56 protein-coding genes (2 of these 56 running past the window's edge) are annotated in these 55,819 nt (G+C 69.4%); 15 read left to right on the top strand and 41 right to left on the bottom strand.

What is annotated here, in order from left to right; genetic code table 11:
* On the bottom strand, positions 1 to 492 hold the 5' end (the start) of the coding sequence (locus MTE01_RS13450; protein ID WP_141378041.1) for a Gfo/Idh/MocA family protein. The gene continues 600 nt to the left of window position 1, outside the view; the window shows 492 of its 1,092 coding nt (coding positions 1–492); its start codon is at positions 490 to 492; the stop codon falls past the left edge of the window.
* Positions 493 to 601: 109 nt separating this feature from the next.
* Here MTE01_RS13450 and MTE01_RS13445 point away from each other — a divergent pair, with 109 nt between their 5' ends.
* From MTE01_RS13445 to MTE01_RS13425, 5 genes are all read left to right on the top strand, one after another.
* The gene (locus MTE01_RS13445; protein WP_141378040.1) at positions 602 to 1,870 is read left to right on the top strand and encodes an ROK family protein; all 1,269 of its coding nucleotides are present in this window, start codon (positions 602 to 604) and stop codon (positions 1,868 to 1,870) included.
* A gap of 86 nt (positions 1,871 to 1,956) precedes the next feature.
* Complete coding sequence (locus MTE01_RS13440; protein WP_141378039.1) at positions 1,957 to 2,370, top strand: hypothetical protein; 414 nt, start codon at positions 1,957 to 1,959, stop codon at positions 2,368 to 2,370.
* On the top strand, positions 2,367 to 3,377 hold the full coding sequence (locus MTE01_RS13435) for a restriction endonuclease subunit R (protein ID WP_141378038.1): 1,011 nt from the start codon (positions 2,367 to 2,369) through the stop codon (positions 3,375 to 3,377). Before MTE01_RS13440 ends, MTE01_RS13435 begins: the two co-directional genes overlap by 4 nt.
* A complete protein-coding gene (locus tag MTE01_RS13430; protein ID WP_058595943.1) occupies positions 3,374 to 4,333 on the top strand; it encodes a sugar phosphate isomerase/epimerase family protein in 960 nt (319 codons plus the stop codon). The genes MTE01_RS13435 and MTE01_RS13430 overlap by 4 nt, the downstream gene beginning before the upstream one ends.
* Positions 4,330 to 5,319, top strand: coding sequence for a sugar phosphate isomerase/epimerase family protein (locus MTE01_RS13425; protein WP_116239554.1), 990 nt, complete (start codon positions 4,330 to 4,332; stop codon positions 5,317 to 5,319). Before MTE01_RS13430 ends, MTE01_RS13425 begins: the two co-directional genes overlap by 4 nt.
* A gap of 252 nt (positions 5,320 to 5,571) precedes the next feature.
* Here MTE01_RS13425 and MTE01_RS13420 read toward each other — a convergent pair whose 3' ends face one another.
* From MTE01_RS13420 to MTE01_RS13355, 14 genes are all read right to left on the bottom strand, one after another.
* The gene (locus MTE01_RS13420; RefSeq protein ID WP_141378037.1) at positions 5,572 to 6,558 is read right to left on the bottom strand and encodes a Gfo/Idh/MocA family protein; all 987 of its coding nucleotides are present in this window, start codon (positions 6,556 to 6,558) and stop codon (positions 5,572 to 5,574) included.
* A gap of 182 nt (positions 6,559 to 6,740) precedes the next feature.
* Positions 6,741 to 7,613, bottom strand: a complete 873-nt coding sequence (locus tag MTE01_RS13415; RefSeq protein WP_141378036.1) for a ThuA domain-containing protein — start codon at positions 7,611 to 7,613, stop codon at positions 6,741 to 6,743.
* Positions 7,614 to 7,616: 3 nt separating this feature from the next.
* Positions 7,617 to 8,621, bottom strand: coding sequence for a sugar phosphate isomerase/epimerase family protein (locus MTE01_RS13410; protein WP_141378035.1), 1,005 nt, complete (start codon positions 8,619 to 8,621; stop codon positions 7,617 to 7,619).
* Between the two features lie 32 nt (positions 8,622 to 8,653).
* Entirely contained in the window at positions 8,654 to 9,844 is a 1,191-nt protein-coding gene (locus MTE01_RS13405) for a Gfo/Idh/MocA family protein (RefSeq protein ID WP_174799698.1), read from the bottom strand.
* Complete coding sequence (locus tag MTE01_RS13400; protein WP_116239556.1) at positions 9,841 to 10,257, bottom strand: C-glycoside deglycosidase beta subunit domain-containing protein; 417 nt, start codon at positions 10,255 to 10,257, stop codon at positions 9,841 to 9,843. Before MTE01_RS13400 ends, MTE01_RS13405 begins: the two co-directional genes overlap by 4 nt.
* Positions 10,258 to 10,269: 12 nt before the next feature.
* Complete coding sequence (locus MTE01_RS13395) at positions 10,270 to 11,052, bottom strand: nuclear transport factor 2 family protein (RefSeq protein WP_103208568.1); 783 nt, start codon at positions 11,050 to 11,052, stop codon at positions 10,270 to 10,272.
* A 26-nt stretch (positions 11,053 to 11,078) separates the two neighbouring features.
* Positions 11,079 to 12,113 (bottom strand): sugar phosphate isomerase/epimerase family protein, encoded by a 1,035-nt coding sequence (locus MTE01_RS13390; RefSeq protein WP_103207814.1) that lies wholly within the window; start codon positions 12,111 to 12,113, stop codon positions 11,079 to 11,081.
* A 13-nt stretch (positions 12,114 to 12,126) separates the two neighbouring features.
* Positions 12,127 to 13,227 (bottom strand): sugar phosphate isomerase/epimerase family protein, encoded by a 1,101-nt coding sequence (locus MTE01_RS13385; RefSeq protein ID WP_141378034.1) that lies wholly within the window; start codon positions 13,225 to 13,227, stop codon positions 12,127 to 12,129.
* Positions 13,224 to 13,631 carry a C-glycoside deglycosidase beta subunit domain-containing protein gene (locus MTE01_RS13380; RefSeq protein WP_103208567.1) on the bottom strand — a complete coding sequence of 136 codons (408 nt, stop codon included), beginning with the start codon at positions 13,629 to 13,631 and terminating at the stop codon, positions 13,224 to 13,226. The genes MTE01_RS13385 and MTE01_RS13380 overlap by 4 nt, the downstream gene beginning before the upstream one ends.
* A 91-nt stretch (positions 13,632 to 13,722) precedes the next feature.
* A complete protein-coding gene (gene carA, locus MTE01_RS13375) occupies positions 13,723 to 15,270 on the bottom strand; it encodes a c-glycoside 3-oxidase CarA (RefSeq protein WP_141378033.1) in 1,548 nt (515 codons plus the stop codon).
* On the bottom strand, positions 15,267 to 16,061 hold the full coding sequence (locus MTE01_RS13370; RefSeq protein WP_141378032.1) for a TIM barrel protein: 795 nt from the start codon (positions 16,059 to 16,061) through the stop codon (positions 15,267 to 15,269). Before MTE01_RS13370 ends, carA begins: the two co-directional genes overlap by 4 nt.
* A gap of 119 nt (positions 16,062 to 16,180) precedes the next feature.
* On the bottom strand, positions 16,181 to 17,017 hold the full coding sequence (locus tag MTE01_RS13365; RefSeq protein WP_103207805.1) for a carbohydrate ABC transporter permease: 837 nt from the start codon (positions 17,015 to 17,017) through the stop codon (positions 16,181 to 16,183).
* Between the two features lies 1 nt (position 17,018).
* Entirely contained in the window at positions 17,019 to 17,993 is a 975-nt protein-coding gene (locus MTE01_RS13360) for a carbohydrate ABC transporter permease (protein ID WP_103207803.1), read from the bottom strand.
* Positions 17,994 to 18,063: 70 nt separating this feature from the next.
* Positions 18,064 to 19,353 carry an ABC transporter substrate-binding protein gene (locus MTE01_RS13355; RefSeq protein WP_103207801.1) on the bottom strand — a complete coding sequence of 430 codons (1,290 nt, stop codon included), beginning with the start codon at positions 19,351 to 19,353 and terminating at the stop codon, positions 18,064 to 18,066.
* A 226-nt stretch (positions 19,354 to 19,579) separates the two neighbouring features.
* On the opposite strand from MTE01_RS13355, the gene MTE01_RS13350 reads away from it, so the two are divergent.
* The 4 genes from MTE01_RS13350 to MTE01_RS13335 all read left to right on the top strand — a co-directional run bounded on the left by MTE01_RS13350 (position 19,580) and on the right by MTE01_RS13335 (position 23,983).
* The gene (locus tag MTE01_RS13350; RefSeq protein WP_103208565.1) at positions 19,580 to 20,518 is read left to right on the top strand and encodes a LysR family transcriptional regulator; all 939 of its coding nucleotides are present in this window, start codon (positions 19,580 to 19,582) and stop codon (positions 20,516 to 20,518) included.
* A 174-nt stretch (positions 20,519 to 20,692) separates the two neighbouring features.
* Entirely contained in the window at positions 20,693 to 21,856 is a 1,164-nt protein-coding gene (locus MTE01_RS13345; protein ID WP_141378031.1) for an FAD-dependent monooxygenase, read from the top strand.
* A 19-nt stretch (positions 21,857 to 21,875) separates the two neighbouring features.
* The gene (locus MTE01_RS13340) at positions 21,876 to 23,312 is read left to right on the top strand and encodes a GH39 family glycosyl hydrolase (RefSeq protein ID WP_141378030.1); all 1,437 of its coding nucleotides are present in this window, start codon (positions 21,876 to 21,878) and stop codon (positions 23,310 to 23,312) included.
* 47 nt (positions 23,313 to 23,359) lie between these two features.
* Positions 23,360 to 23,983 (top strand): TetR/AcrR family transcriptional regulator, encoded by a 624-nt coding sequence (locus MTE01_RS13335; RefSeq protein WP_170210705.1) that lies wholly within the window; start codon positions 23,360 to 23,362, stop codon positions 23,981 to 23,983.
* Between the two features lie 82 nt (positions 23,984 to 24,065).
* On the opposite strand, the gene MTE01_RS13330 is transcribed toward MTE01_RS13335, so the two are convergent.
* The 7 genes from MTE01_RS13330 to pcaH all read right to left on the bottom strand — a co-directional run bounded on the left by MTE01_RS13330 (position 24,066) and on the right by pcaH (position 30,968).
* Positions 24,066 to 25,541: a C-glycoside deglycosidase beta subunit domain-containing protein gene (locus MTE01_RS13330; RefSeq protein ID WP_141378028.1), complete on the bottom strand. Its 1,476-nt coding sequence runs from the start codon at positions 25,539 to 25,541 to the stop codon at positions 24,066 to 24,068.
* Positions 25,542 to 25,551: 10 nt separating this feature from the next.
* Positions 25,552 to 26,853 carry a C-glycoside deglycosidase beta subunit domain-containing protein gene (locus tag MTE01_RS13325; protein ID WP_141378027.1) on the bottom strand — a complete coding sequence of 434 codons (1,302 nt, stop codon included), beginning with the start codon at positions 26,851 to 26,853 and terminating at the stop codon, positions 25,552 to 25,554.
* A gap of 220 nt (positions 26,854 to 27,073) precedes the next feature.
* The gene (gene pcaC / locus MTE01_RS13320) at positions 27,074 to 27,472 is read right to left on the bottom strand and encodes a 4-carboxymuconolactone decarboxylase (protein WP_141378026.1); all 399 of its coding nucleotides are present in this window, start codon (positions 27,470 to 27,472) and stop codon (positions 27,074 to 27,076) included.
* A complete protein-coding gene (locus tag MTE01_RS13315) occupies positions 27,472 to 28,245 on the bottom strand; it encodes an alpha/beta fold hydrolase (RefSeq protein ID WP_141378025.1) in 774 nt (257 codons plus the stop codon). The genes pcaC and MTE01_RS13315 overlap by 1 nt, the downstream gene beginning before the upstream one ends.
* Positions 28,242 to 29,612, bottom strand: a complete 1,371-nt coding sequence (locus MTE01_RS13310) for a lyase family protein (protein ID WP_141378024.1) — start codon at positions 29,610 to 29,612, stop codon at positions 28,242 to 28,244. Before MTE01_RS13310 ends, MTE01_RS13315 begins: the two co-directional genes overlap by 4 nt.
* Positions 29,602 to 30,159: a protocatechuate 3,4-dioxygenase subunit alpha gene (gene pcaG, locus MTE01_RS13305; protein ID WP_174799697.1), complete on the bottom strand. Its 558-nt coding sequence runs from the start codon at positions 30,157 to 30,159 to the stop codon at positions 29,602 to 29,604. The genes MTE01_RS13310 and pcaG overlap by 11 nt, the downstream gene beginning before the upstream one ends.
* Positions 30,156 to 30,968 (bottom strand): protocatechuate 3,4-dioxygenase subunit beta, encoded by an 813-nt coding sequence (pcaH, locus tag MTE01_RS13300; protein ID WP_103207780.1) that lies wholly within the window; start codon positions 30,966 to 30,968, stop codon positions 30,156 to 30,158. The genes pcaG and pcaH overlap by 4 nt, the downstream gene beginning before the upstream one ends.
* 89 nt (positions 30,969 to 31,057) lie before the next feature.
* Here pcaH and MTE01_RS13295 point away from each other — a divergent pair, with 89 nt between their 5' ends.
* Entirely contained in the window at positions 31,058 to 31,810 is a 753-nt protein-coding gene (locus tag MTE01_RS13295) for an IclR family transcriptional regulator (RefSeq protein WP_141378023.1), read from the top strand.
* 163 nt (positions 31,811 to 31,973) lie between these two features.
* Positions 31,974 to 33,155, top strand: a complete 1,182-nt coding sequence (locus MTE01_RS13290) for a 4-hydroxybenzoate 3-monooxygenase (protein ID WP_141378022.1) — start codon at positions 31,974 to 31,976, stop codon at positions 33,153 to 33,155.
* Between the two features lie 190 nt (positions 33,156 to 33,345).
* On the opposite strand, the gene MTE01_RS13285 is transcribed toward MTE01_RS13290, so the two are convergent.
* The 6 genes from MTE01_RS13285 to MTE01_RS13260 all read right to left on the bottom strand — a co-directional run bounded on the left by MTE01_RS13285 (position 33,346) and on the right by MTE01_RS13260 (position 40,757).
* Complete coding sequence (locus MTE01_RS13285; RefSeq protein WP_116239568.1) at positions 33,346 to 34,872, bottom strand: amino acid permease; 1,527 nt, start codon at positions 34,870 to 34,872, stop codon at positions 33,346 to 33,348.
* Between the two features lie 92 nt (positions 34,873 to 34,964).
* The gene (corA, locus tag MTE01_RS13280; RefSeq protein ID WP_141378021.1) at positions 34,965 to 35,963 is read right to left on the bottom strand and encodes a magnesium/cobalt transporter CorA; all 999 of its coding nucleotides are present in this window, start codon (positions 35,961 to 35,963) and stop codon (positions 34,965 to 34,967) included.
* 88 nt (positions 35,964 to 36,051) lie between these two features.
* Positions 36,052 to 36,381, bottom strand: a complete 330-nt coding sequence (locus tag MTE01_RS13275) for a DUF3140 domain-containing protein (RefSeq protein ID WP_141378020.1) — start codon at positions 36,379 to 36,381, stop codon at positions 36,052 to 36,054.
* A gap of 198 nt (positions 36,382 to 36,579) precedes the next feature.
* Positions 36,580 to 38,172 (bottom strand): RCC1 domain-containing protein, encoded by a 1,593-nt coding sequence (locus tag MTE01_RS13270; RefSeq protein ID WP_170210704.1) that lies wholly within the window; start codon positions 38,170 to 38,172, stop codon positions 36,580 to 36,582.
* Between the two features lie 397 nt (positions 38,173 to 38,569).
* Positions 38,570 to 39,478 (bottom strand): EamA family transporter, encoded by a 909-nt coding sequence (locus MTE01_RS13265; protein WP_141378018.1) that lies wholly within the window; start codon positions 39,476 to 39,478, stop codon positions 38,570 to 38,572.
* A 7-nt stretch (positions 39,479 to 39,485) separates the two neighbouring features.
* Positions 39,486 to 40,757, bottom strand: a complete 1,272-nt coding sequence (locus tag MTE01_RS13260; RefSeq protein ID WP_103207763.1) for a serine hydrolase domain-containing protein — start codon at positions 40,755 to 40,757, stop codon at positions 39,486 to 39,488.
* 186 nt (positions 40,758 to 40,943) lie between these two features.
* Here MTE01_RS13260 and MTE01_RS13255 point away from each other — a divergent pair, with 186 nt between their 5' ends.
* Positions 40,944 to 41,597 carry a biliverdin-producing heme oxygenase gene (locus MTE01_RS13255; protein ID WP_103207760.1) on the top strand — a complete coding sequence of 218 codons (654 nt, stop codon included), beginning with the start codon at positions 40,944 to 40,946 and terminating at the stop codon, positions 41,595 to 41,597.
* Between the two features lie 22 nt (positions 41,598 to 41,619).
* Here MTE01_RS13255 and MTE01_RS13250 read toward each other — a convergent pair whose 3' ends face one another.
* Both MTE01_RS13250 and MTE01_RS13245 read right to left on the bottom strand, forming a co-directional pair.
* Positions 41,620 to 42,993 (bottom strand): ATP-dependent DNA helicase, encoded by a 1,374-nt coding sequence (locus tag MTE01_RS13250; protein WP_141378017.1) that lies wholly within the window; start codon positions 42,991 to 42,993, stop codon positions 41,620 to 41,622.
* 9 nt (positions 42,994 to 43,002) lie between these two features.
* Entirely contained in the window at positions 43,003 to 43,470 is a 468-nt protein-coding gene (locus tag MTE01_RS13245) for a helix-turn-helix domain-containing protein (protein ID WP_246078312.1), read from the bottom strand.
* A 71-nt stretch (positions 43,471 to 43,541) separates the two neighbouring features.
* On the opposite strand from MTE01_RS13245, the gene MTE01_RS13240 reads away from it, so the two are divergent.
* Complete coding sequence (locus MTE01_RS13240; RefSeq protein WP_141378016.1) at positions 43,542 to 44,375, top strand: NAD(P)/FAD-dependent oxidoreductase; 834 nt, start codon at positions 43,542 to 43,544, stop codon at positions 44,373 to 44,375.
* 42 nt (positions 44,376 to 44,417) lie between these two features.
* Positions 44,418 to 45,497 carry a hypothetical protein gene (locus tag MTE01_RS13235; protein ID WP_141378015.1) on the top strand — a complete coding sequence of 360 codons (1,080 nt, stop codon included), beginning with the start codon at positions 44,418 to 44,420 and terminating at the stop codon, positions 45,495 to 45,497.
* A gap of 15 nt (positions 45,498 to 45,512) precedes the next feature.
* On the opposite strand, the gene MTE01_RS13230 is transcribed toward MTE01_RS13235, so the two are convergent.
* Entirely contained in the window at positions 45,513 to 47,495 is a 1,983-nt protein-coding gene (locus tag MTE01_RS13230; RefSeq protein ID WP_103207749.1) for a bifunctional copper resistance protein CopD/cytochrome c oxidase assembly protein, read from the bottom strand.
* Between the two features lie 77 nt (positions 47,496 to 47,572).
* Positions 47,573 to 47,860: an HU family DNA-binding protein gene (locus tag MTE01_RS13225; protein WP_013584778.1), complete on the bottom strand. Its 288-nt coding sequence runs from the start codon at positions 47,858 to 47,860 to the stop codon at positions 47,573 to 47,575.
* A gap of 397 nt (positions 47,861 to 48,257) precedes the next feature.
* On the opposite strand from MTE01_RS13225, the gene MTE01_RS13220 reads away from it, so the two are divergent.
* A complete protein-coding gene (locus MTE01_RS13220) occupies positions 48,258 to 49,709 on the top strand; it encodes a helix-turn-helix transcriptional regulator (protein ID WP_170210703.1) in 1,452 nt (483 codons plus the stop codon).
* 81 nt (positions 49,710 to 49,790) lie between these two features.
* Here the strand turns inward: MTE01_RS13220 and rpsN are convergent, their stop codons facing one another.
* The 9 genes from rpsN to MTE01_RS13175 form a co-directional block, all read right to left on the bottom strand.
* Positions 49,791 to 50,096, bottom strand: a complete 306-nt coding sequence (gene rpsN, locus MTE01_RS13215) for a 30S ribosomal protein S14 (protein WP_022878196.1) — start codon at positions 50,094 to 50,096, stop codon at positions 49,791 to 49,793.
* Positions 50,097 to 50,100: 4 nt separating this feature from the next.
* The gene (rpmG, locus tag MTE01_RS13210; RefSeq protein ID WP_013584775.1) at positions 50,101 to 50,271 is read right to left on the bottom strand and encodes a 50S ribosomal protein L33; all 171 of its coding nucleotides are present in this window, start codon (positions 50,269 to 50,271) and stop codon (positions 50,101 to 50,103) included.
* Positions 50,271 to 50,507, bottom strand: coding sequence for a 50S ribosomal protein L28 (gene rpmB / locus MTE01_RS13205; RefSeq protein ID WP_055832508.1), 237 nt, complete (start codon positions 50,505 to 50,507; stop codon positions 50,271 to 50,273). Before rpmB ends, rpmG begins: the two co-directional genes overlap by 1 nt.
* 139 nt (positions 50,508 to 50,646) lie before the next feature.
* Complete coding sequence (locus MTE01_RS13200) at positions 50,647 to 51,345, bottom strand: DNA-3-methyladenine glycosylase (protein ID WP_141378012.1); 699 nt, start codon at positions 51,343 to 51,345, stop codon at positions 50,647 to 50,649.
* Positions 51,345 to 52,769 carry a hypothetical protein gene (locus MTE01_RS13195; RefSeq protein ID WP_141378010.1) on the bottom strand — a complete coding sequence of 475 codons (1,425 nt, stop codon included), beginning with the start codon at positions 52,767 to 52,769 and terminating at the stop codon, positions 51,345 to 51,347. The genes MTE01_RS13200 and MTE01_RS13195 overlap by 1 nt, the downstream gene beginning before the upstream one ends.
* A complete protein-coding gene (locus MTE01_RS13190; protein ID WP_141378008.1) occupies positions 52,759 to 53,616 on the bottom strand; it encodes a TIGR03943 family putative permease subunit in 858 nt (285 codons plus the stop codon). Before MTE01_RS13190 ends, MTE01_RS13195 begins: the two co-directional genes overlap by 11 nt.
* Positions 53,609 to 54,643 (bottom strand): permease, encoded by a 1,035-nt coding sequence (locus MTE01_RS13185; RefSeq protein ID WP_141378006.1) that lies wholly within the window; start codon positions 54,641 to 54,643, stop codon positions 53,609 to 53,611. The genes MTE01_RS13190 and MTE01_RS13185 overlap by 8 nt, the downstream gene beginning before the upstream one ends.
* Positions 54,624 to 55,037, bottom strand: a complete 414-nt coding sequence (locus MTE01_RS13180; RefSeq protein ID WP_141378004.1) for a Fur family transcriptional regulator — start codon at positions 55,035 to 55,037, stop codon at positions 54,624 to 54,626. Before MTE01_RS13180 ends, MTE01_RS13185 begins: the two co-directional genes overlap by 20 nt.
* Positions 55,038 to 55,124: 87 nt before the next feature.
* On the bottom strand, positions 55,125 to 55,819 hold the 3' portion of the coding sequence (locus MTE01_RS13175; RefSeq protein WP_141378002.1) for a metal ABC transporter permease. The gene runs 166 nt beyond the window's last position; the window shows 695 of its 861 coding nt (coding positions 167–861); its start codon lies beyond the right edge, outside the window; it ends in the stop codon at positions 55,125 to 55,127.

The following is a 55,819-nucleotide window of genomic DNA, read 5'->3' as shown; positions in this document are numbered from 1 at the left end:
CACCGCGTGATACCGGTCGTTCGGCGACAGGCAGAGCGTCACCGTCACCGCCGCGATCCGACCGTCGAGCGCACTCAGGTGGTGCGTCGCCCGCGTCCATGCAGGGTCGAAGAGGTGGTTCGTGCCGACGACGAGCAGCGCACCGACCGCGGCGCACTCGGCGACGAGACGGTCGGCCTCGTCGGCGGTGTCGGCCAGGGGCTTCTCGCAGAAGATCGCCCGTCGCCCCGCAGCCAGAGCAGCACGCACGTGCTCGGTGTGCCGTGCGGGCGGGCTGCAGATCGCCACGACGTCGACCTCGGGATCGGCGAGCAGCTCTTCGACCCCCGACGACGCCCGCGCTCCGAAGCGCTCCGCGATCAGGGCGGCTCGACCGCTACCCGCGTCGCTGACGTGGACGAGCCGGAAGTCACCGTCGGTGCGGGCGAGGGTGGGGGCGTGCAGAGCCGCCACTCCCGGCCCCGCGCCGATGATGCCCACGCCCCACGTCATCCTGGCCCCCTCGCCACTTCGGTGTGAATCACGCTGAAGTTAGAGACAAATGAACCATAGATCTCGCGTTTCCGGCAGTGGGCGGCTTGTCCTGTGTGAGGATCGACCCATGGCGAACGTGTCCACCCTCCGCTTCGGCGCACAGACCGACGAAGTCACGAGCCTGTTGCGCATCGTCAACATGGTGCGATCGGGCGACGCGGTCACCCGACCCGAGATCGGCCGCGTGACCGGGCTCGGTCGAGGAGTCGTCGCGCAGCGCGTTGACCGGGCCGTCGAGATGGGCTTCCTCGAAGATGCGGAATACGCCCCGTCGTCGGGCGGACGTGCTCCGCGCACCCTGCGCTTCCGCGCCGAGCGGGGGCGCATCGTCGTCTGCGCCCTGGGCGGCCAGCACATCCACGTCGGCGTGACCGATCTCGACGGCACGATCCTCGACGAGGCCCACCGCGCCTGGAACATCGCCAGCGGCCCCGAAGAGACCCTCGACACGGCGACCGCCATGGTCGACGACCTGCTCGCGTCCGGTGACGGGACCCCCGCCTGGGCCATCGTGGTCGGCCTCCCCGGCCCCGTCGACTTCGAGACCGGAAGACCGGTCGCCCCGCCGATCATGCCCGGATGGAACGGCTTCGACGTGCGCGGGGCGTTCGAGCAGCGCTACGGCGCGCCCGTCTGGGTCGACAACGACGTCAACCTGCTCGCCGCCGGCGAGCGCGCGCGGCATCGCGACGAGGGCATCGATCTGATCTACTGCAAGGTCGGCACGGGCATCGGCGCGGGCCTCGTCTCGCACGGACGCCTGCACCGCGGCGCGAACGGCGCAGCGGGCGACATGGGCCACGTGCGCGTCCCCGGCGCCGAGCAGGTGTGCCGGTGCGGCAAGATCGGATGCCTCGAGGCCGTGGCCGGCGGGTGGGCCCTCGTGCGTGACGCGCACGAGGCGATCGAGCGGGGCGCCACCGGCGTCCTCGCCGACAGTGCGGCATCCGGGACCGACCTCACTCTCGAGAGCATCACTATCGCGGCCACCCGGGGCGACGCCCTGGCCACCTCCCTCGTGCAGACTTCGGCTCGACAGGTCGGCGAGGCGATCGCCGCCCTCGTGAACATGTTCAACCCGAGTCTCATCGTCATCGGTGGAGCCGTCGCCTCGACAGGCGAGCTGTTCCTCGCCGAGGTCCGCCACCGCGTCTACGAGCTCTCGCTCCCGCTCGCCACACGCGATCTGGTCATCCGCACCAGCGAGAGCGACGCCCGCGAACCGGTGCGCGGCGGCGTCGACCTCGCCCAGGAGCAGCTGTTCGAGGTGAGCCTGCCGCGCTGGTTCGCCGACGGCCGTCCGACGGTGGCGGCGGTGCACGGCCTCTTCGACTAACTTCTTTCTATTTCCGACATTAGTCGGTAGGTTGTGTGCGGAAGCGCTTCGTCCGAGGCGCCGCGACACGAGGACGTGTGCCCGCCATGACCCTTTCGGCTCTCCGCGACGATGCCCTGCGCGGCGTCGACGGCGCGACCCGACTGCGCCTCTCGCTGCCGTGGATCCGCTCGCTGCCCCTGTCGAGTCTGCTCGACCCGATCGTGCAGCTCGACGGCAGGGAGTTCGAGCCCGCGATCATCCTCGGCGAGCGTCGCCTCTCCCCCGATGCCCTGCCGCAGGAGGACGGCTGGTGGTACCTCCAAGACCGCGTCGTCCTCGAGATCCCGGATGCCGTGAGCCCCGGCATCCATCAGGTCTCGGTCTCGTTCCGCCTGGAGATCCCCTACCTGCCCGGCGGGCCCGATGCACCCCTGCGCCTGCCCTTCGCGTTCACCCGCACGCTCGACACGGACGCCGTCGCCGCCGGTGTCGCGCGTGCCGTCGGAGGGACCACATGAGCCTCCCCGTCGGCTGGCAGCTCACCGCCAGCGCCTTCAACCTCACCCCCGAGGTGATCCGCGCCGAGCGGACCGCCCCCGACCTCGCCCTCACCTTGGTCGAGCGGGGCGTGGCCACGGGCATCGAGATCGAGCTCGGCCAGATGTGGCGCGGGTTCCCCGACCCTCCGCACCCCGACGCCCGCGCCTTCCGCGACCGGCTCGCCGCGGCGGGCGGACGCGTCAGCATCGTGGGCGTCAGCATCGACGAGTTCGACCGCGGCCGTCGACGCGCGGATGCCGAGCGCCGGGCGTTCCTCGAGCCGCAGCTGCGCGCCGCAGCCGCGGTCGGCGCCACGGGCGTCCGTCTGCCGATCGGCCAGGCCGGGGCCATTCTCGACGATCTCGTCCCCCTGCTCGAAGAGCTCGACCTCGTGCTCTACGAGGAGGCGCAGGGCCACGAGACGCCCACCGCGCGTCCGGCGGCCTATGACCGGATCGCCCAGCTCGACACCCCGCACGTGCGGCTGCTGCTCGACATCAGCATGCTCATGCCCGCGCTCCCCGTGACCTACCTCGATCGGCTCGAGCGCGGTGGCATCCGCCCCGATCTGCTCCGACGACTGCGCGCCGAGTGGCGCGACCCCGCGACCCAGGACGCGGTCGTCGACCTCCTGCGCTCCGGGCAGGTGCCCGGGCCCGTGCACACCCTCTTCATGAACCTGCTCGTGCGCTTCGGACGCGCGCGGGCTTCCGATCTGGCATCCGTCCTCCCTCTTCTCGGCGCCGTGCACCTGAAGTTCTGGGACCTCGACGACGCCGACGACCGGATCTCCGACCCCCTTCGCGACGTGGGCGCCGCCCTCGCCGCGACGGGCTTCACCGGCACGCTCTGCAGCGAGTGGGGCGGCCAGGAGTGGCTCGACGACGACCCGTGGGAGATGACGTCGCGTCATCTCTCGTTGGCCGCCGGCGCCCTCTCCGACCGTCACCCATCCGCATCCCTCCAGAGAGCGAGCACGCAATGACCGACCGACCCATCAAGTGGAGCTACATGGACCACTGGCGGGCCCAGGGCCCCGCCGGCCCCTACGACCAGTGGCAGTCCAAGCTGGCGATGAAGCGCTTCCTGCAGCAGGTCGCCGCCGTCGGCTTCGACGCGATCGACACCTTCGACTTCCGCATCTGGCAGATCTTCGAGCAGTACGGCTCGGTGGCGAACTACCAGGAGTTCGTGCAGGAGCAGGGCCTCGAGCGCATCGTCAACACGTTCCACGGCGTGTACTACTCACCCGATCGCTACGCCCCCGAAGTGCCGGCGACCCACGGCACGATTCTCGAAGACTTCCAGCGGACGCTCGACATGTGGTCGGGCATCCAGCTCGACAACATCATCGTCATGCCCGGATCCCGCTACTTCGACGAGGCCGGCGTGCCCGACGACGGGCTCAAGCACGCGGCCGACATCTGGGGCAAGGTCGGCGAGCTCACGCAGCAGTACGGCGTCAACCTCACCTGCCACCACGAGTTCTACGCCGGCATCCGCACGCGTGATCAGATCGACCGCTTCTATTCGTACGCCGATCCCCGCTACGTGAAGTTCTTCGTCGACACCGCCCAGCACTGCATCGCCGACGTCGACCCGGTCGACGTATACGAGAAGCACCACGAGCGCGTGACGGGCTTCCACTTCAAGGACACCCGCCACAAAGACGTCAACGACGACTATCGGATGTTCCCGGATGCCGAGGTGTCGGCGAAGACGACCGAGAAATGGTTCTACGAGATGGGCACCGACGAGGGGCTGGTCGACTTCGAGGCCATGATGCGCTCGGTGCGCGACAACGGCTACACCGGCTGGATCAGCGTTGAGCACGACAAGGCCGACAAGCTCGGCGGCGACTACGCCGAGAGCACCGCGATCTCGCGGTGGTACGCCAAGAACGTGCTCGACGGCATCTACAACGAGGAGGTGGCGCGATGAGCGACGTGCGCTGGGCCTACGCCATCAACCAGTGGGACACCAACATCGACTCGTTCGTGCGCACGCGCGAGCACGAGAGGGCCTTCAAGACGGCATCCATCAGCGGATTCCCGGGCGTCGAGCTGACCGCCGAGAGCTTCGGCGCGTGGGAACCGCTCGGCACTCCGCAGCAGCTCGCCGACCTCTACGGCTCGGTCGAGAAGTTCGGGGAGTTCCTCTCCTCGTGCGCGATCGAGGCCGTGAGCAGCTACGTCTACGACCCCGCCGTCGGGTTCGAGGTCGAGATGGGCCGCGGGCCCGACCCGCTCGACCCCGCCTCGGTCGAGCAGATCGTCCGCACCGCCCGGTGGTTCGCCGATGCTCTTCGCCGTCTCGGGGGCAGCGTGCTGGTCGTGCGCGCGGCGCCGTCGGCATGGCAGACGGGGGCCCTGTCCGCCGAGCAGATCGACGTGCTCGCGCGCCTGTGGAACGCCGTCGGAGAAGCGATCGCGGCGGACGGCATCGCGCTGGGCCTGCACGTCGACTTCCTCTCGGCGCTGCGGCTCGACGACGGCATCTCGCGCCTCCTCGAGGCGACGGATGCCGAGAAGGTCGGCCTCGCGATCGACACCGCCGAGCTCGCGATCGCGGGCATCGACCCGGTGGCTCTCTACCGCCGTCACGCCGACCGCGTCGTGCACGTGCAGCTGAAGGACGCCCGCGAGACGGTGGACGACGCCGAGGCGTCGACACCCCACGCGGAGCAGTTCATCCGCACCGAGGGCGGCGCGCGCAAGATCCTGCGCTGGTTCTACGAGCCGAGCGACGAACGCGCGCTGGTCGACTTCGAGGGCTTCGTGGGCGCCCTGGCCGAACACGGCTACCGCGGCTGGATCGTCGTGGAGTCCGACCAGAGCCCTCACCCCGCCGAGAGCACGATGGTCGCTGGCTGGTACGTGCAGAAGGTGCTGCGGCCGATCCTGGAGGGCGCCCGCGTCGCCGGCTGACCGGCGATACCCCACCGTCCATGGATCCCGCACGCCAGGCGTGCCGTCAGACGGAGTTCGCCCCCGACACGCCGCCGCGCTCGGCGGCAGGGCAGCGTGTCGGTCCTGCACTTCGCCTGACGGCACCCCGCCCGGGCGCGCGGCACACGGGCGGCCGCAGTCGACGACGTGCGGGGGCTCTGCGACGAGACGCGGATCGGTCTGCCCCGTGGCATCCCCCGTTCTCGCGCACCCCGCCCGACGACACGTGCGTCAGCGCGGCTCCAGCCCTGCCGCGCGGTAGATCGCGTCGACCACCCGCATCGTTCCCACACCCCGACGCGCGTCGAGGAGACTCTCCGACCCGTCGCCGAGCACCACCGCGAGGTGCTCGAGCTGGCGCGCATAGCTGTTCTCGGCGGGATCGGCGGACGACTGGCGCAGCACGGTGCCCTCGGTCGCTGTGACGGTGAGCGTCGCGCCCCACTGCGGAACGATCACACTCGTCGCAAGCAGCGACGCCTCGCTGCCGTCCACGCGCACCCACATCGCGCCGGTGTCGTCACCGAGGAACGAGGCGCGAAGGAGGGCCGGGATGCCACCGGGCAGCCGCAGTTCCGCGTCGGTCTGCAGGTCGATGCGCGGGTCGGCGTCGTACGGCTGCGCGACGGCGGACACGACCTGGGGCTCTCCGAACGCCGCGCGCAGCAGGTCGACGGCATAACAGCCGACGTCCATCACGGCGCCCCCGGCGAGGTCGCCGTCGAGGCGGATGTTGCCGGGCTGGACGACGAAGTGCGGGATGCTGAAGTCGATCTCGACGAGTCTCACCTCGCCGAGAATCCCCGACGCGATGGTCTCGAGAAGGTCGCGGATGAAGCCGTGCAGGCGGAAGTGGAACCCGACGAAGGCGCGGAGCCCCGCGGCATCCGCGGCATCGGCGATGGCCGCCGCGGTGGTGCCGTTGGCCGACAGCGGTTTCTCGCACAGCACATGCTTGCCGGCCGCAAGAGCACGAGAAGCCCACTCGGCGTGCACGATCGGCGGCAGCGCCAGGTAGATCAGGTCGATCCGCGGATCGGACAGCACTGCGTCGTAGTCGCCCCAGGCGGGCACGTCGAGTCGCTCGGCGAACGTGCGCGCCCGCTCGGGGTCACGCGCGCCGATGGCGACGACCTCGACGCCGTCGACACCGTGCGCCGGCTCGACCATCGCGCGCTCGGCGATGCCGCCCGCCCCGAGTATCCCGATCCCGATCATGCCTCGTCTCCCCTCACGCATAAACGCGATCGGCGCGCATAAACGCGGTGTGCCCGTGTTTCCGCGAGCGGATCGCGTTTATGCGTGTCGTGACCCCGGCCGGCGCCCCGCTCCCGGCCCGACCCGCGCGTGAGCCGCACCCGCGAGCGGGCCACCGGCGGGACGGGCATCGGTTCCGCGCCTCAGCCCTCGCCGTTGTAGTACGGCCAGGGGTTGATGCGACGGTCGCCACGGCGGTCGGGTCCGGTCAGCGTCACTTCGCCGGTCGCGGCCCACTCCACGCCCCGCGGGAACATGCGGATGAACTCGATGCGTCGGAACGTGTCGATGTCGTGGCCGATCGTGATCGTGAACGACCGCCCGGCGCCGTACTCGTTGATCCACGCGAGCGGCTGCTCGGTGTTGATCCCGGGCAGCGCGGCGATGCCCTCGGGCGGGATGTCGACCGGGTAGTGCGACATCGGCCACACCGGCGCCTTCTCGTACGCCTCGAGGTCGTCGAAGGTCGTCAGCAACACCTGGGCGCCCTCGTACATCTGCACGCCGACCAGGATGTCGTCGCCGGTGACGGTCCACGTCGCGTTGATGCCCTCGGTGATCGGATGCCGTGGCTCGGTCGTGTGCAGCTGCGCCTCGCCCCACGGGCGGGGGCGGAGGCCCGTCTCCCACGCGCTGAGCTTGGCGCCGCGCATGACGTTGTACTCCTCGGGGTAGCCCCAGCGGTCCTCTTGAGCTGCGGAACCGTGGAACCAGACGATGCCCTTGCCCTCGTCGTGCACGAACCGCAGGATCGCGGCATCCGTCTCCTCGCCGAAGCCGGTCGCCATGTCGTGGTACCCGTCGCGGCCCTCGAAGATGACGATGAGCACGTCGTACTTGTCGATCACGCTCGCCGGCAGTCCCCGCGGGTCCTCGACGACGCGGACCTTGAAGCGCCCGGTGTCTTCGAGCAGCGTCGTAATCCACTGGTTGTGCAGGCGGAAGCTGCGGTGGGCGTTGTCGTGCTCGATGGTCATGTGACCCGAAAGGATGAGAACGTTCAGCACGTCGGTCATGCGTCAGCCTTTCTGAGAGAACGCGGCGTCGAACAGCTGGTGCGGCGGGGTGATCCCGCCGAGTTTGCGTACGAACGCGAGGGCCTCTGGGCCGCCGACGAGGCGGTCCATCCCGGCGTCCTCCCACTCCACGCTCGTGGGTCCGTCGTAGCCGATCGCGTTGAGGGCGCGGAACAGCGGCTCCCACGGCACATCGCCGTGACCGGTCGAGACGAAGGTCCAGCCGCGGCGCGGGTTGTCCCACGACAGGTGGGATCCGAGCACGCCGTTGCGGCCGTCGAGGTTGGTCGTGGACTCCTTGCAGTGCACGTGGAAGATGTGGTCGGCGAAGTCGAGCACGAACGCGACCGAGTCGAGCTGCTGCCACACGAAGTGCGAGGGGTCGAAGTTGAACCCGAAGCTCTTCCGGTGCCCGATGGCCTCCAGCGTCTTCTTCGCCGTCCAGTAGTCGTACGCGATCTCGGACGGGTGCACCTCGAGGGCGAAGCGCACCCCGACCTCTTCGAAGACGTCGAGGATCGGATGCCACCGCTCGGCGAAGTCCGCGTAGCCTCGCTCGATCATGGCGTCGGAGGCCGGCGGGAACATCGCCACGTACTTCCAGATGCTCGACCCCGTGAAGCCGGTCACGGTCTTCACCCCGAGCTTGGCGGCGAAGCGCGCCGTGTTCTTGAGGTCTTCGGCCGCACGCTGGCGCACGCCCTCGGCATCCCCGTCTCCCCATACCCGGGGCGGCACGATGTCGTGGTGGCGCTCGTCGATGGGGTCGTCGCAGACCGCCTGGCCGACGAGGTGGTTCGAGATCGTCCACACCTTCAGGCCGTTGCGCTCGAGGATGTCGAGGCGCGACTGCACGTAGTCGGCGTCGTCCCAGCGCGCGACGTCGATGTGGTCGCCCCAGCAGGCGATCTCGAGGCCGTCGTAGCCCCACTCCCCCGCGAGGCGCGCGACCTCTTCGAAGGGCAGGTCGGCCCACTGGCCGGTGAACAGGGTGATCGGGCGAGCCATGACGGCGGTCCTTTCCGGGCGAGGAGCGGGAGTCAGAGAGCGGGGATGGGTGCGCCGACGCGGGTCCAGGCGGACTCGGCGGCGCTGCTGCGCTCGACGGCGTCGAGGACGCGCTGCACGCACAGGCCCTCATCGAACGAGGAGTGCGGGTCGGAACCGTCGGCGATCGCGTTGACGAGGTCGACGACCTGGTGGCTGAAGCCGTGCTCGTAACCGAGCAGGTGCCCCGCGGGCCACCACGCCGAGACGTAGGGATGCTGCGACTCGGTGACGAGGATCTGCGTGAACCCCTGCCGGCCCTCGGGCGCCGTGCGGTCGTAGAAGCGCAGGCTGTTGAGGTCTTCGAGGTCGAATGCGAGCGCGCCACGATCGCCCGACACCTCGATGGTCAGAGCGTTCTTGCGGCCGGTCGCGAAGCGGGTGGCTTCGAACGAGGCCAGGGCGCCGTTCGCCAGGCGGCCGGTGAAGATCGCGACGTCATCGACGGTCACCGCGCCCTTCTCTGCGGCACCGGCACCGTTCGACAGCCCCATCGATCCGTCGGCGGGAAGGGGTCTCTCCTTCACGATCGTGTCGATCGTGCCCGAGACCCGCTCCACGCCCAGACCGGTGACGAACTGGGTCATGTCGATGATGTGCGCCCCGATGTCGCCGAGCGCGCCCGACCCGGCTTGCTCCTTCTGCAGGCGCCACGCGAGCGGCGTCTCGGGGTCGACGAGCCAGTCCTGCCGATAGGCCGCGCGCACCTGCTGCACCGTGCCGACCGCCCCCTCGGCGATCATGTCGCGCAGCAGCGTGACCGCGGGCACCCGACGGTAGGTGAACCCCACCATCGATCGGATGCCGCGGACCCGAGCCCGCGCGGCGGCTTCGGCCATCGCCTCGGCCTCGGCCACGGTGTTGGCCAGGGGCTTCTCGCACAGGACGTGCTTACCCGCGTCGAGGGCGGCGATCGCGATCTCGGCGTGGGATTCGCCGGGCGTCACGATGTCGACGATGTCGATGTCGTCACGCCCGACGATCTCGCGCCAATCGGTGGCCGACTCGGCCCAGCCCCATTTCGCGGCGGCGGAGGCCACGGCATCCGGATTCCGTCCGACGACCACCGCCATCTCGATCTCGCGCGGCAGGTCGAACATGCGCGGCGCCTGACGCCAGCCGACGGAGTGGGCGGCACCCATGAAGCCGTAGCCGATCATGGCGACGCGCAGAGGACGGGTCATGACAGCACCAGCTCTCGCTCGACCGGAACCCGGTTCGTGACGTACCGCCCGGGGCCGCCGTCGACCCCCGGCATGATCTGCATGTAGAGCAGCCGCATGGTCAGCACGACCTCGACGGTCACCGCCTCGCCCGCCGCGAGCGGGGCCTCGAGGTGGATCAGGACGTCGGGCCGGTCGGCGACGAACCACAGCGTCTCGGACTGCTCGGGCAGTTCCTCGACGCGGTACTCGCGACCCCCGAGCGAGAACCGCAGGTCGTCCTTCGGCACGGCGACACCGTTCACCGTCGCGGCGACGTCGTCGACGGCAGACAGCCAGAGGCTGCGGTACCAGGGCAGCTGCACCGAGACGGCGAGGCCGTCGTCGGTGCGACGGACGTCCTTCTCGGCGAAGAGCGAGTTGTGGGTGGCCATGGGGCTTGTCTCTCAGGCGTAGTTGTCGGAGAAGGTCTGGTGCGCGACGGGAGGCGCGGGCTCGAGCTTCTGCGTGGTCTCGGGGCTGTAGGGGTGGTTCGTGGAGGGCACCGGCTCGTCGGCCTTCGGCATGAAGACGGGCTTGCCGTCGTCGCCGAAGTACATGAGGTCGAGGTCGAACGCACCCTGGTTCTTCAGGCCGAAGGCGACCCAGTTCTCCTCGAAGGGCGCCCGGGCGAGCTCGTAGCAGCGGAACTTCCAGAACTTCCACTCGCCGTCCTGCTTGAGGAAGTCGATCGCGTACTTGCACCACACCCAGTGGGCCCAGACCTTCTTGCCGAGCACTTCCTCGGGCGAGTACATGTCGGGGAACTCCTCCGCGACCTTCGGGTCGGTCAGCCCCGATTCGGTGCCCGCCATCATCCACACGCCGGTGGCGGTCTTGCCGTCGCCGGCGACCTCGATCACCGGGGTGTTGGTGGCGTGCAGGATGAGCTTGCCCTCGGGGTGGGGACGACCGCGGTGGTAGTCGGTGACGCTCTGCCAGGTCGTGTACTGACCGGCGTTGGTGTAGCGCGCGCGGATGCCCTCGGTGCCCTCCTTCACCCACAGCGGGATGATCTGCTCGTCCTCGAAGGCGTTGTGCAGGTACATGTAGCGGTTGAAGAGGTTCTCGACCTGCCCGCGGTCCTCGGCGCGCTGCGCGAGGGCGTGGGCGGCCTCGACCTGCTCGCGCAGGCGGGTGACCTCGGCGATGAGGTCGGAGACGGATGCCTCGGTGGTGGTGTTCGACATGGTCATTCCTTCGTTGTGGTGGTGGATTACGCGGGCTGGCGCGCCGCGACGGTGTTCTCGATGGCTGTGCGCATGAGCGCGTGCTGCTTCTTCACGAGATCGACGGGATCGCTCTCGCCGAGGTCGCTGAAGGCGTGGCCCTCCCACTCGCTGGAGAGGTAGCCCTCGTATCCCCCGTCGACGAACTGCGTGACGATGCGGGGGATGTCCATGGCCGGTTCTTCGCCGTCGGCGCCGATGTCGTAGAACTTCGCGTGCACGTGGAAGATCTGCGGCATGATGTCGAGCCACTCCTCCGGCGGCACGAGACCGTGCATGTTGAAGGCCAGACGCGTGAACGGCCCGAAGCGCAGGGGGTCGACGCCCTCGCCCGTGAGGTAGTCCTCGAATCTCTGGTTGCGCACGTGCATGGGCGCGGGCTCGCGCCAGATCTCGTCCATGACCGGGAAGTGCTTCTCGTCCATGCCCATCTGGCCGAGCGTGCGCAGCAGGGTCGGGGAGAGCGAGTGCATGGTCGACGAGAAGTCGGCGGTGAAGCCGAGGCGGTCGCTCCCGAGTTCGTCGTAGACCTCGCGGATCTCGAGCACCTTGGAGTCGTTCGGCCCTGAGGGCGCGTGGATCTCGTACGCGAGTCTCTGGTCGTACTTCTCGGCGAGGGGCAGCAGACGGCGCAGCAGCTCCTTGCCGGCCGAGCGGATGACGACCGTCGTGAAGCCGAGGGTGTGCGCCGACTTCAGCTGACGGGCGAAGAAGTCGTGCTCCTCGTCGGGGGTCATGTCTCGGTCTGCGCGGCGGCCCATGTCGAGGTTGGTCCCCACGGCGCTCGCCTCGAGGCCGTACTTCTCGAGCGAGTCGAACCAGAGCTTCGTGAACTCGGCGTCGACGTCGGGGTACGAGCGCAGGAGCTGCGCGAAGTTGAACTCCACGCCCGGACCGATCCCCTGGTCGTGCACCTCGCGGATCAGCGTCTCGGGGGTGTAGACCCCCGCGGCGAACTCGCTCGTCATCGAGTAGAGGGTGGTACCGAGGCGGATGCCGGTTCCGGCGATGCCGTTCTGCATGACGGAGGTCCTTTCAGGCCCGCACGGCGTGCGACAGGTGGGCATCGAGGGCGCGGCGGGCCTCGACGGCATCCGTGATCATCCGGGAGCCGGCGGCCTCGGCGGCGGTGCGCTGGATGGCCTGCTCGCCGCGGATGATCTCGAAGGGGTTCTGCCAGTGGTTCCAGTGCCAGCCCTCGTACTCGCTCGACACCGCGCCGCTGTAGCCGTTCTCGACCAGCAGGGTGATGAGCTCGGCGACGGGAACCGACGGCTCGTTCCCGTTCTCGTCGATGCCGAAGAACTTGCCGTGCACGTGCTTCACCCACGGCATGATCTCGAGCCAGTCGTCGACGCGCGCGGGGCCGAACAGGCCGGTGCCGTTGATGCCGAAGTCGATGCCGAGGTCGGGGCGGCCGTGCTGATGAGCGAGGCCGATGAACCGACCGAAGCGCTGGCCGTGGTCGGCCTGGTCGGCGGGCGGGCCCTGCTCGTAGTACTCGTCCCACAGGGCGACGACGGCGGACAGCAGCTCCTCCGACGCTCCGCGGCGGCGATACGCCTCGATGAGCGAGGGGGCGAAGCCGGTGACGGTGGCGCCCCAGTCCATCGTGAACCCGAGGAAGGGCGAGCCGACCTTCTCGTACCTGTCGCGCAGCGCGAGGATGCGCGGGTGGGAGGCGTACTGGTCGGCGTGTACCTCGAGGGCGAGCGTGACGCCGTACTCCTCGGCGATCGGGGCGAGAGCCTCCATCGAGTCGGGCGTGAGCGAGATCTGCACCCGCGCGATGGGGAACCCGAGCTTCGCGGCCGCTGCGATCTGCTTGCGCATGTAGGCGATCAGCTCGTCCTGGTCCATCAGCCGGTCGGGGCGCAGACCGATGTCTGCGTTCACCGCGAGAGAGGTGCGCACCAGGCCCACCTCGTCGATCAGATCGGAGAAGCGCCCGGCGAAGTGGTCGTCGATCTCGGGGAATCCGCGGAAGCTCGAGAAACCGATGATCTCGAGCCCCGGACCGAAGCCCTCGGCCGCGGTCTTGCGGATCAGCTGGTCGAGGTCGTACTCGCGGCCGTGGAACGCACGGGTGAAGCTGTAGAGCGTGACGCCCTGGATGGGCGTGCCGAGCTCGGTCATGCGCGGGCCTCCTCGACCTGGCGGACGGTCATGGTCTTGGTGTCGTGCTCCTCGATGTGGAGCACCTGGTCGTCGGCGATGATGATGTAGGGGATGAAGAGCTCGAGGTCGACGCGCACCTCGTGCTCCCCGGCATCCACCGTCAGATCTCCCGACAGCACGGCCGAGTCGGTGGGGAACCACCACTGCTCGGTGTTCGTCTTCATATCGGCGAACGTGAACTCCTCGCCGTTCATCTGCCAGCGGAGCGAGGCAGCGGGGGCCTCGACGCCGTCGATGGTGAGCCTCGCGCCCGAGATGCACGATGCCGGCAGGGCGCGGTACCAGGGCAGCCGCACGTCCACCGATGTCCGCCCGTCGCGGGCGCTGAGGGTGCCCTGCTCGATGATGCGATCCGGGATCACGATGACCTCCTCGTCGGCGCGACAGGAGTCGCAGACCACTTTGTCATGATTTCTACACTATAATGTTTGTTTCCTGCATAAGCAAGAGAACTCAGGCGGATGCCGACTTCGTCGCGACCTGCTCGCGAGCGAGAACGGCAGCGATCTTGCGTGCACCCCGCACGGCGAGCGCCACCGACGTCAACGTCGGGTTGCACGCCGTCGCGGTCGGGATCACTCCGTTGCCCGCGACGAAGAGATCGGGCACGCCCCACACCTCGCTGTCGATGTCGCACACGCTCGTGCCGTCGTCGGCGACGCCCATGCGCGTCGAGCCCTGGTAGTGCAGAGACGACCCGAGCGGAAGGGTGAAGGGGCGATCGCCGACCGGGTCGCCGACGGCCTCGGCCAGACGCACGATCTCCTGACGAGCCCGTTCCACCACCTCGCGATCGTGATCGGTGAGGCGGTAGTGGATGCGGGGAGCCGGCATCCCGTAGCCGTCGACGTGCTCCGCATCGAAGGCGACGCGGTCGTCGGCCCGCAGGTCTTTCGCGCAGAACAACCCGAGTCCCACGATCGAGCCCGGAACCACCGGGTCGTCGTCGGCCAGGGGGATCGGCGAGGCGTCGAGCTGCATGATCTGCCCGTGGAACGGCATGTCGTCGGTGAACGGGACCCAGCTCACCCCGCTGTACTCCGCCAGCCCCGCGGTGGGGTCGTGGGTGTCGAGCAGGGGCATGTTCCGCAGCCGCGAGGCGAACACCACCTGCGCCTGGTCGTTCAGGTACCGCCCGAGAGCCTCCGGGCGCACGCCCGACGCCCACAGCAGCTGCGGGGTGCGCAGCGCGTCGGCCGCGACCACCACGAAGCGCGCCGCGATGGTGTGCTCGTCGCCCGAACGTAGGTCGCGCGCGACGACGCCCGATGCGCGGCCGCCCTCCACGAGTACCCGCACAGCCAGGGTCTCGTCGAAGAGCGCGAAGCGCGGGTTCTCGCGCGTGACCTCTCCCAGCACGACGTCCGACCCCGACCAGACCAGGCGACCGTCGTCGCGCCGGTGGGCGGCCAGCGGCATCCGCTGCACCTTCGTCGCATCGACGCGGCCTTCGTCGACCGCGGCCGAGAGGCGCTCGCGCACGATCGCCCCGAAGGGCGCGGAGTCGAAGGCGTTCGTCGTGACACCCAGCAGACGATCGGCCTCGTCGAGGAGCTCGTCGAGGTCGGGAACGAAGGCGATGCGCTCACTGTCGTTCGGACGCGGGCACGCGCCCGTCCAGTGCGCGGCCATGCCGCCCACGTTGCTCGACATCGCGACGACCGGGAGACCGTCCTCCCCCTCGAACGCGTAACCCTCCTCGAGCAGGAACGTGCCGGGGCGCGCCCCGCGCACGCCGGCCTTGGCGGCGCCGGGGCTGGCGACCTTCTCGCCGCGCTCGCCCGGGCCCTCCGAGGCCACCTGCGCGCGAGCCCGCTCGACCGGGTCGGCGATGTTCTTCACGTGCGCACCGGGAGGATTCGACACCGTCGGGCCGACCTCGAGCATCGCGATCGTCGCCTCCGGCGCGCGCTCAGACAGGATGCGCGCGTAGGCCGAGCCGGTCGGCCCGCTCCCGACGATGACGACGTCGACCGAGGTGGGGTACTGCCGGGTGCTCATGCGGCGCGCGCGATCTCGACGACGTGGGCGACGGATGCCGCCGACGCGGTGGTCGGGTAGTACTCGAGACCCACGGGGCCGTCGTAACCGCTGTCGCGCAGCAGTCGGAAGCGCTCGTTCCAGTCGAGCTCTCCCGTGCCGGGCTCGCCGCGACCGGGGGCGTCGGCCAGCTGCACATAGTGGATGAGGTCGCCGGCGTTCGCCAGCTCGGCCTCCATGTCCTCACCCTCGACGGCCGAGTGATAGATGTCGTAGAGCACGCCGAACTGCGGCGAGGCGACGCCACGGGCGACGTAGACCCCCTCGGCCGTGCGATCCAGCAGCGAACCGGGGTGGTCGACCCGGACGTTCACGGGCTCGAGCACGAGACCGACGCCCGACCCCTCGATCTGGGCGATCGCCGTGGTGTAGATCTCGATGAGCTTGTCGAGCTGCACCTGCCGCTTCCACCCGCCGAAGCCGGTGCCGCTGCCCACGACGATGCGGGGGCATCCGAGGTCGTGGGCGATCGCCACGCCCTCGTCGAGCTTGCGGAAGAACTCGCTGTGGTCCCACGGAGGGATCATGAACTGCGTGCGGGGCTCCGCCAGCTGCGCCGTGAGCTGCACGCCGGTCTCTTCGAGCGCCGCCTTCAGTGCCGGCAGGTCCTTGGGCGTCGCCGGAGCGTCGACCCCCGTGGGACCCCACATCTCGACGGCGTCGAAGCCCGCGGCCGCCGCCGCGCGGACGCGGTCGTGGTAGTCGCCGGCCTCGGTGAAGAGGAGTTCGATGTTGGGGGCGAGTTGATACATGAGGGTGTCCTTTCAACGGACGCGAGGCGCGACGGTCGACGGATGCCATCGCGATCGGCATCCATCTGGGCAGGCTCAGCCCATGAGGCCGGTGAACCGGCATCGGTGTGGAGAAGGCGCTAGCCCTTCAGGCCGCCGGCGAAGCCCTGGATGAAGCGCTTCTGGGCGAAGAGGTAGAAGGCGAGGATCGGCACCATCGAGACGATGACGATCGCGAAGATCTGGTTCCACGCCGAGACCAGCGAGCCGATGTAGTAGTACATGGCGACCGGGAGGGTCTGGTTCGCGGAGCCGCCGAGGAAGATGAGCGATGTGAAGAAGTCGTTCCACACGATGAGTCCGGCGAGGATCGCCACGGTCCCGGTCGCGGGCGACATCAGCGGGAGCACGATCCGGAAGAAGATCTGGGTGCGGCTGGCGCCGTCGATCGTCGCGGCCTCCTCGTACTCGGTGCCGAGCCCGCGGAAAAAGCCCGCGTACAGGAAGATCGCGAGCGGCAGCAACATGCCGGTGTAGAGGACGATCATGCCCCAGGCCGAGCCGGTGAGCCCGAGCGAGCGCGCCCCGATGTACAGCGGCACGGTGCCCAGCTGCGTGGGCAGAACGATCGCCACGAGGAAGAGGTAGTAGACCACGCGGCTCCATCGACGCGTGCTGCGGGCGATCACGTAGCCGGTGAGCGAGCCGAGTAGAACCAGGAGCACGATGCTGCCTGCGGTGATGATGATGCTGTTGATCAGCCCCACCACGACGTTCGAGTTGCCGGTGGCGGTCAGCACCTTGAGGAAGTTGCCGAAGTCGGGTGCGGTCGGCGGCGCCAGTGTCGACGAGGTGATGACCTCGCGGTCCGATTTCAGCGAGGTCGTGACCAAGAAGTAGAACGGCAGCAGGAAGACGAGCGCGGCGACCCAGAAGAGGAACTCGCGGAGCCCCGTGAGCTTGGTGTAGCGGAACATGTCAGTTCTCCTCCGAACGGTCGGCGGTGACGCGCTGCTGGATGACCGCGAAGACCAGGATGATGAGGGTCAGCAGCAGCGCCAGGGCGGCGCCGTAGCCGAAGTTGCCGAGGGCGAACGACTGCTTGTAGACCTGCGTTGCGAGCGTCTCGGTCGCCGCGGCCGGACCGCCGCCGGTCAGCGCCATGATCTGATCGAACACGCGCAATCCGTTCACCAGCCCGAGGGTGGTCGCGATCGCGACGGCGGGGCGGATCGACGGGAGCGTCACGTGCCAGAAGCGCTGCCATAGGTTGGCGCCGTCGATGGCCGCGGCCTCTTCGATCTCGACCGGGACGGCGGCGAGGCCCGCCATGTAGATCACCATCGAGAAGCCGATGTTCTGCCACACCAGCACGATGAGGATCGTCCAGATCGCCCACGTGGGGTCGGCGATCCAGGCGCGGGCCATCGAGTCCAGGCCGATCCCCCGCAGCACGAGGTTGAGCGGTCCGTTGAAGTCGAAGATGAACTTCCAGATGTACGACGTCGCCAGCGGGCTGAGCACGACAGGCATGAAGAAGAGCGTGCGCAGGATGTACCGGCTCTTCAGCCCGCGATTGAGGCCGAGAGCGATCCCCAGCCCCAGGATGTTGCTGAGGATCACCGATCCGAAGGCGAGGAACAGCGTGTTCCACAGCGCCCCGATCTTCGTGGGGTCCTGGAAGATCCGCGTGAAGTTGTCGAGACCGATGAGCTGGAAGGCCCCGATGCCGGTCCAGTTCGTGAAGGCGAAGAAGCCACCGACACTCGTGGCGACGTAGTGGATGCCGACGACGAAGAGGATGCCGGGCAGAGCCCACCACCAGTAGCCGAACTTCAGCAGGCCCTTGCGGCGCGGGCGGGGCGCGGAGCGGCGGCGTCCGCCGCGACGTGGCAAGACCACGCGCTCGGTCTCGGTGGCGGCGATTTCGCCGGCTCGGAAGGTGGTGCTCATCGCGTCCTCGTCATCCTCGATGGGGTTCGGCTCCGCCGCCCGGGTCCAGGGGCCCGGGCGGCGGATTCACTCAGTTGCCCCAGGCCGCATCCATGTTCTTCAGCACCTGGTCGATGCTGCTCTGGCCCGTCAGCAGGCCCTGGACACCCGTCGACAGCGCGTCGTACACGGCCGGGTTCGGCCAGACGTTCGAGGGCAGGGTGGTGTAGGAACCGTTCGAGATGTCATCGACGACCTCGGAGTAGATCGTCTTGCTCAGGTCGAGATTCTTGTACTCCGAGATGGGGAGCAGACCCGAGGCCTCGTAGAACTTCTCCTGCGCGTCCGGGGTGGCGAGCCACTCGAGGAACTTCTTCGCCGCGTCCTTCTTCTGGGACTTCGCGTTGATGGATGCCGCGTAGTTCGAGCTGGCGAGCACGAAGGGCTTGCCACCGGTTGCGGGCGGGAAGGGCTGCACCTTGAAGTCGGCCTCCGCGGGAGCCGCGGCGGCGATCTCGACCGCCGAGCCCGAGGGGATGAAGCTGCCGACCGAGGTGCCCTGCGCGAGTCCGTTGGTGATGGCGTCGAAGCCGCCGCCCTCGGCACCGGCCTGGAAGCAGCCCTTGTCCTTGAGGTCGATGATGGTCTGCAGCGTGTCCGCCCAGCCCTTGCTCTGGGCGAAGGTGGTCTTGCCCTCAGCGCGCTCGGTGTTGAAGTTCGGGTCCGATGCGTAGACGCGGGTCGCCGCGATGCCCTGAGCGGTGAGACCGGCGTTCGGGGCGGCGGCGCCGGCGATGGCGATCATCGACTTGCCGTCGCCCGCGAGCTTCCCGCACTCGGCGTAAAAGTCGTTCATGGTGGTGGGCCAGCTCGTGATCCCGTTCATGCCGGCTGTGCCCATGCTGGCGACGACGGCACCGATGGTGAAGTCCAAGGGCTGGCCGTATGTCTTGCCGTCGAGCTCGAAGAGCGTGTCGCTCCCGGTCGGCACGAGCGAGGTCGCGGTGTCGCCGAGCGGTTCGAAGAACCCGGCCTGGGCGAGGGGGATCAGACCGCGCGAGTCACCGGCACCGGGTGCGGTGATGATGACGTCGGAAGCATTGCCCGCCTGCAGCTGCGTGCGGATGGTCTCCCCGTACTTGTCGTTCGGGGTCGGGTTCGAGGTGATGGTGACGCCGGGATTCGCCGCCATGTACTCCTTGGCGAGCGTCTCGTATGGGCTCTCGAGGTTGTTGGAGGTGGCGAAGGTGAACGTGAAGGAGTTCGAATCGCCCCCGGCGTCTCCCGAACCCGAGCCGGAGCACCCGGCGAGGACGAGAACGGCGGTGACGGGAAGAGCGAGGAGACCTGCGATCCGCGTGACGCGGCGATGCTGAGTCATGGCCAGCCTTTCTGACGACGTTGTCGGCGAGCCCTTCGGTGGGAGCGCCTGTGCTGTGCGACTCAGTATCGGCGCGTTGCGCCTAAAACGCACATAAGTCTTCGCGATACAGCACATAAGGCGCGGAAGACCGTGATCATCGTTCGGGAGTATGGCGCCTAGCTGCGACATAGACGGCATTGATACGATCCGCGGACAGCTTTCCCGAGCGAAGGATCACGCCGTGGTGACCGATCATTCGGCGCTTTCGCGCCTCGACCTCAACCTCCTGGTGGCGCTCGACGCGCTGCTCACCGAGCGCAGCGTCACGCGCGCCGCCGAGAGTCTGCACCTGAGCCAGCCCGCGCTCAGCGCCTCTCTCGCGCGCCTTCGCACGCACTTCAACGACCAGATCCTCGCGCGTCGCGGCAACACCTACGAGCTCACGCCGTTCGCCGTCCGCCTGACCGATCACACGAGCACGGCCCTCGAAGCAGCCCGACGCGTCTTCGACAGCCAGGCATCGTGGTCTCCGGCGGAGTCGACGCGCGAGTTCTCGATCTACGGGTCCGACTACGGCTTCGTCACCGTCGGAACCGTCGTGTCGCAGCTCGCAGCGGAGCAAGCGCCGGGCGTTCGCTTCCGCTACATGCTGCACAACCCCGGGATCGTGGAAGACGCCGCGAACCGCCTGCGCTCGGCCGACGCCATGGTCATCCCCCACGGTCCCGTGTCGGAGCTGCCCTACCTCGACCTCTGGCAGGACGACTGGCTGGCGGTCGTGGCCGACGACAACGACGAGGTGGGCGAGTCGCTCACGATGCAGAACCTCGCCGACCTGCCGTGGGTGCTCACCTTCCAATCGCGGTCAGCCTTCACCTCGGCCGCGCGCCAGATCCAGCAGCTCGGGGTCGAACCGCACATCGAGGTGGTGCTGGAGAGCTTCCTCTCGGTGGGGCACTTCGTCAGCGGAACGCGGCGCGTGGGACTCGTGCAGTCCGCCCTCGCCCCCCACCTGCTGCGCATCGGCGGCATCCGCGTGGTGCCCCTGCCGTTCGCGGCGACGCCGATCGTCAGCGCCCTGTGGTGGCACCCTTCGCACAACCGCGATCCCGAGCACGAGTGGATGCGCGGCCTCTTCGCCGAGGCCGGTCGCGTGATCGCCGCGGGTCACGCTCCGCAGTGAGACGGGCGGATGCCGCCCGCATCACCGATCGTGATGGACGCCATCCACGGCGGTCGGGGTGCGATCGTTGTGCGCGCGCCCGGCCCGTCCGTAGCCTGAAATCAGAATCAACGTTCTGATTCGGTGAGGCGCGCACCCCCGCGGGCCCGGCCGTCCGCTCGAGGAGGAGCACCCATGTCGAACCCGTTGAGAATCCTGATCGTCGGCGCCGGCATCGGCGGCCTCACCACGGCATCCGCCCTCGCCCGGATCGGTGCGCACGTCGACGTCATCGACGACAAGCCCGAGATCAGCGTCGCCGGCGTCGGATTCGGCCTCCGCATCAACGGCCTGCGCGCGGTACGCGAGATCGGACTGCTCGACGACGTCCTCGAGATCGGCCATCCCGCCCCGGGCATCGACAACTACGACGCCGACGGCACCCTGCTGAGCACCATGAGCTACGGCACCCGCGACGAGGGCCTGCCGGGATGCGTGACGATGTCGCGCATGGCGTTCCTCGAGATGGCCGCGCGCCACGCCCTCGCCAACGGCGCCACGTTCCACATGAGCACGACCGTCGCCGACATCGCCCAGGATGCCGACAGGGCGACCGTGACGTTCAGCACCGGCGCCGGCGCCGACTACGACCTCGTGCTCGGCTTCGATGGTCTGAACTCCCAGATCCGCCGCGAGTACTTCGGCGAGAAGTACGCTCCGCGCCCGGTGGGCGGGGTCGCCTGGCGCGCGGGGCTCCCCAACCGCCGCAAGATCATGCAGCCGATCATCTGCCAGGGCTACGGCGGCAAGATCATGCTCACGCCCCTGTCGGAAGACACCATGTACATGGTGCTCACCGTGGCCGAGGAGGGCCGCCCGCGCTACGACGCGAGCAAGATGGCCGAGATCATGCACGATCGCGCCGCCTCGCTCACGCGCGGATCGGCCTTCCTCGCCGACGCCCTCGACGACGTCCGTCACGCCGAGAACGTCGCCTACACCCCGTACTCGACGGTGTGGGTGCCGTACCCGTGGTTCCGCGGGCGCATCATGATTCTGGGCGACGCCGCCCACACGATGACGCCCTACCTGGGATCGGGAGCGGCGATGAGCATCGAAGACGGCGTCGTGCTCGCCCAAGAGCTCGCGAAGGACCAGTCGCTGCTCGACGCCCAGCTCGAGTTCATGAAGCGCCGCCTGCCCCGGGTGCGCGCGGTGCACGAGCGTTCGATCGAGTCGATGCTCGAAGAATTCGACTCGGTCACCGACGAGACCTACCGCGCGCGCATCGACCACCTCCGTCACGACGAGCCGATCGCGAACGAGTACGCGAACCGCCTCCTGCGGATGCCCTACTGAGACCCCCGAGGAGACACCCGTGTCGCACACCCCCACCCGCACCGTCGTCGTGGACGCCGGCCGCGAGAGCACCTTCCGCTCCCTCAACGGCGTCGGCGGCGTACCCGGCCCCGTCGCGGCCTATCCCGACTTCCCCGACATGACGCCCCTGTGGCGCGAGGCGGGGGTGACCCTCGTGCGCTCGTTCGACTGGGTCTCGCGCCTCGACACCCGCGACGACCCCACGAGCCTCTTCCCCGACTGGCGCGCCGATCCCGACGATCCGGCCAGCTACAACTTCGCGGCGACCGACGCGTGGGTCGACGCGGTTCACTCCATCGGCGCCGAGGTGCTGTTCACCGTGGCCAGCTCGATCCCGAAGAACAAGCTGCCCGCCGCCGACGTCGAGGTGTACGGCCGGGTCGTCGAGCACATCGTCCGGCACTACTCCCAGGGGTGGGCGGGCGGCCCGGCGACGCCCGTGCGCCTCTACGAGTTCGGCGATCAGCCCGACTTCGGGCCGCTGCACTTCGCCGGGCGACCGGAGGAGTTCTACGCGATGTACCGCGCCTTCTGCGAGGCGGTGCACCGCGTCGACCCGTCCCTGACCGTCGGGGGCCCCTCGGTCGCCTTCTCGCTGGAGGCCGACTCGCCCTACCGCGAGGGCTTCCTGAAGTTCGTGCGTGAGAACGACCTGCCGCTGCACTTCTTCTCGTTCCTGTGGTTCACCGATGGCAGCCGCGATCCGATGGACTACCGCTACGTGGCGCGCGAGCTGCGCGCAGTGCTCGATGGTCACGGGTTCACCGACACCGACCTGACGCTCAGCTACTGGAACTACCTCGCGGTGCCCAGCAGCACCGCACCGGCGCCGGAGAAGGGCGCGTTCATGGCGGCCACGGCGATCGCGCTGCAGGACACGGTCATCGACCACGCGTTCTTCTTCCGCGCCGACACCGGCCGCGATCCGCACTACGGTTTCGTCGACCCCGGCGGGGTCGGCGACGTCGACGGGCGGCCCGACGAGCGCTCGCGCGCGCTCGTCCTCGCGGGTCGGGCGCTCACCGGGCGGCGGCTGGAGGCCACCGGGGGCGACGAGTCGGGGCTGGCGGTCGCCGCCGGGCGCGACGGTGACACCGTCCGCGTCCTCGTGACGAACTACGTCGCCCCCGACAGCGCCCTCGCGCCACGCGCCGAGGACCGTTTCACCTTTCGCATCCCCATCGGCGAGCAGCGCATCGAACTGGGGCTCACCCTCCCGCCGCAGCGCCTGGACCTGGCATCCGCGGGGGTGGAACGGGTGAGCCTCGACCTCCGAAACCTGCCCTGGGCGGATGCCACCGTGCAGGCCACCGTCACGTCGCTGTCCGGCGCAATCGAGGGCCCCTCCCCTGTCGCGGTGTCGGAGGAGGGGAGCCTGCGGATGGACCTCGCCCTGGAGCCGCAGTCCGTGTTCCTCGTGGAACTGACCGCCTGAGCCCGGAACCGGGGAGAGCGATGGCCACGAGGGACGGAGCGAGCGGGGTGTCCGAGCCAAAGCAGCAGCGAAGTCGCGACTCGTTCGCGAAGGTGCGCGCCGCCGTCCTCGCGCTGCTGCACGAGCGCGGCACCGGTCAGTTCTCGCTCGCCGAGGTCAGCGCGCGTGCCGAGGTGTCGATCGGCTCGATCTACGGCCGGGTCTCGGGCAAGGCCGAACTGCTGCGCCTGATCCAGGCGCAGGAGTTCGACCGCCTCGATGTCGAGACCGCCGAACGCGTCGCGGCCGCCGGCATCGGCGCGACGGACTTCGAGACGGCGACGGCCGAGATCGTCGCGGTCTACGCCGGCATCCTGCGCGAGAACCGCGACCTGCTCTCCCCCTTCTTCGTGATGGGGGTGGACGATGTCGAGATCCTCGCGCGCGGTCGACGCTCCGGCGACGCCGGGCAGGCCGTGTTCGTCCGCGCCCTTCTGACCGCGGCCTCCGCGCACGGCGTCCGGCTGACGGATGACGACGCCGTCTGGGCGTTCGAGGTCTTCTACAGCCTGTGCGTGCGATATCTCGGCCTCGGTGTGACGGCGACCGCGACGCCGCACGACGCCTATCGCTGGTCTGAGCTGCTCGAGCGGCTGATGCGCACGGTGTTCCTGACGCTGTCGACTGCCTGACCCTCGACTGCCCGACGAGCTGGGGGCGTCCGCATCCGGTCGCTCCGAATGAGAACGTCCCCAGATCCTCTCGAGGGGAGGGTCAGCCCACGGGCACCGTCCGCATCGCCGACCGGATGAGGTCGTGCTGACGACGCACGAGCAGCAGCGGGTCGACCTCGCCGAGCTCGGCGAACGCGTGCCCCTCCCACTCGCTCGACCAGAATCCGCGGTACCCGCTCTCGACGAACACGCGCACGAGCTCGGGATAGTCGATCGCGGGCTCCTGGCCGGCGTCGTCGATGTCGTAGAACTTCGCGTGCACGTGCAGGATCTGCGGCATGATGTCGGCCCACTCCCGGGGGTCGACGTGCCCGTGCATGTTGAAGGCCAGGTGCGCGAAGGCGCCCAGCCGGCCCGGGTCGACGTCCCGCCCGCGGAGGTACGTGATGAACTCCTGCTGACGCGCCTGCATCGTGGCATCCGTCGCCCAGATGTCCTGCAGACGCTGGACCGCCTCGTCGTCGAGACCCGCCCGGCGAACGGCCCGCAGCAGCGTCGGCGACATCGCGTGCATGGTCGACGAGAAGTCGGCGACGAAGCCCAGCAGCGGGGAGTCGAGCTCGGCGTACGTCTCGCGCACGCGCACGATCGGCTCGGCGTTCGGGCCCATCGGCGCGTGGATCTCGTAGGCGAGCTTCAACTCGAGCCGCTCCGCGATCGGCAGCAGACGGCGCAGCAGCTCGGGCTTCGCGCTCTGGATGCGCACGAGCGGAAAGCCGAGCTTCTTCGCCCCCTCGAACATCAGCGTCGAAAAGGCGAACTCCTCGTCGGGCGTCATGTCGCGATCGCGACGGCGGCCCATGTCGAGGTTGGCGCCGAACGAGCTCTCCACGAAGCCGTGCCGGTCGAACGCCGCGCGCCACGTGCGCACGAACTCGTCGCCCACGACGGGGTAGGTCGGCACCATCTGGGATGCCACGATCTCGATGCCCGGACCGATGCCGAGTTCGGCGACCCGGTCGAGCAGGCCGTCGAAGCCGAAGTACCCCGCGCGGAACTCCGCGCTGGCCGAGTACAGCGTCAGCCCCAACTGGAACGGGTCGTCCTCGGCCGCGGGCGGCGGGGGCGTGACATCCGATACGAGCGCTGGGATTTCGGCATCCGCGCCGACGACCGTGAGGATCTTCACGTCGTGCACGACGTTCGGCACGTACATGCCGGGCCCGCCGTCCTGCCCGGGCGCGATTTGCATGTAGGGCAGACGCAGTTCGCCGTGCAGCACGACGTCGTGCGTCTCACCGAGCGCCACGGGGTGGTCACGGCGAGCGACGAGAAGCGGGTGCTCCTGCAGGAACCACAGGCGCTCGCTCTGCTCGGGTAGCTCGTCGAGGCGGTAGGAGGTGTCGCCGAACTCGACGCGGAGGTCGGCGGCATCCATCTCCTCCCCGTCGACGGTGAGCGCGAGAGTCGTCACTGATGAGAGCCACAGGCTGCGATACCAGGGGATCGTCAGCCGCAGCGCGAGCCCGTCGGGGTGCGCGCGCAGGCTGTCGTCGTGGATGAGTCCGTTGGGCATGGCGGGTTCCTCAGAGCCCGTCGGCGAGCTGGCGGATCAGCGAGTGCTGGCGGCGCACCTGCTCGATCGAGCGCCACGGTTCGCGCTCGCCCTCGTACTCGCTCGAGAGGTAGCCGGTGTAGCCCGCGTCTTTCAGGGCCTTCAGCACCGGCTCCCACGGGATCTGCTGGTCGTGCAGGTTCTCGTCGATGTCGTGGAACTTCGCCTGGATGAACACGACGTTCTCGATCACGTCGAAGACGTCGTTCGGATCGACGTGGATGCCGTCGAGGAACGCCGGACGCTGGCCCGGCAGCTCGCCGGGCTTCAGCGGGATGGGGCGGTCCTGGAAGATGCCGGTGTCAAGCAGCAGGCCGAAGTGCTTCGTGCCGGTGCGGCGGATGAGCGCGATGTAATCGTCGACGACCTCGTGCTTGATGGGGGTCGGCGAGTGGATCTCGGGGCAGATGATCACGTCGAGCTCTTCGGCGAGCGGAAGGGATGCCTCGACGACCTCGGTCCAGATCGGGTGCGGAATCAGGTCGCTCGAGACGACGCCGATCTTGGGTCGCACGAAGCGGAAGCCGAGGCGCTTGGCCAGGCGCAGGTCGCGCTGCAGAGCCGCGGCGCCCTCCTCGACGGTCATGTCGCGACCGTTCGGGCCGCTGGAGTGCAGGCGGGTGTCGATCCACGAGCCCATGTTGGTCGGCTCCAGGCCGTACTTCTGCAGGAGCGCGAACCACTGCTCGACCCACTCGTCCGAGGGGTGCGGGTAGTTCGGCACGTGCGCCTCGCCGAGGATCTCGATCCCCGTCGCGCCGAGGTCGGCGATCGAGGCCATGGCGGTCTCGAGGTCCATGACCGTGCCGTAGTCGGTCATGTAGCTGTAGAGCGAGACGCCGTAGCGGAAGGGGGCACCGGATGCCTCGGGGGCGAGCGTGACGTGCTTGGTGACCCGATAGGTGCTCGGCTGGTGCTCCTGGGGGATGTACGACATCCGCAGCCGCAGCTCGATCGACAGCTCGTGCACGCCGTCGGGGAGACCGCCGGCCAGGGGCACGAAGATCACGGCCGCGTCCTCGAGCGGCCAGCGGACGCCGTCGCCGTCCCACAGCTCGGCGAGCGAGTACTGCTGTCCTTGGAGCGTCCACAGCGGTACGTCGGGGGCGACGTCGACCAGGCCCGGGATGCTGACGCCGATCCCGTCGATCAGCGAGGCCGCCATGCCGCGGTACGACGGCATCCTGACGCGGAACTGGAAGCCGGTGATCTCGCCGCCCTCGCGGACGTTACGGAATCCGACGGACTGGATGAGGTCTCTTTCGAGAAGCATCGTCGCTCACTCTCTGTGGGGTTCGCCTTCGACGCTACCCGCTTATGCCGGATTCAGACATAAGCGTTTCTGATCCCCCGCATCAGGACCGGGCGTCACCGGAACAGGGGATGCCACGAGAGCAGCCCGATCCGCGCCGAATCGGCCTGTCCCGGTGGCATCCCCTGTCTTCATGACCCGGTGGGCCTGCACCGCCGCTCCCGGCGCGCGGGCCGGCCGGTCAGTCCCCGGCGGCGCTCCCCGGCTCTGCCGCGAACACCTCCGAGGCGATGCGGAAGGCCGAGTTGGCCGCCGGCACACCGGAGTAGATCGCCGACTGCAGGATGACCTCGCGGATCTCGTCGATCGTCAGGCCGTTGCGCAGCGCCGCGCGCAGGTGCATCGCGAGCTCCTCGTGATGACCGTGCGCGATGAGCGAGCTGAGCACCGCGATCGAGCGCGAGCGGCGGTCGAGGCCGGGCCGTGACCAGACGTCTCCCCACGCGACGCGCGTGATGAAGTCCTGCCAGTCGGCGGTGAGGTCGGTGGTCGCGGCGATGGAGCGGTCGACGTGCGCGTCGCTGAGCACGGCGCGGCGCACGGTCATGCCCTGGTCGTGGCGTTCCTGGTCGGTGGCCATCAGGCGTCCCCTCTCGAGACGGATGCGAAGAACTCCCGTAGCACCGCGGCCACGGCCTCCGGCTGCTCGGCAGGCGGCAGGTGACCGGCGTCGTCGACGCGCGCCACCCGACCGTCGCGCACGCCTTCGGCGATCTCGACGGCCTTGGCCTCGGGCGCCACGGCGTCGAACGCGCCCCACACCGCGAGTACGGGCCCCGTGATCTCGCCCAGCGTCGCGCGCACGTCGTACGCGGCGAGCGCCTCGCAGCAGCGGGCGTAGCTGTCGTCGTCGGCGTCCTGCAGCCCGTGCAGCAGGCGCCCGCTCAGTTCGGGGCGGCGGGCCATCGACTCGGGGGCGAACCAGCGCTGGGCCGAGCCGACGATGAGGCTCGACGTGCTCTGCGCGCGCGCCTGGGCGGCGCGATCCGTCCACGATGCGGGGTCGCCGAGGACGGCTCCGGATGCCACGATCGCGGCGCCGCGCAGGCGGGTGCCATGACGCCGCGCGAGTTCGAGGCCTGTCGCCCCGCCGAGGGACACCCCGGCGTAGAGGAACGTGTCATCGGGGACGGCGGTGGCCACGGCATCCGCGAGATCCGCGACGGTGAACGGCTCGCGCGCGATCGGCCCCGCTCCATGCCCGGGGAGGTCCCACGCGGCGACGCGGTAGTCGTCGGCGAGCAGGGGCACGACGTCGTCCCAGAGGATGGTCGAGGTGCCGAGTGAGGGCCCGAGCACCACGAGGGGCGCGTCGGCGGGTCCGACCGGCTCGGTCAGCGAAACGAGGCTCATGCGTCGACCCCCCTGCTCTGTGCCGTGCCGCCGCCCGCGTGGCCCGTGCCGCGCGCGAGGCGGGGGGCGAGGCCGAGGTAACGAGCCGGGTCGAGCAGCGCGTCGACGTCGAGACCGGCCGCCTCGGGCAGCGCGCGCAGACGCGGGGCGAGGTCGTCGTCGCCATCGAGCAGGGCCGCGAAGCGCTCGGCACCGATGAGCGGCACGAGCACTCCCCGCAGGCGCTCGCTGACGATGCGTCCGCCGGTCAGGCCGACGGTGGCGGCGGCCACGGCCGCGTCGACGCGCAGGTGCGCGAGCAGGGACGATCCGTGCGCCGACGCACCGACCGCGAGGCGGAGCAGCTCGCGCAGCGTCGGCCACTCGGAGTGCCAGGCGCCGTCGGGGCGCTCGTCGACCGCGAGGGCCGAGGCCAGGTGCAGCGTCGCACCCAGGTGCGGTGCGCGCAGGGCGGCCGAGCGGATGAGCACCGCCTCGGCGGGGTTCTGCTTCTGGGGCATCGCCGACGATCCCCCGCCCACGCCCTCCGAGGCCTCGCCGATCTCGGTGCGGCTGAGCGTCGCGACGTCGGCGGCCATCTTGCCGAGCGCGTCGATGGCCTGGACGAGGGCGTCTCCGATCTCCGTCACGGGCCAGCGCGCCACGTGCCAGGGTGCGTCGGGGGCGTCGAGTTCGAGGGCCCGGGCGAAGGCCGCGGGAAGGGCGTCGGCGGCATCCGTCGATCCGGTGATCTCGACGAACGACGCGAGCGTCCCTCCCGCACCCGCGAGCTGCGCGGGGAAGACGAGGGCATCCAGCCGCACGACGGCGCGCTCGAGTCCGCGCGCCCAGGTCGCGGCGCGCGCACCGATCGTGGTGGGCACGGCGTGCTGGGTGAGGGTACGGGCCGCGGACACCTCGTCGGCGTGCGCGGTGGCGAGCTGTCGGGCCCAGACGGCCGCGTTCGCGACCGAGCGACGCGTCTGCTCGACCGCGCGCCGCGCGACCACCATCAGCGCGGTGTCGAGGATGTCCTGGCTCGTCGCCCCGCGGTGGATCCACGCTCGGTGCTCCGCGGGCACCTGCGCCTTCAGCGCGCCGACGAGCGGGATCACGGGATTGCCCCCGGCGACTGCGTTGCGCACGAGGGCGTCGACGTCGATCCCGCGCGCGGACGCGCCGCCCTTCTCGTCGATCCCGAAGACGTGGTCGATCTCGACCCGCGCCCCGCGCGGGGCGGCCCCCACCTCGACGTACGCCGCGACCAGCGCGCACTCGACGCGGATCATCGTGGACAGCACGAACCCGTCCGACAGCAGCGCGTCGTGACCGACGCTCACCGGCGAGAGCAGCCCGAAGTCGATGCGCGGAAGGGGGTCAGAAGGCAAGGAACACCGTCTCGTTCTCGCCCTGCAGTCGGATGTCGTGCGACAGGTACCCGTCGGGCGTCCGGGTCGCGACGAGGCTAGCGCGCTCCGCCTCGTCGAGCGACGACAGCAGCGGATCCGCGGCGAGAGCGTCCGGGTCGGCGGGCGAATAGATGCGGGTGTGCAGCTTGTCGGGCAGGCCGCGCGCGAACACGATCGCGGCGAAGAATCCCGCGCGCCCCCGGATGCCGCCCGGCTCCCGCGTCCAGAACGTGTAGCGCCCCTCGTCGTCGGTGAAGGCGCGGCCGAACCCGGTGAAGGTGTGGTCGTCTCGGCGGAAAGCGCCTCGTGCACGCGGCACCGAGCCGTCGGCATCCGCTCCGAAGATCTCGATGAGGGCGTCGGGGATCGGCGCTCCCGCTCCGTCGAGGATGGTGCCGCTCAGCACGATCGCCCCGGGCGAGTGCGGGAAGACGACCTGATGCTGCTTGTCGAACTCGAGGCCGTAGGCGAAGAACGGCCCGACCGTCTGGCCGGGGGTGGCGCGGTGCGTCTTGGCGGGGATCACTCGTCGCCCTCCTGCTCGAAGTAGGTCTGATCCGGCCCGTCGACCACGATGTCGAAGCGGTAGCCCGTCGCCCACTCGGGCGAGGTCAGTTCGTGGTCGTAGACGCCCACGAGCGCGTCACGGTCCTTCTGCCGGTGGATGGAGTTGTAGATCGGGTCGAGCGCGAAGAGCGGGTCGCCCGGGAAATACATCTGCGTCACCAGCCGCTGCGTGAACGACGACCCGAACACCGAGAAGTGGATGTGCGCCGGACGCCACGCATTGCGGTGGTTCTTCCACGGGTACGGGCCGGGCTTGATCGTCGTGAAGCGGTACTCGCCGTTCTCGTTCGTGACCGCGCGGCCCGCTCCCGTGAAGTTCGGGTCGAGGGGGGCGGGGTGCTGGTCGCGCTGGTGGATGTAGCGACCGGCCGAGTTCGCCTGCCAGATCTCGATGAGCTGGTTCGCCACCGGGCGCCCCCACGAGTCGATCAGGCGGCCCTGCACCGTCATGCGCTCGCCCAGCGGCTCTCCCGCGTGCTGCAGCGTGAGGTCGGACTCGATCGCCGCGACGTCGCGCTGGCCGAACGCGGGCGAGAACAGCTCGACGGTCTCGGGGTCGACGAGCTTCGGATTCTTCGTCGGATGCCGCAGCACGCTCGACCGGTACGCCGGGAAGTCGTGCGCGGTCGCTGCGACGCGCTCCCCCGCGGCGTCGAGGGCGTCGAGCTCGGCGTGACGGGCGTGGATCTCGCGGACGATCTCGTCTTGCGTGGCCTGGTCGGGTGCGGCCAGCAGCGATTCGGGGGCGGCGGCGGGAGGGTTCGACATGGGTCTCCTTCGACGAGACAATGCTCCGGCACCGGCCCCAGCGGTGGCGCGCGGTTCCCGCTGAATGGGAATCATGGCATCCTGACCTCATGGCGAACTCCCCCTCGGGCGACTCGGTCACCGACCGCCTGGTGCGGATCCTCGAGACCTTCACCCCCACGCGCACCGCGCAGACCACGTCCGACATCGGACGCCGGGCGGGTCTGCCGAGCTCGTCGGCGCACCGGATCGTGAACGAGCTGGTGGATGCCGGCTTGCTCGAGCGCGACGAGGAGCGCCGCGTCCGCGTGGGCATGCGCCTCTGGGAGCTGGCGACGCGTTCCTCGCACGCCCTGCGTCTGCGCCAGGCGGCCCTGCCGTCGATGGAGCGCGTGCAGATGCGCGTGCGCGAGCACACCCAGCTGGCGATCCTCGAGCAGGAGGAAGCCCTCTTCCTCGAGCGACTCAGCGCCCCCGACTCGGGCGCGAACGTCACGCGCGTGGCCGGGCGCCTTCCCCTGCACGCCTCCTCGTCCGGGCTCGTCCTGCTCGCCTTCGGCCCCCACGATCTGCAGGAGCGCGTGCTCGCCGGACCCCTGCGCGCCGTCACCCCCGAGACGATCGTCGACCCGGCGGCCCTGCGCCGCGTGCTCGCCGAGATCCGCAGCCTGGGCCGGGTCATCGCCCCCGGCTCCGTCGACAGCGTCTCGACGGGGGTGGCCGTGCCCGTGCGCGACGAGACGGGTGCGGTGATCGCGGCCCTGTCGGTGGTGCTCCCCCGTGACGCCGAGACGCAGTTCGCCCTGGTAGAGCTCCACCGCGCCGCCCGCGACACCGAGCGCGCACTGGGCTATCGCCGCTGAACGTCGCCGTTCTTCTCCCGCGGAGTCGTCCTCCGACGCCGACGGGGGGCGCGCGGCGGGATCGGCTCCGCGCCCCTGCGCCACATCCCGTTCAACGGGAACTGAACGGCGAGCGAGCCGGGCGGCGGGCACCATCGACACAACCACCGTCGAAGGAGACGCCATGACCACCACCGTCCGCACCCGCGTCGCCATCGTCGGCGCCGGCCCCGCGGGGCTCCTGCTCTCGCACCTGCTCGACCGGGCGGGCATCGGGTCCGTCGTCGTCGACCAGCGTTCGCGCGACGACATCGAGAGCACGATCCGGGCCGGCATCCTCGAGCAGGGCACCGTCGAACTGCTCGACACCCTCGGTCCTGTCTCGCGCGCGCGCACGGCGGGCCACCGACACGACGGCATCGAACTGCGGTTCGAGGGCGAGGGGCACCGCATCGATTTCGCGGCATCCGTCGGTCGAGCCGTCTGGCTCTATCCCCAGCACGAGGTGTTGAAAGACCTCATCGCCGCGCGGCTCGATCGGGGGCAGGATCTGCGCTTCGGCGTCACGGCCGAGCGCATCGACGACGCCGGCACCGACCGCCCGCGCGTCATCGCCCGCGACGCCGACGGGCAGCCCCTCGAGATCGAGGCCGACGTCGTCGTGGGCTCCGACGGTTCACGCAGCGTCGCGCGCGCCACCGTCACCGGGTCGAGCAAGGGCGGCTACTTCCGCGAGTACCCCTTCGCCTGGTTCGGCATCCTCTGCGAGGCCCCGCCGAGCAGCGAGGAGCTCATCTACAGCAACTCCCCCGACGGCTTCGCCCTCGTCAGCCAGCGTTCCGACACCGTGCAGCGCATGTACTTCCAGTGCGACCCCGACACCGACACCGCCGCCTACAGCGAGGCGCAACTGTGGGACGAGCTGCAGAAGCGCGTGCCCGGCACGGAGCTGAAGCAGGGTCCGATCTTCCAGCGCGACGTGCTGCGCTTCCGCAGTTTCGTCGCGCACGAGCTGCGCCGCGGCCGCGTCGCCCTCGTCGGCGATGCAGCGCACACCGTGCCGCCCACCGGAGCCAAGGGCATGAACCTCGCGATCGCCGACGTGCGCCTGCTCGCCGCCGCCCTGGAGGCGCTGCTGCTCGAGGACGACGAGCGTCTGCTCGACGCGTACCCCGCCACCGCCAGCCGCCGCATCTGGAAGGCCCAGCACTTCTCGTGGTGGATGACCAGCCTGCTGCACGTGGCCCCGGATGCCACCGACTTCGACCGCCGACGCCAGATCGGCGAACTGCGCACCGTCGTGGAGTCGGAGCACGGTCGCGCTTACCTCGCCGAGGCCTACTGCGGCTGGCCCTCCGACGCCTGACCCGCCGCCCGAGCCGAACCCCGAACCCCGCCCCGTGCCCGGGCGCCCCACCCCCTCTCGAGAGTCCAAAACACCCGGACCAAAATCGAAAACGTCCGGGTGTTTCGGACACTCAACGAAGGTGAACACGCCCCCATGAACGAGCGCGGCGTCCGAGCCGGAGCCCGAACGCCGCGCGGAGCCCGCGGGCTCAGTCCTTCGTGCCCCGCGCCTTCTTCTCGCGCGGCTGCGGGAACGGGCTCGGAACCACCGGCACCGTGCCCGTGTAGCCCTCGCGCTCGGCGGCGAGTTCCGCGATGCGCTTACGGCAGGCGAACCAGCCGATCGTGATGGCGAGGCTCGCCAGCACCGCCACCAGCAGCGTCGCCGGAGAGTCGACGAACACCAGCACGAGCACGACCGCGAGGAAGACGAGCGTGGCGTACCCCGTATAGGGCGCCCAGAACAGCCGGAACTTCGGGCGCACGAGCTCACCGCGGTCGGCGAGGCGCTTGAACTTCATCTGGCAGAGGATGATCGTGGCCCAGGTGACCAGGATGCCGACGGCGGCGACGTTCAGCACGGTCTCGAACGCGTCGCTCGGGTTGACGTAGTTGATCGCGACACCCAGCAGGGCGACGACCGCAGTGATCGCGATGCCGCCGTAGGGGACGCCCGCCTTGTTCATGCGCGCGGCGAACTTCGGCGCCGATCCCGCGACCGCCATCGAGCGCAAAATGCGGCCCGTGGAATACAGCCCCGCGTTCAGCGACGACAGCGCAGCGGTGAGCACGACGAGATTCATGATCACGTCGACGCCCGGCACGCCGATCGACCCGAAGAAGGTGACGAACGGGCTCTCGTCCTTCGTGTACGCCGTGTACGGCAGCAGGAGGGCCAGCAGCAGCACCGAGCCGACGTAGAAGATCGCGACGCGGAAGATGACCGAGTTGATCGCGCGCGGCATGACCTTCTCGGGGTTCTTCGTCTCGCCGGCCGCGGTACCGACCAGCTCGATCGAGGCGTACGCGAACACCACGCCCTGCATGAGGATGATCGCGGGGAGGATGCCGTTGGGGAAAAACCCACCGTTGTCGGCGATGAGCGAGAACCCGGTGGGGGCGCCCGTGGGGGTGCCGAAGACGACGAAGTAGATGCCCACGAGCAGGAACGCCACGAGGGCGGCGACCTTGATGAGAGCGAACCAGAACTCCAGCTCGCCGAACACCTTCACCGACACCAGGTTGACGGCCAGCACGGTGACGAGCGCGGCGAGCGCCCACACCCACTGCGGAACAGCGGCGATCCACGGCACGTACTTGCCGAAGAAGTTCATGTAGAGCGCGGCGGCGGTGATGTCGACCATCGTGGTCGTCGCCCAGTTGATCCAGTAGAACCAGCCCGAGACGAAGGCCGCCTTCTCGCCGAAGAATTCGCGCGCGTACGACACGAACGACCCCGAGGTCGGCCGGTGGAGCACCAGCTCGCCGAGCGCGCGCAGGATGAAGAAGGCGAACACACCGCAGACGGCGTACGAGAGCACGATCGCGGGGCCGGCCTGGGCCAGTCGACCGCCGGCACCCAGGAACAGGCCCGTTCCGATCGCACCGCCGATCGCGATCATCTGAACCTGACGCGACGTGAGCCGCTTGTGGTACCCGCTGTCCTCGAGCTGAACGGTCGAGGTGGTGCGGGGAGGCTCTGCGGCGTCGCTCGAGCGGGGGGAGGAGTCGGTCACGTTCCCATCGTGCGAATTGCGCAGCGTCTGTCCAGCAAGCGCGCCGCAGTGTCGGCATCCCGGAGCGGATGCCGCGACGGGGCCGCTGCGGTTCAGAGCCAGTGCTTGCGCTTGAACGCGAACCACAGACCGACCGAGGTGGCGGCCATGAGCGCGAGGGCCATCGGATAACCGAAGGTCCAGTCCAGCTCGGGCATGTTCTTGAAGTTCATGCCGTAGATGCCGCCCACGAGCGACGGGGCGAACAGGATCGCCGCCCAGCCCGAGATCTTCTTGACCTCTTCGTTCTGCTTGAGCGAGGTCTCGGTCTGGCGCTGCGTCACGAGCGTCGCGTTGACGGTGAGGGCGTTGTCGAGGATCGCCCGGAGGGCGGTCAGCTTCTCGCACTGCCGCAGCACGTGGTCGAGCACGTCGCGCAACGACCGCTGGAGCTCGAGGTCGACGCCGTACTTGTCGGCGCCGCGCAGCAGCGCCTCGAGCATGTCGCGCAGGGGCTCGGCCGCCCGCTGGAAGTGGATGACCTCACGCGCGAGTTCGTAGATGCGCTGCGTCAGATCGGCACCGCCCTCGCCGAACAGCTGGTCCTCGATCTCGTCGACGTCGTTCTGAAGGCCGCGGGCGACGGGGTCGTACTGGTCGACCACCTCGTCGAGGATCGCGTAGAGCACCGCCTCGGGCCCCCGCGCGAGCAGGTCGGGGTTCTTCTCGAGCCGCTTGCGCACGGCCGCGAGGTCGGGCACCTCTGCGTGCCGCACCGTCACCACGTAATCGGGGCCGATGAACACGTGCAGTTCGCCGAACTCGACAGTCTCGGTCTCGTCGATGTAGCGGGCGGGGCGCAGAACCGCGAAGAGGTTGCCCCCGTACCGCTCGAGCTTCGCGCGCTGGTGCCCGGCGAGGGCGTCCTCGACGGCGAGGGGATGCAGCGAGAACTCGGCGGCGACGCGCTCGAGCTCCTCGGGCGCGGGGCGGAGCAACCCGATCCACGCCATGCCTCCGTGAGCTTCCATGTACTCGAAGGTCTGGTCGAGGCTCGCGGGGTTCTCGATCCGGTGTCCGTCGACGTACACGGCGCTGTCGATGATGGGCATGGTTCCGTTGTACCCCGCCTGGCTATGACGCGGGGCCCGACGACGCGCGATCCTTACGCGATGTATACGGGCCGTTCCCCGGCGCCGCTCACTTCTTCGGGTCGTTGCCCCAGTTCATCAACGAGTACCGCCAGTCGGTGTCGGTGACATCGCCCTTCGGTTTCTGCGCGCTGTGCCGCTTGACGTACCCGACGACCTTCCGCATGTGGGCATAGTCGTCGTCGGTGAGGTCGGCCTTCTTCTTCTCGAGAATGCGCACGATGTGGCGCCCGCTCTCGTGGCCGGTCGACTCGCCGCCGTCCTTCTTCTGTCCGACGGATTTGGATTCGTCCGTGTCGAGCCACTTCTTCAGCTCGCTCGCGGTCATGTTGACCGCCTCGTCGAAGTCCTTCTTGGTCTGCTGCTGGTCGTCGCTCATGTCGTCATCCTCACTACCGAGGGGAGGCGGGACCGACCCCTTGCATCCGCCCGGGGGACGTGGCGGTCGCTCACCGAACGGAATCGCTCACGGCTGGGCGCCCGAAGATGGCCCGCCAGACGCCCCACGCACTCTGCGAGAAGTCGCGTGATTCGCACCATTTCCTGTGGCGACCCCCACTTCGCTGTATCGAAACCGTCACTTCGTTTGCGTGCTGACCGGAGACGTCCACCCCAAATAGGAGTACTTGAGTGAATACGTCGTTCCCGAGGGAATAGTGCAGTACGAGCCTCTTCGGGAAGAGCCGCTCGGACAAACCAGGGTTGGATAGACCCATTCGGCGTACTGTTTCGTGGAGTTGCTCGGCGTGGGGTCCTGGCCTGTTCCGCGCTGGTAGTCATCGTCCAACCCCCAGGCCAGGACATTGCTCTTCGCGCTGTCTTGCTGGGTCGTGATGGCAAACACATTGTAGAAGCCGATTGTCACGCTCTGCACGGGGAGGTTCCCGGTCATTTGATTGCGAATGGGGTAGCGCTGGGTTTGTTGTGTGCCGTCTCCCAGCAGGGAGCTCGTGCCCTCATTACTACCCCAACACCACAGCTGTTGGTTGTTCAGAATCGCGCACGCGGTGTGCTGTCCGGCCGCGATCGCGACGGCTGGTGCCGGCAGAGAAAGTTGTTCGAAATATCCTCGACCAGGCGTGACGTCGTCGAACATGCTTCCGGTAATCCATACCCTGCCGGAGTTGTCGACGGCGAGTGAGAAGGCCAGGCCCGCTCGAATATCTGTGAACGGGGGGAGCCACGAGCCGTCCTTGTCCCTGCTGATCCGAGTGGGCCTGTCATAGCCGTTGGTCGCGCCGTCGCCGAGACGACCATCTTTACCGTAACCCCATACCCAGAGGTCACCGTAATTGTCAATCGCCAGCGTGTGGAGATCTCCCGCCGCGACCGACTTGTATGTTCCAGAGACCTTGACGGGGATGTTTTGATCGACTCCCGAGCCGATTCCGAGCTGGCCTCTACCGTTCCGGCCCCACGCGTAAACGTCTCCCGCGGTGGTTACGGCGAACGCGTCGAAGGAGCGCGGGGCAAGGTGACTGAGTGACGAAATCACTACATTCGAAGGCAGGTTGACCTTCGTGGGAGTTTTTTTCAGCGTCAACGTCCCGTCTCCGAGTTGGCCGTAGTCGTTCCGACCCCAGGCGTACACGGTGCCATCCTGAAGGAGCGCAAGCGAGAATTCGTAACCCGCTTCTACCTGGACAGCGGTACCGGGGAGTGTGACCTTCGTCGGGAAGCTGTACTTGACCGTATCTTCGTATGCGCGTTGGCCCGCATTGTTCGAACCCCATGAATAGACCCTCCCATCCTCGGTGAGCCCGAGTGTGTGGGTAAAGCCGGACGATACCTGCTTGTATTTGAGGGCCGTTTGTTGAGCACCTGGGTCCGTATAGGACGTACCGCTGCCACTGTAGACCGTTTCGTAGCCCTGGTTCGGGTATGCGCGACTGAGGGTGTAAGTGACACCAGAGGATACGTTGTTGGACACCGCCCAGGACTGGTTGGTCGCCGACGACCACGAGATGCTGTCCGAGTTGTTCCCCCCGACGACGCTCAGCCCTTCGGGGCTCGAGAGAGTTGCCGAAGACAGAGCGTTCCCTTTTATCGAATTCGCTGCCGTGAAGTACGCGCCCGTCGAACCTCCCGCACCCACGCCGAGGCTGAGCAACGCGAGAACGGACAGCAGCGCCTTCGCCCTACGGAAGGAACGACGTCCAGTGCTTTTCATTGATTCTCTCCGGGTGTGTGACATGTCTCCACTGACTCCCGCCGCGAAAATGTGCGCTGGGGCTCGACAGTGTGGCGAGGCGGTAAGGTGCGACGCTCGATACCCCCACCGGCTCGCTGGGGAGTGCGTCCTCGGGTGAGGCCGTTTGCCCCGTTCAGGTTGCGAGACACTTCCGCACAGCCAGCCTCGGATCCCGCACTCCCGGGGGTACATATAACTCAGAAGGAACGGGACGGAGCGAAACGGTACGGATAGGACTGATTCACCGTATCGCGCCCACCGTAGAGAAGCAAGTCACGCACGACATTGCCCGCGCCAGAGTCGCCCGTCAGTGTCGACGACGAGCCGCCGCCTCCCTCGCCCGGGCCGCGGCGAACAGGAACGCGGTGAATGCGGCTCAGCCGACGGGCTCACTCAGCGGCTCTTCGGCGTCCGGCCCCGGATGCCGTGCCCCGGCGCTGCGACGCGCGGCGGCGAGCACCGCCCCGATGCTGGCCGTGATGACGAGCGCGATCCCGACGAGCTCGAGCCACGAAAGGTGTTGGCCGAGCAGGAGGAACCCGGCGAGAGAAGCGGTGGCGGGCCCGAGGCTCATGAGGATCGCGAACGCCGAGGCCGCGAGTCGGCGGAGCGCGATGAGTTCGAGGGCGTACGGGATCGTCGACGACAGCAGCGCGACCGCGGCACCGAGGGCGAGGATGTCGAGGCGCAGCAGCGCGGATCCTGCCTGGGCGATTCCGAACGGCAGGGCGATGACGGCCCCCACGGCCATGGCGAGCGCGAGGCCGTCGAGCCGCGGGAACTCCCGACCCACCCGCGCCGAGGCGAGGATGTACAGCGCCCAGCTCACCGCGGCACCCAGGGCGAAGAGCACCCCGAGGGGGTCGAGGCGATCCCATCCGCCCGCGCCGAGCGCGACCACGCCGCCGAGCGCGAGACCCGCCCACACCCACCGAGCCGCCCCGGTCGCGGTGAGGATCGACAGCGTGAGCGGCCCCAACACCTCGATGGTCACCGTCACGCCGAGGGGCAGCCGTTCGAGGGCGAGATAGAAGAGCCCGTTCATGGATGCCAGCACGAGGCCGAACCCCACGACGGCGCGCCATGCGGAGCCGGTGTGCCCGCGCAGGCGCGGGCGGGCGATGATCAACAGCAGCACGGCCGAGAACAGCAGCCGCAGCATGACGATGCCGAGCGGCCCGGTGTGCGGGAACAGCATCACCGCGAACGAGGCGCCGACCTCTTGGCAGGCCAGGCCGACGAGCACGAGCGAGGCGGCCGACCCCTGCCCGCCGCGCGCGGTCATCGCCGGGTCATCCGGCGGGAGCGGCGCAGATGGCCTTGCTGTTGATGTTGTCGCGCATCTGCTCGGCGGTCCACGGCAACCCCGCCTGGGGTGCGGTCTGTCCCTGGGCGGCGGGGGCCTTCGAGGCGATGGCTGCGAGCTCCCATGCCAGCCACGCACCGGTGGTCTTGTCACCGCCGGAGTTGTTCAGGACGACGGCGACCGACATCCCGGTCGTGGGGTCGGCGAACGCGCCCACCAGGTATCCGGGCATCGATCCGTATTGCCCGATCAGCGAACCGGCCTGGAAGGCACCGCCCGCGGAGGTGAACCACGTGGGCTGATCCCCCCCGACGGGCACGGGGGCGGCGAAACGGTCGTTCCCGGCGGGAAGGAGCGCGCCGGTGGCGAGCGCCTGGGCGTACCGCCCGAGGTCGGTGATGTTCGTCACAGCTCCCGCGGCGGCGCCGCCGTAGCTCGACGACATCTCGGTGTAGTCGCGCGGCTCGGTGCAGTTCCACGCACCCTCGGCGTTCTGCTGTGACCAGTAGCCCTGCAGCGAGGCGTCGGCGGGATCGGCGGGGGCGGAATCGGGGAGCCCGGTCGCATCGAGTCCGAGCGGCTCGGTCACCCGCTCCGCGATGAGCTGCGCAATCGGTTCATTGGCCGCACGCTCGGCGGCGAGACCGGCGATCACGAAATCCGTCGCCGAATCCGCGAAGGCGACACCCGGGGCGTTGGTGCGCGGGCTGGCGATGCCGTAGGTCATCAGCTCGCGCGGGTTCCAGACGCGCTCGGGGTTATTCGCCACCTGGCCGTCGAGCACCGAGGTGTAGGACGCGAGACCGGACGTCCCGTCGCAGAGCTGGCGCAGGGTGATCTTGTCGTACCCGGGGAGGTTGCTGACCCAGGTGGTGACGGGATCGCTCATCGAGAGCGTGCCGTCGGCCGCGAGGCGGTACAGCACATCGCACGTCATCGCGCCGGTCACGTCGCCCGCGCGGAACCCGAGGTCTGCGGTGACCTCTGCGCCGCCGGGACCCTGCGTTCCCAGACCCGATACCCACGTACCGCTCCAGGGCGCCCACACGCCGACGATCGCGCCGGTGGACCCGGTCGCGGTCATGGCCGAGGTGACGGCCTCTTGCAGTTCGGTCACGGTCGCCTCGGGCAGCGGCGCGTCGACCTGGGCCGGGATGTTGATCGACACCGAGCCCTGCGGCGAGCAGCCGCTCAGCGCGACGGCGAGAACGCTCGCTCCCGCGATCGCGATGGCCGCGGAACGACGCCATGCCCGCATGTGAAACCCCCAGCATTTCCGCGCGCGACGAAGCGCCCGCTTCAAAGATTCAAACACATGGCACCTGAACGAAAGCGGCGCTTGCATCCTCGTCACCATCACGTCTGCATCACGGCGGACCGGACGACAGCACTTTCCCGGGAAATGAGGGTTAGGTAAACCTAACTCTGTGCGTATGATGGCGGCATGAACGCCGTCGTCCCGTTCTCGACCGCTCTGCGCGAGCGTTCCAGCGACGCGCACTCGCCCCACGAGTGCGACGGGTTCATGACCGACCTCCTCACCGGAGCCGGCACGCGCGATGACTACATCGCCCTCATCGCCCAGCATTGGTTCATCTACGCCGCGCTCGAAGAGGCGGCGGGTCGCATGCGCAGCGACCCCGTGGCATCCGTGTTCCTCCAGGGGCGCCACTCCCGACTTCCCGCCCTCGAGGCAGACCTCGCCTTCCTCCTCGGCGACGATTGGCGCGCGCGGATCACCCCGCTGCCGACCACGCAGGCCTACGTCTCGCGCATCCGCCGCGTGGCCGCCACCTGGCCCGGCGGCTTCGTGGCCCACCACTACACGCGCCTGCTCGGCGACCTGTCGGGCGGCCCCTCGATCGGCCGGCTCATGAAACGGCGGTTCGGCTTCGAAACGAACGGCATCGGCTTCCTGCTGTTCGGCGACATCGCCGACCCGAAGGCATTCAAGACCGTGTATCGCGAGCAGCTCGACGCCGCCCCCTGGGACGATCGCGAGAAGGAGCGCGTCATCGCCGAGGTGCTCGTGGCCTACCGTTTCACCACCGAGCTGTTCGCCGACCTCACTCGCGCCAAGGCCCACCAGGTCGCGTGATCCGGGGCGGCACCCGCCCCGCTCAGGCCTGCGCGGCCGCCTGTCGGCTCATCCACGCCTGTTTCATGAACCGGCGCACGTCCTCGTCGACGCGGATGTCGCTCGGCTTGAGCGCGCGCGTGAGGTACAGCCCGTCGAGCGAGGTCAAGCGGCTGAGCGCGACGTAGGTCTGCCCGGGGGCGAAGGCTCCCGCGCCCAGGTCGACGACCGCACGATCGTAGGTCTTGCCCTGCGACTTGTGGATGGTCACGGCCCACGCCAGCCGCAGGGGGAACTGCGTGAACTCGGCGACGATCTCGCGCGAGAGGTTCTTCGTCCCCGGATCGTAGGCGTAACGGTACCTCTCCCAGACGGCCGGTTCGACGTCGTGCTGGATGCCGTCGACCTCGACGCGCACGCTGTCACCGGCGATGCGGGTCACGGTGCCGATCGTGCCGTTGACCCAGCGCGGAGCCTCGCCGAACTGCGCCGCGTCGTTGCGGAGGAACATCACCTGCGCGCCGACCTTGAGCGTGAGTTCCATCTCGGCGGGGTAGTTGGCCTCGCCGCGACCGAAGTCGCCCGAGATCTCGGCGTTGGCCGTCTGCGTGCGGCCGATCAACTCGTCGAGGTGCTTGCGGTTGATGGTGTTGACGCGGTCGTTGCGGGTGGCGAGCGTGATGATCGGGTGCTCCCCGTCGGCAGGATGCGGGGGCGTTCGCGCACCGGCGGCGTTCAGGATGCCGGCCATCTCGGCCGTCACGCGCCCGTACCGCACGGCGTTGAGCAGCTGCTTGAACCCCGGGTCGGACTGCCGATGGATCTCGACGAGCTCCTTGACGTGCAGGTCGGCGCCGTGCCGCCCGATGTCGATGAGACCGTCACTGGCCCCCTCCCCCGACCACACCTTCGCGTCGAAGAACCAGAACGAGCGGTAGTGGTCGCGGATGTACCGCATCTCATCGCCCCGCGGCGGTACCGGAGCGAGCTGGTACGGGTCGCCGAACATCACGATCTGCGTGCCGCCGAACGCCTCTGCCCGCCGGCCGCGGGCTTGTCGGAGCGAGCGGTCGATGGCATCCATGAGATCCGCGTTCACCATCGAGATCTCGTCGATGACGAGCGTGTCGATGGCGTTGAGGAGCTTTCGCGTGGCGTCGTTCTGGTCGATATCGCCGCTCGCGATGAGCCCGATCGGCAGCCGGAACAGCGAGTGGATCGTCTGCCCCTCGACGTTGAGCGCCGCGACCCCCGTGGGAGCGCACACGGCGATCTGCTTCTTCGTGTTCCACGCCAGGTGCTGCAACAGCGTCGACTTCCCCGTGCCGGCGCGGCCGGTGACGAAGACGTGCTCCCGGGTGTCCTCGATCAGCCGGAACAGCGCCTGCTGCTCGGCGGAAAGGGGCGGCGTGGTCACCGGCCCATGCTAGTTCGCACACGTCGTCTCGGGTGGCGAGCTGGGGACAGGACCGCCCGTCGGCTCGGTGTGGACGAGCAGCCAACGAGCCTCTCCCGACAGCACGTCGGCGACATGGCTGCGAAAGCGCGGGCACTCGGTGATGTCGTGCGAACGGCAGCGCAGGGCGTGCTCGGTCATGGCACGGGCCTGGGCGATGTCGGCCGCCCGACGGTCGAGCTCGGCGACGTGCGCCTCGAGCACTCGGTGGCGGTCGGGGGCTCCGTCGTCGAGCAGCACGCGGATCTGATCGAGCGAGAGCCCCGCCGCCTTGTTGCGCAGGATGACCGCGATCCGCACGTTGTCGCCCTCGTCATAGCGGCGGCGGCCCGCGGCATCCCGAGCCGGGCGGAGCAGCCCCTCGTCCTCCCAGTGCCGCAGCACGTGCGTCTCGAGCCCGAACCGCACCGCGGCCTCGCCGATCGACTCGCCGTTCACCCTCGCACTTGACTTCATGTCGACATGAAGTCACAGGATGGACCAGAACGCAAACGACGAAGGAGCTCACCGTGTACGACGCGATCATCATCGGCGGCGGACCCGCCGGCCTGCAGGCCGCCCTCACCCTCGGGCGCATGCACCGCCGCACACTGCTGCTCGACTCGGGCGACTACCGCAACGGCACCGTCCGTCACGCGCACAACCTGCTGACCAACGACGGCCGCGATCCCGCCGAGCTCCGCCGCATCGGCCGTGACGAGGTCGCCGCCTACCCCGACGTCGAGATCCGGGATGCCGCCGCCTCCGCCGTCGTGAGAGATGACGCCGCCCTGACCGTCAGTGTCGGCGCCGAGCGTCTCCGCGCCCACGCCGTGATCCTCGCCACCGGCGTCGTCGACCAGCTCCCCGCCATTCCCGGTCTCGACGAGCAGTGGGGCGACCGCGTCGCGAGCTGCCCGTTCTGCCACGGTCACGAGTTCGCCGGCCGCCCCGTCGCCATCGTCAACGGCAGCGATCATGCCGCAGCGCTGGGGCGGATGCTCGCGCCCGTGACATCCGAGGTCCATCTCGTCGATCCCGCGTCGGTGGTCCGCGTCGACGGGACCGCCGACGGGCTGGCCCTGGCGCGCACCGACGACTCGGTGCTCGAGGTGGCCGGGGCCTTCGTCGCTCCCACCTGGCGTTCGCGCGCCGGCTTCCTCGGTGGGCTCGGCGTGGAGCTGCAGGAGTCAGGGGCCGTGCGCACCGATCCGTTCGGTCGGACGAGCGTCGAGAACGTCTACGCCGTGGGCGATCTGGCGCACCCCGATCATCTGCCGGGGCCGATGTTCTCGCTCGCCGCGGCCCTCGCGAGCGGGCAGCTCGCCGCGGTGGCCGTGGTGCAGTCGCTCGTCATGGACTGACGCGCGCGGCGCCTCCACAGGAGGTTTTCCTACACTGGGGACGTGGACACCGCAGGCGGGGGCCCCGCGACGCCCGAGGGCGTTCGCGGCGCGCGCGCACGCCCGGGACGCGTCGTCGCCGGGATCACGCTCGTCGGAGTGCTGCTGATCGCGGCCCTCGGGGCGGGAGCGGCCTCGCTCTACCGTGAGTTCTACAGCCCCCGCGCGTTCGTTCAGCACTACCTCGAGCTGCTCCAGGACCGCCGCACGGCCGAGGCGCTCGCGATTCCCGGCGTAGCCGTCGATTCCGTCGAGCTGCAGTCCGCCGGTCTCCCGGCCACCGCCTCCGAGGCCCTGCTGCGGCCCGACGCCCTCGCCGCCTTGACGGACGCCGAGATCACCGGCGAAAGCACGAACGGCGATCAGACGCAGATCACGGTCGGCTACACCGCCGGCGGCTACCACGGCGAGACCACCTTCTCGATCCAGCACGACACGAACGAGGGCCTCCTCCCCCGCTGGCGGTTCGCCCGCAGCCCCCTGTCGGTGATGAAGCTCACGGTCGACGGATCGATGCGGTTCGCCGTCAACGGGTTCGAGGTCGACAAACGTCAGGTCTCGGTCGACGGCGCCGACGTCGATCCCACGGCTGCGGTCCCCCTGCTGGTGTTCTCGCCCGGGCTGTACTCGGTCGACGTCGACACGGCGATCTCGGCGACCCCCGGCGTCGCCGTACTGGCCGACGCGCCGCTCGCCGGCATCCCGGTCGATGTGCAGGCCCAGCCGACCGACGAGTTCATCTCGGTCGTCCAGTCACGCGTCGAGGACTTCCTGACCGCCTGCGCCCAGCAGAAGGTGTTGCAGCCCACCGGCTGCCCCTTCGGCTTCACCGTGCGCAATCGCATCGACGACGCCCCCACCTGGTCGATCGTCGAGCAGCCGGTGGTCACCGTCGTTCCCGACGGCGCCGGGTGGCGCATCCCCTCGGCCAAGGCCGTGGCCCATATCGTCGTCGACGTCCGCTCGATCTTCGACGGAAGCGTGCGCACCGTCGAAGAGGACATCGCCTTTCGGGTCGACGGTGAGATCACGGTGCTCCCCGACGGCACCGCGTCGATCCTCGTCGGCGGCTCGTCCGACTGAGCCCCGGCGCGCGGACTAGGCGCCGCGCGACGCGACCCGCGCGTCGCGCTCGGCCAACCGCTGCAGCTCTTCGTTGTACGCGTCGAGCTCGAGGTCGCCGACGCGGTCGACGTGGCGGTCGCGTCGGCGCTGCTGACGCTCGTCGCTCCGACTCCACTGGATGGCCACCGCGATCGCGAGGACGAGGGTCGGGATCTCGCCGACCGACCAGGCCACGCCGCCTCCGACGTACTGGTCCTGCAGCGGGGTCGCGCCCCAGGTACGACCCATCGCGCCGAACCACTCCGCCACCATCAGGCCCGAGTTCATCATGATCGCGATGCCGAAGAAGGCGTGCATCGCCATGATCGCGATGAGCACCAGCAGACGCATCGGGTAGGGCAGGCGATACGGCACGGGGTCGATGCCGATCAGGCTCAGCACGAAGAGGTAGCCGGTCACCAGGAAGTGCGCGACCATCCAGATGTGCCCGACGTGGTCGTACAGCGACCAGCGGAACAGATCGGTGTAGTAGAACGCCCAGAGCGATCCGATGAACAGCCCCGCCGCCACGTAGGGGTTGGTGAGCACCTTCGCGACGGGGTTGTGCACCGCCCACAGGATCCACTCGCGGCCGCCGCGCGAGCCGTCGGTGCGCTTGCGGATCGCGCGTGCCGCGAGCGACACCGGCGCCCCGGCGACCAGCAGCAGCGGGATCGCCATCGACAGCAGCATGTGTCCGATCATGTGCATGCTGAACAGGTAATCCTGGTACACGTTGATGGGACCCGACGTGACCCAGAAGACCCCCAGCATGCCGAGGCACCAGAGCACCGTGCGGTAGACGGGCCAGGCGTCGCCGCGGCGCAGCAGGCGGTAGACCCCCGCCAGGTAGAAGAACACGCCGAAGGCCACGACGAGCGTCCAGAGCAGGTCGATGTCCCACGCGGTGAACCAGCGCTCGATGGTCAGGTCGGGAGGCAGCGGCGCGCCGGTCAGCACCTCGGCCGGGGTCTGCCCCACGAGCGGGGGCTGCACGGGCGGTGGCGTGCGCGCGAGAGCAGCAGCGACTCCGCTGGCGATGCCCATGAAGGCGAGCTCGAGCGTGACGACGCCCCAGAAGCGGCGCGATCCGGGCTCGTCGGCCATACGCGAGATGAGTCGCCGGCGGTACCAGGCGCCGAGCACGCCCATCGCGATCAGGGCGCCCACCTTGACCAGCACGAGGATGCCGTAGGCCGACCAGAGGTTCTGCAGACCCAGGAGGCCGATCGATGCGCGCACCGTCCCCGAGATCGCGACGACGATGAAGGCGACGAGGGCGATCGAGGAGTAGCGCAGGAGAGTCGTCTGCAGTTGTCCGCGCGACATCGCGGGGCGGACGATCACGAGCAGGATCAGCCCGCCGAGCCACACGGCCGCCGCCATGATGTGCAGCACGAGCGAGGTCACGGCCGCGTTGTGGCTGGCCTCTTCGCCCGCGTGCCCCTGCGTTCCCATCGGGATCAGCGAGGCGAGGGCGAGGATGGCGACGACGAGCGTGGGAATCCACGAACGGACAGCGAACGTCAGCACGGTCAGCACGGCGCCGGCGATCGTGGTGATCAACCACGCCTGCCCGATCGAGCTCTCGACGAGGAAGCGCCCGAGCTGCTGACCGAAGACCGCGTCGAGCGTCGGTTTGGCGTTCAGAACGTTCAGGAAGGTCAGATAGCCCGTGGTGGCCGCCGAGACGGTGAAGATGGCGGCGCCGATGGATGCCGTGTCGAGGGCGATCTCGAACGGTCGCTCCCCCGCGGGAAGGGCGAAGAGCGCCAGCACCAGCGAGCCGACCATCGTGGCGGCGGCGAGGTTGACGACGACCGTGGCGATCGGCAGACCCCAGCGGACGACCGGGCCGGGGTCGGCGAGTTGCGTGGGAGCCGCTCCCCCGCCGTAGGCGAGTCCCACGGCGACGGCGATCAGCGAGACCACGACCAGGATGACGGGTCCCGCGACGCGGAGCAGGCGGGGATTCACCCCCTCAGCCTACGTCGCGTGGGAACGACGGAGGGGGGATGCCGTGTGGCAACCCCCCTCTGTGATTCGACGTCGTCTTACTTGACGGCGGCCTTCAGCTTGGAGCCCGCGGTCACCTTGACGCGCTTGCCGGCGGGGATCGAGATCTCCTCGCCCGTCTGGGGGTTGCGGCCCGTGCGAGCCGACGTCGCGACCTGCTCGAAGGCGATCCAGCCGGGGATCGAGACCTTGCTGCCCTTGGCGACCGCCTCGGAGACGGTGGAGAAGAGGGAGTCGAGCACGCCCGACACGGCGGACTGGCTCTGCCCGGTCGCGCTGGCGATGCTCGCGACGAGCTCGGTCTTGGTGATGGACTTGTCAGCCATGTGGTTGTCCTCCAGGCGACGTCTAAGTCGCCTCTCGTTACGCGGACGAGGGGAAAATCCTCCTCGGTGGTCGGGAGACCGCCTCGACAGTATCAACCGAACCGCGGAATTACGCGGATTCTGACGGATTTTCCCCCTTTCGCGCCGGCGTGTCGCGGCGTCGACGGGGCGGAGGGGGCGACCGGGGCAGCTGCGCGGCGCCCTCGTACGTCGGCGGCCCTGCACCTCGCCCGAAAACGGGGAGCGCGCGACCGAGGCCCGCTCCCCGCGCGCGAGCCGCGGTACCCCGAGAGTCGACCGGCGCTCGGGGGTACCCGATCAGGCAATTTACGAAACGGTATGAAATACCATAGAACGGATCAAAACTGCCATGAGGTGCTCGCGAAACGGAGGTGCGATGTCGGGAACCCCATCCTCCATCGACGTGCGCGCGACCCTCCACGCCGCGGTCGTCACGACGGCGATCCGGCTGGCACCGGGCCACGGCATCCCGATCACCCGTCATCTCGCATTGCTGGCCGAGGCCGAGACCCCGGCCCCACCCGCGATGTGGACCGACGCCTCCGCACAGACGGTGGGGGCGCTGCTGGCGGCGCGAGCGCGGCGCGACGCTCTCGTCGACGGCGTAGGCGTGGTGCGTCTGTACTTCGACGAAGTGCGCCTCAAACGCCCCGCCGCCCTCTCTTCCCGCGGCCGGGCTCTGCTGCTGGCCAGCGCGGGCGAGTACTGCGCGGCGATCGGCTCGGCGCAGCACGCCGCCCGGTTCGGCGCCGAGGCGCTCCTCTTCGCCGACACACCCGCTCTGCGGTATCGGGCACTGACGGTCATCGCGCTGGGGCACGCGATCAACGGCGAGTACACCGCGGCCGAAGAAGCCTCGTCCGGCGCGCAGGAGATCTTCGCGGCCGAAGGATGGCCCGTGGAAGAGGCCGCCTACCTGCTCTTCCTCGCCGACATCCTGACCTCGTCGGCACGCTGCGACGTCGAACGCCTCGCCGCCGTCCCCTCGGCGATGGCACTCACCCAACGCGACGACCCGTATTGGACGTACACGGCGCGAGCCGCCGGAGTGATGGTCAAGCTCCTCCGGCACAAGTTCGCCGACGGGCGGGCCGAGGCCCGCGAACTGCTCCACGGGGGTCTGCGAAGCGCGAGCCACCGTATGGTGCGCCACTTCCTGCTGTGTATCCTGTCCGACCTCTACGTCGCGCAGGGCGATGACGCACAGGCTCTCGCGGTCCTCGCGCCCTACGACAACCCCGAGGGTCACGGTATCTGCTTCTCGATGCAGCGAGCCACGGCCCTGCTGCGTCTCGGACGGGAGCGCGAGCTGCTGCTCGAGACCGACGCCTGCGTGGCATCCGAGACCGAACACTGCCTGCGCACCTTCACACCGGTTTTGCTGCGCCGCGCCCTCGCCCAGCAGCGGCTCGGCAACTCCCGCCGCGCTCACCAGAGCATGGAGTCGGCCCTGCTGATCATGCAGCGCACGGGGACCTGGGCGACTCCGTTCCTCATGCTCCCGCACGACGAGACACGGCAACTGATGGAGGGCGTCGTCGCTCACAACCCGGAGTTGCGGCACCTGATGGCCTCTCTCGAGGGGGTCCTCGCCCGCGTGGCGGCGCCCGACAACGAGAGCGCCCCGGCGTACGCCACCCCGTGCCTCACACCGACGGAGCGCGCCCTGGCATTCCTGCTCGAAAGCCCCCTCAGCCTGGCCGAGATCGCACGAGAACGCGGGGTCTCGCTCAACACGGTGAAGAGCCAGGTGCGGTCGATCTACCTCAAGCTCGGCGTCAGCGGTCGCACCGAGGCCATCGAGCAGCTGAACTCCGTCGACGCCTGAAGGGCGCGCGGCGCTCACCGGAAACGCCGAAGGGCGAGGGCTCCTCTCGGAACCCCCGCCCTTCGAACGGGTGTCTGGTGCTTACCAGGACGACTTGGTCACACCGGGCAGCTCGCCACGGTGGGCCATGTCACGGAAGCGGACGCGCGAGACGCCGAACTTCGTGAGGACACCACGGGGGCGGCCGTCGATGACGTCGCGGCTGCGCACGCGCGCGGGCGACGCGTTGCGGGGCAGCTTCTGCAGGCCCACGCGGGCGGCCTCGCGGGCCTCGTCGGTCGCGTTGGGGTCGACCAGGGTCTTCTTCAGCTCGGCGCGCTTCGCGGCGTAGCGCTCGACGACGACCTTGCGCTGCTCGTTGCGCGCGATCTTGCTCTTCTTAGCCATGTGCTTAGCGCTCCTCTCGGAAGTCGACGTGCTTGCGGACCACGGGGTCGTACTTCTTGAGCACGATGCGGTCGGGGTTGTTGCGGCGGTTCTTGCGCGTCACGTAGGTGTAGCCCGTGCCGGCGGTCGAACGCAGCTTGATGATCGGACGAACGTCCTGAGCCTTCTTCGCCATTACAGCTTCACGCCCTTCGCCTGCAGGTCACGGACGACGGACTCGATGCCGCGAGCGTCGATGACCTTGATGCCCTTCGCCGAAACGTTGAGCTTGATGTTGCGACCCAGCGACGGAACGAAGTAGGTCTTCTTCTGCACGTTCGGGTCGAAGCGGCGCTTCGTCCGGCGGTGCGAGTGCGAGATGTTGTGACCGAAGCCGGGAACCGCTCCAGTCACCTGGCACACTGCTGCCATGGTGATGTCTCCTTCTGTACCGTGACACCGGACGGTGCCACCCAAGATCCCTTGTCTGCACCCCGTCCGAGCGCGGCCGAAGCCCACGTTCGAGAGTGAGGGATGCGAACTGCGTGCTGGAGTGCGCGCAGACAAGGGGTCAGTCTAGCACGGACGGCGTGTCGCCCTGACGGGCAGCCGCCTCGGCCGCGCCCCGCCCCCATCGGAACGACGAGACCGTGGCATCCCCCTCGATCCAGAAGCGCCAGGGGAAGGCGTCGGTGCCCGCGATGCCCGCGACGCCCACGCGCGGTCCGATCGCAACGCCCGGCGGCGGCGCGTCGGGCAGGAGCAACCGCGCTCGCGCGCCCGCGCGCATCTCGCCGGTGACCGCGTCGATGCCGTCGTGGATCGGATGCCGAAGGCCTACCGCGTCTCCGAAGCGCCCGGGACCGCGGGCGAGATCGCGCGCCGCCCGTACGGCGCCGCGACGTTCCAGACGACGGCGTTCGGCGATGTCCGCCCCCTCGACGATCTCGCCGCCGCGCAGCAGCACTCCCCCGGCGACGCCGTCGGGTCCGCACACGACGTTGACGCACGAATGGATGCCGTGACTCAGGTACACATACAGGTGACCGGGCTCGCCCCACATGGTGGCGTTTCGCGCGGTCGGTCCCATGCGGGCGTGCGAGCCCGGATCGGGCTGATCTCCGGTGCCGCGGCCGTGGTACGCCTCGACCTCGGTCAGACGCGCGACCACCCTCTCTCCGCCGACCTCGGTCTCGAGCAGGGCCCCGAGCAACCGCGGTGCGACCTCGACCGGCAGGTCGGCGAGGTCGGCACGGGTGGCGGGACGCATCACTGCGGGGGCACCTGGCACCACGACAGATCGAAGCCCTGCAGCGCCACGACCTCCTGACCGGTGTCGACCTCGACGAGGTGCGTGAGCAGGCGTTGCGGCAGCGGCAGCTGGTACCTGTCGAAGGGGTTGTCGACGGCGCGGGGAGCGACGAGCACGGCGGCGTAGCGCCCGCTCGGGGACAAGCAGGTCTGCAGCACGGTGTCGGAGCCCGGCACGCTCAGCAGCTGACGGACGGTTCCGTCGGTGTCGACGTGCGACACGATCGTGGAACGGGAGACCCCGTCGGAGCTGATGTCGGCGAACGAGCGGATCGTGCCCGTGCCCGCCCCGGGCAGGGGCGTCGCGCGCCCCGCCATGCCGGGGGGATCGACGGGGTCGACCAGCGCTTGCTCGGAGCCGTCGGTGAGGTTGATCTCGCGGATCCCCTCGAGGCGCTCCACGATCGCGATCGACGATCCGCGCGCGATGCCGTCGATCGAGACGGCACTTCCCAGGGGAGCGGCGTTGCCGCCCTGCGCGTCGGTGAGCAGGAGTCGCGAGTCGAAGGTCAGCACCAGCATGCTGTCGGTGTCGGGCACGAAACGGTAGTCGGCGATGCGCACGTCGCCGCCGTTCAGCCCCACCTCGACGGGCGGGGCGTCGTCGGCCGCCGACGCCGTGAACAGACGGCTCTCGCGCCCCCCGGCAGCGCCCAGGTCGGCATCCGAGAAGGTGAATCCGATGCGCTCGCCCCGGTCGGCCGACTGCAGGTTGGTGACGTAGCCGGGGCCCGGGAGGGCGATGTCGCGCTGGTTCTTGCCGTCGGGGTCGGTCACGATGACCCGCGGGGTGTCGCCGTCGCGCACCGAGATCACGAGGTGGTTGGCGGTGGCGCGGAAGTCCTCGATGTGCGGGTGCACGAACACGGGCAGACCCGCCTGCCCCTGCAGGTCGGTGCGGAAGATGGTGTCGCCCTCGGGCGTGCCGCGCTGCATCAGGTAGGCCTGCAGGGCGGGGGTGCGGAACGACTCGGTCAGGGTCGAGGCGGGGCCGGCGCCGAGGCCGCTCACGCCGTTGACGGTGATCGTGTAGTCGGTGTCGTCGCGCAGCGGCAGCGTGAAACGCACGCCGACGCTGCGACCCGAGGTGTCGACGGTGAACGGGGTCGCCGGGTCCACCTGGACCTGCGAGGCGTCCACCTTCTCGAGGGACTGGGTCGTGGTGAGGATCACGCGGGAGCCGGATGCCGCGACGGCGGCCGCCGGATCGACTTGCACGTCCGTGACGCGCGGCCCCTGGGCCACGGCCACCACTGCGCCGAGGCCGCCGACGACGACGAGAGCGACGAGGATCGCGGCGAAGGCGATCGCGAAGCCGCGCCCGCGCCGCCGACGCGCGCGCGAGCGCCGGGAGTCGCCGCCGCGACGGGAATCAGTACTCATACGGGTCCGAGGGCTCAGCGATGGCCGCGACCTGGTCGGCGTGCACCGCGAGCTTGCCGTCGCCGCTCGAACGCACCGTGCCCGTGACGGTCACCCACTGCCCGGTCGAGGGGGCGTCGGTGGTGGCCGCGATAGGCAGGCGGGCGGTCTGCGCGTCGATCACGCAGTGCGTGATGACGAGTCGGGTGAGGTCGAAGCTCGATCCGTCGTTGGCCGGGGTGATGAAGCCCGTGAGGGTCACGGGCTTTCCGTCAAAGATCTCGGGGTTGGTGGCGTGGGCGAAGACCGCCGACCAGTCGCCGATGCCGAACTTCGAGGTGTCTCCCGACGCGGCGAGGGTCACCACGTCGGAGCCGGCGAACAGCGGCGGGGCTCCCACGTCGCGCGACACCGCGAGCTCGGTCGACAGCGACGCCGCGGGAGTCAGCAGCACCGCGATCACCGCACCCGAGGCGAGTACGCCGCCGGTGAACGCCGCGATCCCGCCCGGGGTCAGGCGCGGGCGGGCCGCGAGATGATCGTGGGCTGCGTGATCGTGCGCGTCGAGCGGATCGGTGTGCGCGTGATCGGCGTGCGCGAACGCCTCGCGCCGGGCGGAGGCCGCGGCGGGGGCGTGGCCGTGCTCGTGATCGTGTCCGTGGTCGGCCTCGGCGCCGAGCGGCAGGGCGAACGAGGCGATCGAGCCGACCAGCGCCAGGAAGGCCATGCCGACGGCGAACCACGCCGAATCGGGGTTGATGTACAGCGCCATGCGGCCGGTGGCCCACAGCGTGATGGTCGTGATCGACAGGCACGCGGTCAGGCCCACCCCGAGCCAGCGCGTGGCGAGAGCACCCGTTCTAGACAAGGAGGTTCACCACCGTTCCGAGTGTGAAGGCGAAGAGCACCACGACGACCGTCATGCCCACGAGCACGCGCGTCGAGAAGGTCGTGCGCAGCAGAGCCATCATCTTCAGGTCGATGATCGGCCCCACCACGAGGAAAGCCACGATCGATCCGGGCGTGAAGGTCGAGGCGAACGACAGCGCGAAGAACGCGTCGACGTTCGAGCACAGCGACACCACGATCGCCAGCGCCATCATCGCGGCGATCGACAGCGCCGGGTCGGACCCGATGGCCAGCAGGGCGCTGCGCGGGATGAGCACCTGGACTGCTCCGGCCAGCAGCGAGCCGATGATGAGGGCCGGCATGACCGAGCGCAGCTCGACGACGAACTGGGCGAGGGTGCGCCGACCACGGTCGCCGCGCTCCTGCACGACGATCTCGCACGTCTCGAGGAAGCGTTCGGTGAGCAGTTTGTCGGGATCGGGATGCCGGCTGTACAGCCAGCCGATCAGGTTGGCGACCAGGTACCCGCCGATCAGGCGCGCCACCAGGATGCCGTCGCTGAAGCCGAAGGCCGCGTGGGTGCTGATGATGACGATCGGGTTCACGATCGGGGCCGCAACCAGGAAGGTCAGCGTGTCGCTCACTCCGAAGCCGCGCATGAGCAGACCGCGGGCGAAGGGCACGTTGCCGCACTCGCAGACGGGGATGAACATCCCCAGCAGCGACAGCACCGCCCGGCGCGCCCAGGGCGCGCGCGGCATCCATCTCTCGATCGCTCCCGGGGGCACCCACACCTGCACGATGATCGACAGCACCACGCCGAGGACCACGAAGGGCAGCGACTCGATGAGCACGCTGAGAGCGAGGGTGAGACCGTCCTGCGCGCGGGTCGGCAACGGCTGTGCGAAGAACGTGGGGGCGAAGGCGTCGACCAGGAACAGCGCCGTGACCACGACGACACCCAGGCCGAGCGCGACGAGGGTGCGGGAGGCGCCCGAGCGTTGCGGCGTGGGAGCCGTGGTGCGACTACTCGTCGCCACGCTCACGAGCCCGGGCGCGGGCGCAATCGGCGCAGATGCCGAAGATGTCGACGACGTGCTCGGCCTCGCTGAACCCGTGTTGGGCGGCGGTGCGCTGTGCCCACTCCTCGACGTCGGTCGCGGCGATCTCGACGGCCTTGCCGCACGAGCGACAGATCAGGTGATGATGATGCCCGCGCGTCTCGCAGGCGCGGAAGAGGTTCTCCCCGTCGGGGCTCTGCAGCGAGTCGGCGTCGCCGCGGGCGGCGAGACCCGCGAGCGTGCGGTAGACCGTCGCCAGCCCGATACCGGTGTTCTCGTCGCGCAAGGTCGCGTGCAGCGACTGGGCGCTGACGAAGCCGGGAGCTCCGGACAGAGCCTCCCGCACGCGTTCGCGCTGCCACGTATTGCGCTGGACCATGGCCGCGAGTCTAGCGAGGGGATCGGTGAATCGGCTGGGCGTGCTCGAAGTCGGCGGGGGGAACCCTTCCCGCCCCGGCCGGACGGCTCAGAGGGCGCGGGTCGTCCGGTCGCGTCGCGCACCCACCAGACGACACGCGAGGTAGATCGCGAACGAGATGGTCGTGATGTACGGACTCACCGGCAGCGTCCCGGCTACGGCCAGGAGCACCCCGCCCACGGCCGAGACGAAACCGAACAGCGCCGCGAGCAGCGGCACCGACAGCGGACCGGATGCCACCCGCATCGCCGCCGCGGCCGGAGTCACCAGCAGCGCCATGACGAGCAGGGCACCGATGATGTGCACGGCGACCGCCACGATGAGTCCCAGCAGCAGCATGAACGCGAGCGACACCGCCGTGGTCGGCACGCCGCGGGCCGCGGCCGACTGCGGGTCGAGCGAGTCGAAGCGCAACGGGCGCCAGATGAGCAGCAGGGCGACCAACACCGCGACGCCGATCACGACGAGCCACCCCAGCTGCTCGCTCTGCACCGACACGATCTGGCCGGTGAGCAGGCTGAAGCGGGTGGCACTGCGTCCGTTGTAGAGCGACAGGCACAGGATGCCGACCCCGAGACCGAACGGCATGAGCACGCCGATGATCGAGTTGCGATCGCGCGCGCGGGCGCCCAGCACTCCGATGAGAGCCGCCGCGATGAGCGAGCCCACGATCGATCCCGAGACCACATCGACACCGACGAGCAGGGCGACGGCGGCGCCGGCGAACGACAGCTCGCTGATGC

Source organism: Microbacterium testaceum (genome assembly GCF_006539145.1).
Classification (GTDB): domain Bacteria; phylum Actinomycetota; class Actinomycetes; order Actinomycetales; family Microbacteriaceae; genus Microbacterium; species Microbacterium testaceum.
The sequence above is the reverse complement of the archived record's forward strand: the minus strand, read 5'-3'. Positions and strand labels throughout refer to the sequence as shown.

What these genes read in the sequence shown, in the direction of transcription:
- MTE01_RS13275 (WP_141378020.1), bottom strand. Translation starts at nt 36,381, where the DNA reads ATGAGCGACGACCAGCAGCAGACCAAGAAGGACTTCGACGAGGCGGTC.
- MTE01_RS13430 (WP_058595943.1), top strand. Translation starts at nt 3,374, where the DNA reads ATGACCGACCGACCCATCAAGTGGAGCTACATGGACCACTGGCGGGCC.
- MTE01_RS13445 (WP_141378040.1), top strand. Translation starts at nt 602, where the DNA reads ATGGCGAACGTGTCCACCCTCCGCTTCGGCGCACAGACCGACGAAGTC.
- MTE01_RS13180 (WP_141378004.1), bottom strand. Translation starts at nt 55,037, where the DNA reads ATGGTCCAGCGCAATACGTGGCAGCGCGAACGCGTGCGGGAGGCTCTG.
- MTE01_RS13315 (WP_141378025.1), bottom strand. Translation starts at nt 28,245, where the DNA reads ATGAGCCTCGTTTCGCTGACCGAGCCGGTCGGACCCGCCGACGCGCCC.
- MTE01_RS13435 (WP_141378038.1), top strand. Translation starts at nt 2,367, where the DNA reads ATGAGCCTCCCCGTCGGCTGGCAGCTCACCGCCAGCGCCTTCAACCTC.
- rpsN (WP_022878196.1), bottom strand. Translation starts at nt 50,096, where the DNA reads ATGGCTAAGAAGAGCAAGATCGCGCGCAACGAGCAGCGCAAGGTCGTC.
- MTE01_RS13405 (WP_174799698.1), bottom strand. Translation starts at nt 9,844, where the DNA reads ATGACCCGTCCTCTGCGCGTCGCCATGATCGGCTACGGCTTCATGGGT.
- MTE01_RS13195 (WP_141378010.1), bottom strand. Translation starts at nt 52,769, where the DNA reads ATGAGTACTGATTCCCGTCGCGGCGGCGACTCCCGGCGCTCGCGCGCG.
- MTE01_RS13200 (WP_141378012.1), bottom strand. Translation starts at nt 51,345, where the DNA reads ATGCGTCCCGCCACCCGTGCCGACCTCGCCGACCTGCCGGTCGAGGTC.
- pcaH (WP_103207780.1), bottom strand. Translation starts at nt 30,968, where the DNA reads ATGTCGAACCCTCCCGCCGCCGCCCCCGAATCGCTGCTGGCCGCACCC.
- MTE01_RS13270 (WP_170210704.1), bottom strand. Translation starts at nt 38,172, where the DNA reads ATGAAAAGCACTGGACGTCGTTCCTTCCGTAGGGCGAAGGCGCTGCTG.
- MTE01_RS13360 (WP_103207803.1), bottom strand. Translation starts at nt 17,993, where the DNA reads ATGAGCACCACCTTCCGAGCCGGCGAAATCGCCGCCACCGAGACCGAG.
- MTE01_RS13425 (WP_116239554.1), top strand. Translation starts at nt 4,330, where the DNA reads ATGAGCGACGTGCGCTGGGCCTACGCCATCAACCAGTGGGACACCAAC.
- MTE01_RS13365 (WP_103207805.1), bottom strand. Translation starts at nt 17,017, where the DNA reads ATGTTCCGCTACACCAAGCTCACGGGGCTCCGCGAGTTCCTCTTCTGG.
- MTE01_RS13345 (WP_141378031.1), top strand. Translation starts at nt 20,693, where the DNA reads ATGTCGAACCCGTTGAGAATCCTGATCGTCGGCGCCGGCATCGGCGGC.
- MTE01_RS13395 (WP_103208568.1), bottom strand. Translation starts at nt 11,052, where the DNA reads ATGTCGAACACCACCACCGAGGCATCCGTCTCCGACCTCATCGCCGAG.
- MTE01_RS13225 (WP_013584778.1), bottom strand. Translation starts at nt 47,860, where the DNA reads ATGGCTGACAAGTCCATCACCAAGACCGAGCTCGTCGCGAGCATCGCC.
- MTE01_RS13325 (WP_141378027.1), bottom strand. Translation starts at nt 26,853, where the DNA reads ATGCTTCTCGAAAGAGACCTCATCCAGTCCGTCGGATTCCGTAACGTC.
- carA (WP_141378033.1), bottom strand. Translation starts at nt 15,270, where the DNA reads ATGAGCACCCGGCAGTACCCCACCTCGGTCGACGTCGTCATCGTCGGG.
- MTE01_RS13255 (WP_103207760.1), top strand. Translation starts at nt 40,944, where the DNA reads ATGAACGCCGTCGTCCCGTTCTCGACCGCTCTGCGCGAGCGTTCCAGC.
- corA (WP_141378021.1), bottom strand. Translation starts at nt 35,963, where the DNA reads ATGCCCATCATCGACAGCGCCGTGTACGTCGACGGACACCGGATCGAG.
- MTE01_RS13290 (WP_141378022.1), top strand. Translation starts at nt 31,974, where the DNA reads ATGACCACCACCGTCCGCACCCGCGTCGCCATCGTCGGCGCCGGCCCC.
- pcaC (WP_141378026.1), bottom strand. Translation starts at nt 27,472, where the DNA reads ATGGCCACCGACCAGGAACGCCACGACCAGGGCATGACCGTGCGCCGC.
- MTE01_RS13420 (WP_141378037.1), bottom strand. Translation starts at nt 6,558, where the DNA reads ATGATCGGGATCGGGATACTCGGGGCGGGCGGCATCGCCGAGCGCGCG.
- MTE01_RS13400 (WP_116239556.1), bottom strand. Translation starts at nt 10,257, where the DNA reads ATGGCCACCCACAACTCGCTCTTCGCCGAGAAGGACGTCCGTCGCACC.
- MTE01_RS13220 (WP_170210703.1), top strand. Translation starts at nt 48,258, where the DNA reads ATGTCGGGAACCCCATCCTCCATCGACGTGCGCGCGACCCTCCACGCC.
- rpmG (WP_013584775.1), bottom strand. Translation starts at nt 50,271, where the DNA reads ATGGCGAAGAAGGCTCAGGACGTTCGTCCGATCATCAAGCTGCGTTCG.
- MTE01_RS13415 (WP_141378036.1), bottom strand. Translation starts at nt 7,613, where the DNA reads ATGACCGACGTGCTGAACGTTCTCATCCTTTCGGGTCACATGACCATC.
- MTE01_RS13260 (WP_103207763.1), bottom strand. Translation starts at nt 40,757, where the DNA reads ATGCGGGCATGGCGTCGTTCCGCGGCCATCGCGATCGCGGGAGCGAGC.
- MTE01_RS13390 (WP_103207814.1), bottom strand. Translation starts at nt 12,113, where the DNA reads ATGCAGAACGGCATCGCCGGAACCGGCATCCGCCTCGGTACCACCCTC.
- MTE01_RS13440 (WP_141378039.1), top strand. Translation starts at nt 1,957, where the DNA reads ATGACCCTTTCGGCTCTCCGCGACGATGCCCTGCGCGGCGTCGACGGC.
- MTE01_RS13265 (WP_141378018.1), bottom strand. Translation starts at nt 39,478, where the DNA reads ATGACCGCGCGCGGCGGGCAGGGGTCGGCCGCCTCGCTCGTGCTCGTC.
- MTE01_RS13355 (WP_103207801.1), bottom strand. Translation starts at nt 19,353, where the DNA reads ATGACTCAGCATCGCCGCGTCACGCGGATCGCAGGTCTCCTCGCTCTT.
- MTE01_RS13410 (WP_141378035.1), bottom strand. Translation starts at nt 8,621, where the DNA reads ATGGCTCGCCCGATCACCCTGTTCACCGGCCAGTGGGCCGACCTGCCC.
- MTE01_RS13295 (WP_141378023.1), top strand. Translation starts at nt 31,058, where the DNA reads ATGGCGAACTCCCCCTCGGGCGACTCGGTCACCGACCGCCTGGTGCGG.
- MTE01_RS13330 (WP_141378028.1), bottom strand. Translation starts at nt 25,541, where the DNA reads ATGCCCAACGGACTCATCCACGACGACAGCCTGCGCGCGCACCCCGAC.
- rpmB (WP_055832508.1), bottom strand. Translation starts at nt 50,507, where the DNA reads ATGGCAGCAGTGTGCCAGGTGACTGGAGCGGTTCCCGGCTTCGGTCAC.
- MTE01_RS13385 (WP_141378034.1), bottom strand. Translation starts at nt 13,227, where the DNA reads ATGACCGAGCTCGGCACGCCCATCCAGGGCGTCACGCTCTACAGCTTC.
- MTE01_RS13370 (WP_141378032.1), bottom strand. Translation starts at nt 16,061, where the DNA reads ATGTATCAACTCGCCCCCAACATCGAACTCCTCTTCACCGAGGCCGGC.